Annotated in this window: 71 protein-coding genes and 1 tRNA gene (2 of these 72 only partly in view); 16 read left to right on the forward strand and 56 right to left on the reverse strand. The window is 61.8% G+C overall.

The genetic code is table 11. The features are described from left to right. A protein-coding gene (locus H0S73_RS16525; RefSeq protein WP_181053171.1) for an ABC transporter permease crosses the window boundary here: on the forward strand, positions 1-11 show its 3' portion. Its footprint begins 937 nt before the window's first position; the window shows 11 of its 948 coding nt (coding positions 938-948); its start codon lies beyond the left edge, outside the window; the stop codon is at positions 9-11. Beyond that, positions 8-850, forward strand: coding sequence for an ABC transporter permease (locus H0S73_RS16530; RefSeq protein WP_181053172.1), 843 nt, complete (start codon positions 8-10; stop codon positions 848-850). The genes H0S73_RS16525 and H0S73_RS16530 overlap by 4 nt, the downstream gene beginning before the upstream one ends. Before the next feature lie 126 nt (positions 851-976). Here the strand turns inward: H0S73_RS16530 and H0S73_RS16535 are convergent, their stop codons facing one another. Beyond that, positions 977-1,975 carry an LLM class flavin-dependent oxidoreductase gene (locus tag H0S73_RS16535; protein ID WP_181053173.1) on the reverse strand — a complete coding sequence of 333 codons (999 nt, stop codon included), beginning with the start codon at positions 1,973-1,975 and terminating at the stop codon, positions 977-979. Positions 1,976-2,142: 167 nt separating this feature from the next. Then, positions 2,143-3,231 (reverse strand): TRAP transporter substrate-binding protein, encoded by a 1,089-nt coding sequence (locus H0S73_RS16540; RefSeq protein WP_181053174.1) that lies wholly within the window; start codon positions 3,229-3,231, stop codon positions 2,143-2,145. Positions 3,232-3,806: 575 nt separating this feature from the next. Between H0S73_RS16540 and H0S73_RS16545 the strand changes: the two genes are divergently transcribed. Further along, positions 3,807-4,571: a hypothetical protein gene (locus H0S73_RS16545; protein WP_181053175.1), complete on the forward strand. Its 765-nt coding sequence runs from the start codon at positions 3,807-3,809 to the stop codon at positions 4,569-4,571. 102 nt (positions 4,572-4,673) lie between these two features. On the opposite strand, the gene groL is transcribed toward H0S73_RS16545, so the two are convergent. Next, positions 4,674-6,299 (reverse strand): chaperonin GroEL, encoded by a 1,626-nt coding sequence (groL, locus tag H0S73_RS16550; RefSeq protein ID WP_181053176.1) that lies wholly within the window; start codon positions 6,297-6,299, stop codon positions 4,674-4,676. Positions 6,300-6,355: 56 nt separating this feature from the next. After that, the gene (groES, locus tag H0S73_RS16555) at positions 6,356-6,670 is read right to left on the reverse strand and encodes a co-chaperone GroES (protein WP_181053177.1); all 315 of its coding nucleotides are present in this window, start codon (positions 6,668-6,670) and stop codon (positions 6,356-6,358) included. 232 nt (positions 6,671-6,902) lie between these two features. Here groES and H0S73_RS16560 point away from each other — a divergent pair, with 232 nt between their 5' ends. Further along, positions 6,903-7,115 carry an alkylphosphonate utilization protein gene (locus H0S73_RS16560; protein ID WP_181053178.1) on the forward strand — a complete coding sequence of 71 codons (213 nt, stop codon included), beginning with the start codon at positions 6,903-6,905 and terminating at the stop codon, positions 7,113-7,115. 22 nt (positions 7,116-7,137) lie between these two features. Here H0S73_RS16560 and H0S73_RS16565 read toward each other — a convergent pair whose 3' ends face one another. The 3 genes from H0S73_RS16565 to H0S73_RS16575 all read right to left on the reverse strand — a co-directional run bounded on the left by H0S73_RS16565 (position 7,138) and on the right by H0S73_RS16575 (position 9,818). Further along, positions 7,138-7,350 (reverse strand): SlyX family protein, encoded by a 213-nt coding sequence (locus H0S73_RS16565; RefSeq protein ID WP_181053179.1) that lies wholly within the window; start codon positions 7,348-7,350, stop codon positions 7,138-7,140. Then, positions 7,343-8,098, reverse strand: coding sequence for an oxygen-dependent tRNA uridine(34) hydroxylase TrhO (gene trhO / locus H0S73_RS16570; protein ID WP_181053180.1), 756 nt, complete (start codon positions 8,096-8,098; stop codon positions 7,343-7,345). Before trhO ends, H0S73_RS16565 begins: the two co-directional genes overlap by 8 nt. Positions 8,099-8,291: 193 nt before the next feature. Further along, positions 8,292-9,818 carry an amidase gene (locus H0S73_RS16575; RefSeq protein WP_246388988.1) on the reverse strand — a complete coding sequence of 509 codons (1,527 nt, stop codon included), beginning with the start codon at positions 9,816-9,818 and terminating at the stop codon, positions 8,292-8,294. Positions 9,819-10,100: 282 nt separating this feature from the next. Here H0S73_RS16575 and H0S73_RS16580 point away from each other — a divergent pair, with 282 nt between their 5' ends. The 3 genes from H0S73_RS16580 (at position 10,101) to H0S73_RS16590 (ending at position 11,819) form a co-directional block, all read left to right on the forward strand. Further along, entirely contained in the window at positions 10,101-10,823 is a 723-nt protein-coding gene (locus H0S73_RS16580; RefSeq protein ID WP_181053182.1) for a Crp/Fnr family transcriptional regulator, read from the forward strand. A 126-nt stretch (positions 10,824-10,949) separates the two neighbouring features. Then, entirely contained in the window at positions 10,950-11,234 is a 285-nt protein-coding gene (locus tag H0S73_RS16585) for a hypothetical protein (RefSeq protein ID WP_181053183.1), read from the forward strand. 150 nt (positions 11,235-11,384) lie between these two features. Beyond that, positions 11,385-11,819, forward strand: coding sequence for a hypothetical protein (locus tag H0S73_RS16590; RefSeq protein ID WP_181053184.1), 435 nt, complete (start codon positions 11,385-11,387; stop codon positions 11,817-11,819). A gap of 68 nt (positions 11,820-11,887) precedes the next feature. Here H0S73_RS16590 and H0S73_RS16595 read toward each other — a convergent pair whose 3' ends face one another. After that, entirely contained in the window at positions 11,888-13,006 is a 1,119-nt protein-coding gene (locus tag H0S73_RS16595) for a branched-chain amino acid ABC transporter substrate-binding protein (protein ID WP_181053185.1), read from the reverse strand. Positions 13,007-13,036: 30 nt separating this feature from the next. Next, positions 13,037-14,176 (reverse strand): N-methyl-L-tryptophan oxidase, encoded by a 1,140-nt coding sequence (gene solA, locus H0S73_RS16600; protein WP_181053186.1) that lies wholly within the window; start codon positions 14,174-14,176, stop codon positions 13,037-13,039. A 187-nt stretch (positions 14,177-14,363) separates the two neighbouring features. Here solA and H0S73_RS16605 point away from each other — a divergent pair, with 187 nt between their 5' ends. The 9 genes from H0S73_RS16605 (at position 14,364) to H0S73_RS16645 (ending at position 18,642) form a co-directional block, all read left to right on the forward strand. Next, on the forward strand, positions 14,364-14,843 hold the full coding sequence (locus tag H0S73_RS16605) for a YidB family protein (protein ID WP_181053187.1): 480 nt from the start codon (positions 14,364-14,366) through the stop codon (positions 14,841-14,843). A 227-nt stretch (positions 14,844-15,070) separates the two neighbouring features. After that, positions 15,071-15,310, forward strand: a complete 240-nt coding sequence (locus H0S73_RS16610; protein ID WP_181053188.1) for a hypothetical protein — start codon at positions 15,071-15,073, stop codon at positions 15,308-15,310. Positions 15,311-15,457: 147 nt separating this feature from the next. After that, positions 15,458-15,757, forward strand: a complete 300-nt coding sequence (locus H0S73_RS16615) for a hypothetical protein (protein ID WP_181053189.1) — start codon at positions 15,458-15,460, stop codon at positions 15,755-15,757. A gap of 113 nt (positions 15,758-15,870) precedes the next feature. After that, positions 15,871-16,134, forward strand: a complete 264-nt coding sequence (locus tag H0S73_RS16620; RefSeq protein WP_343058394.1) for a hypothetical protein — start codon at positions 15,871-15,873, stop codon at positions 16,132-16,134. A 556-nt stretch (positions 16,135-16,690) separates the two neighbouring features. Beyond that, positions 16,691-16,781: transfer RNA gene (locus H0S73_RS16625), tRNA-Ser, on the forward strand. 425 nt (positions 16,782-17,206) lie between these two features. After that, positions 17,207-17,446: a hypothetical protein gene (locus H0S73_RS16630; RefSeq protein WP_181053191.1), complete on the forward strand. Its 240-nt coding sequence runs from the start codon at positions 17,207-17,209 to the stop codon at positions 17,444-17,446. A 49-nt stretch (positions 17,447-17,495) separates the two neighbouring features. After that, positions 17,496-17,957, forward strand: a complete 462-nt coding sequence (locus H0S73_RS16635; protein ID WP_181053192.1) for a hypothetical protein — start codon at positions 17,496-17,498, stop codon at positions 17,955-17,957. Continuing rightward, on the forward strand, positions 17,950-18,321 hold the full coding sequence (locus H0S73_RS16640) for a hypothetical protein (RefSeq protein ID WP_181052465.1): 372 nt from the start codon (positions 17,950-17,952) through the stop codon (positions 18,319-18,321). Before H0S73_RS16635 ends, H0S73_RS16640 begins: the two co-directional genes overlap by 8 nt. A 126-nt stretch (positions 18,322-18,447) precedes the next feature. Next, positions 18,448-18,642: a hypothetical protein gene (locus H0S73_RS16645; RefSeq protein WP_181053193.1), complete on the forward strand. Its 195-nt coding sequence runs from the start codon at positions 18,448-18,450 to the stop codon at positions 18,640-18,642. Between the two features lie 105 nt (positions 18,643-18,747). On the opposite strand, the gene H0S73_RS16650 is transcribed toward H0S73_RS16645, so the two are convergent. The 47 genes from H0S73_RS16650 to H0S73_RS16870 form a co-directional block, all read right to left on the reverse strand. Continuing rightward, entirely contained in the window at positions 18,748-19,077 is a 330-nt protein-coding gene (locus tag H0S73_RS16650) for a hypothetical protein (protein ID WP_181052463.1), read from the reverse strand. 2 nt (positions 19,078-19,079) lie between these two features. Then, positions 19,080-19,634: a hypothetical protein gene (locus H0S73_RS16655; protein ID WP_181053194.1), complete on the reverse strand. Its 555-nt coding sequence runs from the start codon at positions 19,632-19,634 to the stop codon at positions 19,080-19,082. After that, positions 19,634-20,320 carry a glycoside hydrolase family 108 protein gene (locus H0S73_RS16660; RefSeq protein ID WP_181053195.1) on the reverse strand — a complete coding sequence of 229 codons (687 nt, stop codon included), beginning with the start codon at positions 20,318-20,320 and terminating at the stop codon, positions 19,634-19,636. Before H0S73_RS16660 ends, H0S73_RS16655 begins: the two co-directional genes overlap by 1 nt. Before the next feature lie 73 nt (positions 20,321-20,393). Next, on the reverse strand, positions 20,394-21,455 hold the full coding sequence (locus H0S73_RS16665) for a class I SAM-dependent methyltransferase (RefSeq protein WP_181053196.1): 1,062 nt from the start codon (positions 21,453-21,455) through the stop codon (positions 20,394-20,396). Between the two features lie 70 nt (positions 21,456-21,525). Then, on the reverse strand, positions 21,526-23,586 hold the full coding sequence (locus H0S73_RS16670; RefSeq protein ID WP_181053197.1) for a hypothetical protein: 2,061 nt from the start codon (positions 23,584-23,586) through the stop codon (positions 21,526-21,528). A 12-nt stretch (positions 23,587-23,598) separates the two neighbouring features. Next, entirely contained in the window at positions 23,599-23,940 is a 342-nt protein-coding gene (locus H0S73_RS16675) for a hypothetical protein (RefSeq protein WP_181053198.1), read from the reverse strand. Next, positions 23,927-24,346, reverse strand: coding sequence for a hypothetical protein (locus tag H0S73_RS16680; protein ID WP_181053199.1), 420 nt, complete (start codon positions 24,344-24,346; stop codon positions 23,927-23,929). Before H0S73_RS16680 ends, H0S73_RS16675 begins: the two co-directional genes overlap by 14 nt. After that, on the reverse strand, positions 24,346-24,885 hold the full coding sequence (locus H0S73_RS16685; RefSeq protein WP_181053200.1) for a hypothetical protein: 540 nt from the start codon (positions 24,883-24,885) through the stop codon (positions 24,346-24,348). Before H0S73_RS16685 ends, H0S73_RS16680 begins: the two co-directional genes overlap by 1 nt. Continuing rightward, on the reverse strand, positions 24,882-25,271 hold the full coding sequence (locus tag H0S73_RS16690; RefSeq protein WP_181053201.1) for a hypothetical protein: 390 nt from the start codon (positions 25,269-25,271) through the stop codon (positions 24,882-24,884). The genes H0S73_RS16685 and H0S73_RS16690 overlap by 4 nt, the downstream gene beginning before the upstream one ends. Further along, the gene (locus H0S73_RS16695) at positions 25,271-25,687 is read right to left on the reverse strand and encodes a hypothetical protein (protein WP_181053202.1); all 417 of its coding nucleotides are present in this window, start codon (positions 25,685-25,687) and stop codon (positions 25,271-25,273) included. The genes H0S73_RS16690 and H0S73_RS16695 overlap by 1 nt, the downstream gene beginning before the upstream one ends. Continuing rightward, entirely contained in the window at positions 25,687-29,019 is a 3,333-nt protein-coding gene (locus H0S73_RS16700; RefSeq protein WP_181053203.1) for a host specificity factor TipJ family phage tail protein, read from the reverse strand. The genes H0S73_RS16695 and H0S73_RS16700 overlap by 1 nt, the downstream gene beginning before the upstream one ends. A 99-nt stretch (positions 29,020-29,118) precedes the next feature. After that, on the reverse strand, positions 29,119-29,658 hold the full coding sequence (locus H0S73_RS16705; RefSeq protein WP_181053204.1) for a hypothetical protein: 540 nt from the start codon (positions 29,656-29,658) through the stop codon (positions 29,119-29,121). After that, complete coding sequence (locus H0S73_RS16710) at positions 29,655-30,140, reverse strand: HNH endonuclease signature motif containing protein (protein WP_181053205.1); 486 nt, start codon at positions 30,138-30,140, stop codon at positions 29,655-29,657. Before H0S73_RS16710 ends, H0S73_RS16705 begins: the two co-directional genes overlap by 4 nt. Beyond that, positions 30,140-30,553 (reverse strand): NlpC/P60 family protein, encoded by a 414-nt coding sequence (locus H0S73_RS16715; protein WP_181053206.1) that lies wholly within the window; start codon positions 30,551-30,553, stop codon positions 30,140-30,142. The genes H0S73_RS16710 and H0S73_RS16715 overlap by 1 nt, the downstream gene beginning before the upstream one ends. After that, positions 30,553-31,089 carry a DUF1833 family protein gene (locus H0S73_RS16720; RefSeq protein WP_181053207.1) on the reverse strand — a complete coding sequence of 179 codons (537 nt, stop codon included), beginning with the start codon at positions 31,087-31,089 and terminating at the stop codon, positions 30,553-30,555. Before H0S73_RS16720 ends, H0S73_RS16715 begins: the two co-directional genes overlap by 1 nt. Next, complete coding sequence (locus H0S73_RS16725; protein ID WP_181053208.1) at positions 31,090-31,365, reverse strand: hypothetical protein; 276 nt, start codon at positions 31,363-31,365, stop codon at positions 31,090-31,092. A gap of 92 nt (positions 31,366-31,457) precedes the next feature. Continuing rightward, entirely contained in the window at positions 31,458-33,446 is a 1,989-nt protein-coding gene (locus tag H0S73_RS16730) for a phage tail length tape measure family protein (RefSeq protein ID WP_181053209.1), read from the reverse strand. Continuing rightward, a complete protein-coding gene (locus H0S73_RS26120) occupies positions 33,439-33,567 on the reverse strand; it encodes a hypothetical protein (RefSeq protein WP_281369182.1) in 129 nt (42 codons plus the stop codon). The genes H0S73_RS16730 and H0S73_RS26120 overlap by 8 nt, the downstream gene beginning before the upstream one ends. Positions 33,568-33,593: 26 nt before the next feature. Next, complete coding sequence (locus H0S73_RS16735; RefSeq protein ID WP_181053210.1) at positions 33,594-33,995, reverse strand: GTA-gp10 family protein; 402 nt, start codon at positions 33,993-33,995, stop codon at positions 33,594-33,596. Further along, complete coding sequence (locus H0S73_RS16740) at positions 33,992-34,432, reverse strand: phage tail tube protein (RefSeq protein WP_181053211.1); 441 nt, start codon at positions 34,430-34,432, stop codon at positions 33,992-33,994. Before H0S73_RS16740 ends, H0S73_RS16735 begins: the two co-directional genes overlap by 4 nt. Positions 34,433-34,458: 26 nt before the next feature. Beyond that, positions 34,459-34,857, reverse strand: a complete 399-nt coding sequence (locus H0S73_RS16745; RefSeq protein WP_181053212.1) for a DUF3168 domain-containing protein — start codon at positions 34,855-34,857, stop codon at positions 34,459-34,461. Continuing rightward, positions 34,854-35,369, reverse strand: coding sequence for an HK97-gp10 family putative phage morphogenesis protein (locus H0S73_RS16750; RefSeq protein WP_181053213.1), 516 nt, complete (start codon positions 35,367-35,369; stop codon positions 34,854-34,856). Before H0S73_RS16750 ends, H0S73_RS16745 begins: the two co-directional genes overlap by 4 nt. Positions 35,370-35,374: 5 nt before the next feature. After that, positions 35,375-35,560, reverse strand: a complete 186-nt coding sequence (locus tag H0S73_RS16755) for a hypothetical protein (RefSeq protein ID WP_181053214.1) — start codon at positions 35,558-35,560, stop codon at positions 35,375-35,377. An 11-nt stretch (positions 35,561-35,571) separates the two neighbouring features. After that, entirely contained in the window at positions 35,572-35,925 is a 354-nt protein-coding gene (locus tag H0S73_RS16760; protein WP_181053215.1) for a head-tail adaptor protein, read from the reverse strand. 2 nt (positions 35,926-35,927) lie between these two features. After that, the gene (locus H0S73_RS16765; RefSeq protein WP_181053216.1) at positions 35,928-36,488 is read right to left on the reverse strand and encodes a head-tail connector protein; all 561 of its coding nucleotides are present in this window, start codon (positions 36,486-36,488) and stop codon (positions 35,928-35,930) included. 3 nt (positions 36,489-36,491) lie between these two features. Next, entirely contained in the window at positions 36,492-36,698 is a 207-nt protein-coding gene (locus tag H0S73_RS16770) for a hypothetical protein (RefSeq protein WP_181053217.1), read from the reverse strand. Between the two features lie 64 nt (positions 36,699-36,762). Further along, on the reverse strand, positions 36,763-38,172 hold the full coding sequence (locus H0S73_RS16775) for a phage major capsid protein (RefSeq protein WP_246388992.1): 1,410 nt from the start codon (positions 38,170-38,172) through the stop codon (positions 36,763-36,765). A 35-nt stretch (positions 38,173-38,207) separates the two neighbouring features. Further along, positions 38,208-38,882 (reverse strand): HK97 family phage prohead protease, encoded by a 675-nt coding sequence (locus H0S73_RS16780; protein WP_181053218.1) that lies wholly within the window; start codon positions 38,880-38,882, stop codon positions 38,208-38,210. Next, positions 38,857-40,137, reverse strand: a complete 1,281-nt coding sequence (locus H0S73_RS16785) for a phage portal protein (RefSeq protein ID WP_181053219.1) — start codon at positions 40,135-40,137, stop codon at positions 38,857-38,859. The genes H0S73_RS16780 and H0S73_RS16785 overlap by 26 nt, the downstream gene beginning before the upstream one ends. After that, positions 40,134-41,663 carry a terminase large subunit gene (locus H0S73_RS16790; protein WP_246388999.1) on the reverse strand — a complete coding sequence of 510 codons (1,530 nt, stop codon included), beginning with the start codon at positions 41,661-41,663 and terminating at the stop codon, positions 40,134-40,136. The genes H0S73_RS16785 and H0S73_RS16790 overlap by 4 nt, the downstream gene beginning before the upstream one ends. Continuing rightward, positions 41,660-42,145 carry a phage terminase small subunit P27 family gene (locus H0S73_RS25790; protein WP_246389001.1) on the reverse strand — a complete coding sequence of 162 codons (486 nt, stop codon included), beginning with the start codon at positions 42,143-42,145 and terminating at the stop codon, positions 41,660-41,662. Before H0S73_RS25790 ends, H0S73_RS16790 begins: the two co-directional genes overlap by 4 nt. 207 nt (positions 42,146-42,352) lie before the next feature. After that, positions 42,353-42,541: a hypothetical protein gene (locus H0S73_RS16795; protein WP_181053221.1), complete on the reverse strand. Its 189-nt coding sequence runs from the start codon at positions 42,539-42,541 to the stop codon at positions 42,353-42,355. A 48-nt stretch (positions 42,542-42,589) separates the two neighbouring features. Beyond that, the gene (locus H0S73_RS16800) at positions 42,590-42,862 is read right to left on the reverse strand and encodes a hypothetical protein (protein WP_181053222.1); all 273 of its coding nucleotides are present in this window, start codon (positions 42,860-42,862) and stop codon (positions 42,590-42,592) included. A gap of 186 nt (positions 42,863-43,048) precedes the next feature. Beyond that, positions 43,049-43,366 (reverse strand): HNH endonuclease, encoded by a 318-nt coding sequence (locus tag H0S73_RS26270; protein WP_181053223.1) that lies wholly within the window; start codon positions 43,364-43,366, stop codon positions 43,049-43,051. Next, positions 43,367-43,672 carry a hypothetical protein gene (locus H0S73_RS16810; protein ID WP_181053224.1) on the reverse strand — a complete coding sequence of 102 codons (306 nt, stop codon included), beginning with the start codon at positions 43,670-43,672 and terminating at the stop codon, positions 43,367-43,369. A 165-nt stretch (positions 43,673-43,837) separates the two neighbouring features. After that, entirely contained in the window at positions 43,838-44,014 is a 177-nt protein-coding gene (locus tag H0S73_RS16815; protein WP_181053225.1) for a hypothetical protein, read from the reverse strand. A gap of 156 nt (positions 44,015-44,170) precedes the next feature. Continuing rightward, a complete protein-coding gene (locus tag H0S73_RS16820; RefSeq protein WP_202049820.1) occupies positions 44,171-44,677 on the reverse strand; it encodes an endonuclease VII domain-containing protein in 507 nt (168 codons plus the stop codon). A 37-nt stretch (positions 44,678-44,714) separates the two neighbouring features. Next, complete coding sequence (locus tag H0S73_RS16825; protein ID WP_181053227.1) at positions 44,715-45,071, reverse strand: hypothetical protein; 357 nt, start codon at positions 45,069-45,071, stop codon at positions 44,715-44,717. Next, positions 45,068-45,721: a transcription termination/antitermination protein NusG gene (gene nusG / locus H0S73_RS16830; protein WP_181053228.1), complete on the reverse strand. Its 654-nt coding sequence runs from the start codon at positions 45,719-45,721 to the stop codon at positions 45,068-45,070. The genes H0S73_RS16825 and nusG overlap by 4 nt, the downstream gene beginning before the upstream one ends. Further along, positions 45,721-46,473, reverse strand: a complete 753-nt coding sequence (locus tag H0S73_RS16835) for a DNA cytosine methyltransferase (RefSeq protein ID WP_181053229.1) — start codon at positions 46,471-46,473, stop codon at positions 45,721-45,723. The genes nusG and H0S73_RS16835 overlap by 1 nt, the downstream gene beginning before the upstream one ends. Continuing rightward, positions 46,470-46,742 (reverse strand): hypothetical protein, encoded by a 273-nt coding sequence (locus H0S73_RS16840; protein WP_181053230.1) that lies wholly within the window; start codon positions 46,740-46,742, stop codon positions 46,470-46,472. Before H0S73_RS16840 ends, H0S73_RS16835 begins: the two co-directional genes overlap by 4 nt. After that, entirely contained in the window at positions 46,739-47,050 is a 312-nt protein-coding gene (locus H0S73_RS16845) for a hypothetical protein (RefSeq protein WP_181053231.1), read from the reverse strand. Before H0S73_RS16845 ends, H0S73_RS16840 begins: the two co-directional genes overlap by 4 nt. Beyond that, positions 47,047-47,271, reverse strand: coding sequence for a hypothetical protein (locus H0S73_RS16850; RefSeq protein ID WP_181053232.1), 225 nt, complete (start codon positions 47,269-47,271; stop codon positions 47,047-47,049). The genes H0S73_RS16845 and H0S73_RS16850 overlap by 4 nt, the downstream gene beginning before the upstream one ends. Then, on the reverse strand, positions 47,255-47,797 hold the full coding sequence (locus H0S73_RS16855) for a hypothetical protein (protein WP_181053233.1): 543 nt from the start codon (positions 47,795-47,797) through the stop codon (positions 47,255-47,257). Before H0S73_RS16855 ends, H0S73_RS16850 begins: the two co-directional genes overlap by 17 nt. A 19-nt stretch (positions 47,798-47,816) precedes the next feature. Continuing rightward, positions 47,817-48,719, reverse strand: coding sequence for a YdaU family protein (locus H0S73_RS16860; protein WP_181053234.1), 903 nt, complete (start codon positions 48,717-48,719; stop codon positions 47,817-47,819). Beyond that, positions 48,716-49,075, reverse strand: coding sequence for an HNH endonuclease (locus H0S73_RS26275; RefSeq protein WP_181053235.1), 360 nt, complete (start codon positions 49,073-49,075; stop codon positions 48,716-48,718). The genes H0S73_RS16860 and H0S73_RS26275 overlap by 4 nt, the downstream gene beginning before the upstream one ends. Beyond that, a protein-coding gene (locus tag H0S73_RS16870) for a hypothetical protein (protein ID WP_202049821.1) crosses the window boundary here: on the reverse strand, positions 49,072-49,417 show its 3' portion. 14 nt of this gene lie beyond the right edge of the window; the window shows 346 of its 360 coding nt (coding positions 15-360); its start codon lies off the right edge, out of view — the gene reads right to left on this strand; the stop codon is at positions 49,072-49,074. The genes H0S73_RS26275 and H0S73_RS16870 overlap by 4 nt, the downstream gene beginning before the upstream one ends.

Consider the following 49,417-nt stretch of genomic DNA (forward strand, 5'->3'; position numbering starts at 1 on the left):
GCCGGTCATGAGCAAGCGTTCCCGCATCCCGCTGAACTCGGCTCTTGTCATCGGAGGCATCCTGACGACGCTTCTGATCGTCACCGCACTCCTTTCGCTCGTCTGGACGCCGGAAGTGCCGACGCGCGTGCGCATCGCGATGCGCCTCAAGGCTCCGGGAGAAGTCGGCATCCTCGGCACCGATCATTTCGGACGCGACGTCGCTTCGCTCCTCATGGTCGGGGCGTGGAACTCCCTCGCCATCGCGTGGCCTGCGGTTCTGCTGGGAGCGGCCGTCGGCACAGCCATCGGCTGCGCGGCCGCCGCCTGGAAGGGCATCGCCGACGAGATCGCCATGCGCGTCTCGGACGTGGTCTTCGCGTTTCCCGCCGTGCTTTCCGCCATCATGATCGGCGCCCTGGTGGGCTCCGGCCCGCTCGCCGCAATTCTGGCGATTGCGGTGTTCAACATTCCCGTCTTCGCCCGCGTCACGCGCGGCGTCGCGCTCCAGGTCTGGACGCTCGACTACATCGCGGCGGCCCGCGCCATCGGCAAGCATCCTCTGCGGATCACATGGGAGGACGTGATGCCCAACATCGCGGGCGCTCTGATCGTTCAGGTGACGATCCAGCTCGCGCTCGCCATCCTCACCGAAGCGGGCCTGAGCTATCTGGGCCTGGGCGTACGCCCGCCCAATCCGAGCTGGGGCCGCATGTTGAGCGACGCCCAGACCTATCTCTCACAGGCTCCTCACCTCGCCATCGCGCCCGGCATCGCCATCGCGCTGTCGGTGCTGGGGCTGAACCTGCTGGGAGACGGATTGCGAGACGCTCTCGATCCGACCTTGAAGGGACGAGGCGCGGCAGCTTAAGGGCATGACAACTTTCATGCCCCTTCCACGTCATCACCGGCCTTGTGCCGGTGATCTCGATCGATTGAGGAATGGCGCTTTCAGTATCGGGATGGCCGGGGCGACCCCAACCATGACGGAAAGAGTTTACGCCGCCTTCTTCATCCCCTTATGAACCTCGCTCAGGATCTCGTACGAGCGCAGGCGCTTGGAATGGTCGTAGATCGCCGCCGCGACCATCACTTCGTCGGCGCCCGTCTGCGCGATGAAGCCTTCCAGGCCTTCCTGCACCGTCCTGGCGGATCCGACGAAGGAGCAGGACAGCATGTTCATGGCCTGCGCCTTCTCGTGGGGGGACCAATAGCTCTCGATGTCGTCGATGGGCGGCTGGAGCTTGCCGCGGGCGCCGCGGAACAGGTTCGTGAAGGATTGCTGCGCCGAGGTAAAGAGATGGCGCGCCTCCTCGTCCGTATCGGCGGCGATCACGTTGACGCCCACCATGGCATAGGGCCGGTCGAGCTGGGCCGAAGGCTGGAAGCGCTCGCGGTAGACCTGGAGCGCCTGCATCAGGGCGCCGGGCGCGAAATGGGACGCGAACGCGTAAGGCAGGCCCAGCATGGCGGCGAGCTGCGCGCCGAACAGGCTCGAGCCGAGAATCCAGATCGGCACGTTCGAACCGGCTCCCGGCACGGCCTGGATCACCTGATCCGCCTGGACGGGCCCGAGGAGCGCCTGCAATTCGAGCACATCCTGCGGGAAGGTGTCGGCAGATGTGGGATCGCGGCGAAGGGCGCGCAACGTCCGCTGATCCGTCCCTGGCGCACGGCCGACGCCGAGATCGATGCGCCCCGGGAACAGGGCATCGAGCGTGCCGAACTGCTCGGCGATCACCAGGGGCGAGTGGTTCGGAAGCATGATGCCGCCCGCGCCGATCCGCATGGTCTTCGTGCCGCCGGCCACATGGGCGATCACGACGCTCGTCGCGGCACTCGCGATGCCGACCATGTTGTGATGCTCGGCAAGCCAATAGCGGTTGTAGCCCCAGGCTTCAGCGTGCTGCGCCAAGTCGAGCGTGTTGCGCAACGCGTCGGAAGGCGTGAAGCCTTCTGGAACGGGCGCGAGGTCGAGGACCGAGAACAAAGGCATGAATCATCTTTCTGGTGCGGTTCAAAGCCGAACAAGGGTTGCCATCAGATCATCATTCCATGGGCCGGATGCAACCCTGCAGCCTCCCATTTGAGGCACACCAGCCCTGCAACGAAAAACCCGGCGCTTGAGACGCCGGGTTTCGCACGAGAATACTCGCGTCAGGCTTAGCCGCGGGTGCGGGCGCGGATCATGTAGGTGTCGAAAGCGTATTCGGCCACTTGGAACCAGAGATATTCCTCGTTGCGGAAGGCGCGGAGCGAGTCGATCATCTTCTTGAAATCCGCGTTCTGCGCGGAGATTTCCGCATAGACCTCGTTGGTCGCCTTGTAGGCGGCGTCGAGGATCTCCTGAGAGAACGGGCGCAGCTGGGCACCGGCGCCGACCAGGCTGCGCAGGGCGGCCGGGTTCTTGGCATCGTACTTGGCGAGCATGTCCATGTTCGCGGCCATGCAGCCTGCCTGCAGGATCGCCTGATAATTCTTCGGCAGCGACTCCCACTTGCCCTTGTTGAACAGGAAGTGGAGCGTCAGGCCGCCTTCCCAGAAGCCTGGATAGTAGTAATACGGTGCAACCTTCTGGAAGCCGAGCTTCTCGTCGTCATAGGGGCCGATCCACTCGGCGGCGTCGATGGTGCCGCGCTCCAGGGACGGGTAGATGTCGCCGCCCGCCACCTGCTGCGGAATGACGCCGAGCTTCGCCATCACCTGGCCGGCGATGCCGGCAATGCGCATCTTGAGACCCTGGAGATCCTGAACGGTCTTGATCTCCTTGCGGAACCAGCCGCCCATCTGGGTGCCCGTGTTGCCGCCCGGCAGGGCATAGAGGTTGTGCTTCGCCATGAAGTCGTTGACGAGGCCGATGCCGCCGCCGTGATACTGCCACGCATTGAGCTGGCGTGCATTGAGCGTGAACGGCACGGCAGCCGCAGCCGCGAAGGTCGGATCCTTGCCGACATAATAATAGGCGGCCGTGTGGGCCATTTCGACCGTGCCGCCCGAGACGGCATCCGCGGCCTGGAAAGTGCCGACGATCTCGCCGGCGGAGAACGGCTGGATCTGGAACCGGCCTTCGGTCGCTTCCGACACATACTTCGCCAGGAAGTCCGCTCCGCCATAGATGGTGTCCAGAGACTTCGGGAAGCCCGATGTGAGACGCCAGCGAATTTCCGGATTGGACTGAGCGATGGCGGGCTTGGCAACCGCGCCGGCAGCGAGGCCTGCACCGGCGGTTGCGAGAAAGTGACGGCGTTTCATTGGAGCCTACTCCAGTTCGAGGGCTGTCGCGCTTTGAGAAAGAGTCGGTAACAAGGGATGACCAATCCGAGTAAAGTTAGACGAAAGATGAAACTCGCATAGCTTCCAATCAGGCTGCAGAGCGCCTCACCGAGCGCTTGCCACGGCTATTTCAGAGCCAACCCGTTGATATCTTGGGGATGTTGCACCACCCAAAAATGCAAAGCTCCTGGCCGAACGTAGTTTCAAAAATCGCTAGGCATGAATTCAACGCAAGGGATGCCCGCCAAGCTTGCATAGGTAGCATGCCATGATCGGCCAAAGCCAAGGATTGTCTCGGGTTCAACCTTTCAGCTCACACCCGCCCGCCCGTCTCACCATGATATAAAGTAAATGAAATTAATCATCTTTTCGATAGAAAGTTATCTCTAATAAATTATCTGCAGATTATATAATTTACTTAAATTTGTATCAGTATAACTAACTTCTACCCCTTACGAGGCATCCAATTACTTTCCATAAAACACAGATTTGCCACAATCTTTAATTGAGCTTGTCCCAAGCAAGGGGAAGAGCCAAAGTGCTCTTATAGGCCGATGAACAAAACGCTTATTTTGCTTGGAGCTTCCATCGTCACACTTGGGACGTTTTCCAGCGGCGCGCAGGCTCGGTTGGTCCGCTACGAGATCAACGGAAAGCACTACTCCTACAGCACGAACAACCACGCCCAGATGGCTGAGGCCAAGAAGCGGATTGCGGCAGCCAAAGCCGCGGAGGCCGCCAAGGCCAAGGCCGAGGCGGAAAAAGCCAAAAATCCACTTGTGGCGGCATTCGGCTCAACGACGCAAAGGGAAGCCTCGGAGGCCCATGAGCGGCTTCAGAAAATCCTGTCCGGACCGACGGAGTACATGGCGGTCTCCCAGTCCGCACGCGACCGCTCCGGTGATTCCGACAAAAAATCTCAGGATAAGCAGCCCGTGCAGGCGTCCGCCGCCAAGCCCCCTCAACAATCCGTGACGGTCGTCCGCGCGCCAGCGAAGCCGATCCTCGCCTCGGCCTCGGCCTCGATGGCATCCCTCGTGATTGCCGAGCCGGTCGACCCGCAGCGCCGAACGAAGGTGCAATCCATCTCCTTCGATATCCAGACCGGGATCAAGACGACGATCATGATCGACGGCACCATCGAAGAGGAGCCATTCGACAGCAGTGCCCTCACCTTCCTCGCTCCCGAACCGGAGCGAGTGAGCAGCCTGACGGCCTTCGTGAACCAGCTGCGTAAGATGGCGCCTGAGGACACGACCGGCTCCATCAGAACCAGCGTGGCGGAGCCGGAAGACACAAGGCTGATCCGCCATCGGTAAATTCCGGAGCGCCGTCTAGTCGCTCCTTTTCGCAGACCTTCCGTCCAAAGAAAACGGCGCCGCTCGCACGGCGCCGTTCGATTGTCTGATGACAGCCGGAGCTTAGAAGTCCATGCCGCCGGCAGGCATCGCTGGAGCGGCTTCCTTCTTGGGCTTTTCGGCGATCATGGCCTCTGTGGTGATGAGAAGGCCTGCGACGGAAGCGGCATCCTCAAGGGCGACACGCACGACTTTCGCCGGATCGATGATGCCGAACTTGTAGAGATCCCCGTACTCGCCGGTCTGGGCGTTCCAGCCGGCGGAGTAATCGGACGCCTCCGCCACCTTGCCGACGATCACGGATCCGTCCTCGCCGGCGTTGAGAGCGATCTGGCGGGCCGGAGCCTGGAGAGCGCGGCGCACGATCTCGACGCCGGTCTTCTGGTCGTCGTTGATCGGCTTCACCGTCTCGAGCGCCTTGAGCGCGCGCAGGAGCGCGACGCCGCCGCCGGGCAGGATGCCTTCTTCCACGGCCGCCTTCGTGGCGTGCATGGCGTCATCGACGCGGTCCTTCTTCTCCTTCCCCTCGATCTCGGTCGCGCCGCCGACGCGGATCACCGCGACGCCGCCTGCGAGCTTGGCCAGACGCTCCTGGAGCTTCTCACGGTCGTAGTCCGAGGTGGTCTCCTCGATCTGCGCCTTGATCTGAGCCACACGAGCCTCGATGTCGGCCTTCTGGCCGGCGCCGTCGATGATCGTGGTGTTCTCCTTCTCGATCACCACCTTCTTGGCGCGGCCGAGCATCTGCAAGGTGACGTTTTCGAGCTTGATGCCGAGATCCTCGGACACAACTTGGCCCTTGGTCAGGACGGCGATGTCCTCGAGCATGGCCTTGCGGCGGTCGCCGAAGCCCGGAGCCTTCACGGCGGCGATCTTCAGGCCGCCACGCAGCTTGTTGACCACGAGGGTGGCGAGCGCCTCGCCTTCCACGTCCTCGGCGATGATGAGGAGCGGCTTGCCGGTCTGCACCACGGACTCGAGCACGGGCAGCATCGCCTGGAGACCCGAGAGCTTCTTCTCGTGGATGAGGATGTAGGGATCCTCCAGTTCCACGCGCATCTTCTCGGCATTGGTGATGAAGTACGGCGAGAGATAGCCGCGGTCGAACTGCATGCCCTCGACCACTTCGAGCTCGGTTTCGAGCGATTTCGCCTCTTCGACGGTGATCACGCCCTCGTTGCCGACCCTCTGCATGGCTTCGGCCAGCATGCGGCCGACCTCGGCATCGCCGTTTGCCGAGATGGTACCGACCTGGGCGATCTCGTCGTTCGAGGTGACCTTCTTGGCATTGTTCCTGAGGTCCGCCACCACGGCTTCGACGGCCATGTCGATGCCGCGCTTGAGGTCCATCGGGTTCATGCCGGCGGCCACAGCCTTGGCGCCCTCGCGGACGATGGCCTGGGCCAGAACCGTCGCGGTCGTGGTGCCGTCACCGGCGCGGTCGTTCTGTTTCGACGCGACCTCGCGCACCATCTGGGCGCCCATGTTCTCGAACTTGTCGGAGAGCTCGATCTCCTTGGCGACGGTGACGCCGTCCTTCGTGATGCGCGGAGCGCCGAAGGACTTCTCGATCACCACGTTGCGGCCCTTGGGACCCAGCGTGACCTTCACGGCATCGGCCAGAATATCGACGCCGCGCAACATCTTCTCGCGGGCATCCAGGGCGAATTTGACTTCCTTAGCAGCCATTGTTCGTCACTCCTGATGAGACGTAACGATGTGTGACTCTGGTTGAGGGATCGGCCTTAAGCGGCCTTCTTCTGGGCGGCGGCCTGTTCCAGCACGCCCATGATGTCGCTCTCCTTCATGATCAGGAGATCCTCGCCATCGATCTTCACCTCCGTGCCGGACCACTTGCCGAACAGCACGGTGTCGCCGACCTTCACGTCGAGGGGAACGAGCTGGCCCTGGTCGTTGCGGGCGCCGGGACCGACAGCGATCACCTCGCCCTGCTGGGGCTTTTCCTTGGCGGTATCCGGGATGATGATCCCGCCCGCCGTCTTCTCCTCGGCGTCGATGCGCTTGACCACGATCCGGTCATGCAAAGGACGGAACTTCATGAAGCTTCCTCCAATGATATCAGCGTTTTAACGGCTCAAACGGAGCCTCTCCGGGCCTCCGCGGGCGATGATTTGGTTGGGCAAGCTTCACCGTTCAAGAGGAGCGTGAAAAAAATTTTAGTCCTCATGGGAACCGGGTGCCAGACACGCGCCTGAGGCCCGATTGGACAACAGGCGCACCAAGCAGCTATGCCCTTCCGGCGGGGCGCGAAGGCCTCGCAGGGAGAAAAGAATGGTTGTGAGGGACAGCAACGGGACCATCCTCAACGAGGGTGATTCCGTCCAGGTCATCAAGGATCTCAAGGTAAAGGGCTCCTCGACGACCTTGAAACGGGGCACCACGTTCAAGAACATCCACCTGACGGATGACGAAGGCGAGATCGAATGCCGGTCGGCTCAGATCAAGGGCCTGGTGCTCAAAACCGAGTTCGTGAAGAAAGTCTGATGCGGCTGCCCTGGCGCCGAGTTCAATAATGTGGTGGCGGTGGCTCGGACGCGGGGGAGCCGACCGCATTGTCCTCGACCTCCTGGACGCGGTCGAGCAGCTCGTTGAACTGCCGTCTCAAGCTGTCGATCAGCTTCCACTGGGCGATGACCGTCTGGTTCAAGTCCTCGATCACCTGGTCCTGATAGGCTGCTCGCACCTCGAGAGACTCGATGCGGGTCTCGAGATCACTCATCGGATTGCTCCCCCCTGTCCGGCTGCTCCACGAGACCATGTCCAAGCGCGATGCGCTCGTCGAACACGAAGCACCCGCCGTTCCAGCGGCTCTCAGCTTCCGGCACGTCTTCCAGATATTTCAGAATGCCGCCTTTGAGGTGGAACACCTCCTCGAAGCCTTGGGCCAGCATGTAGGAACTCGCTTTCTCGCACCGGATGCCACCGGTGCAGAACATGGCGACCTTCTTGTGCTGACCTGGATCGAGCTTGTTCTTCACGAAATCCTTGAACTCGCTGAAGCGCTTGATCCGAGGATCGACCGCCCCCTCGAACGTGCCCATCTCGACCTCGAAATCGTTGCGGGTGTCGAGCAGAACGATGCCGGGCTCGTCCAGGAGCCTGTTCCACTCGGCAGGCGTCACATAGGTCCCGACGCGGCGCAGCGGATCGGTCTGCGGATCGCCGAGGGTCACGATCTCCTTCTTGAGACGTACTTTCATCCGCCTGAACGGCATCTCGGCCGAGGTCGAGAATTTGAGTTCGAGATTGTCGAGGCGCCCCTTGAAGAGCGCGCCGCCCCGGAGCTCGACCATGAGATCGTCGATGGCCTTGTCGGTTCCGGCCACCGTCCCGTTGATGCCCTCATGGGCAAGGAGCAGCGTGCCCCGGATCTCGAGATCCAGGCAAAGCCGATGCAAGGGGTCCCTCAGCTCCCGGAAATCCGGCAGCGGAACGAACTGGTAGAGGGCGGCGACTTTGTACGTCATGGCGGCTGTTTATCAGCAGCGTTCAGAGGAGGAAACCCGCCAGTCTCGCCCTTAGTGTCGCTTCAATGGCCCTTCCCTCCCGCGTTTTTACGGTCTGGGGCCGGTGGTCTCGATAGGAAGGGTGCGGCGCTTGACAGAAGCGGATTGGCCGGCACACGGCCGGTCATGACCTCCGGGCGAGAGCCACCCCGCGCTACAGCGTCGGCCAGGGGCGCCTGTCCGCACACATCGTCTCCCAGGCCTGAGAGAGGCGCAGCACGCCTACATCGTCGAAGCGGCGGCCGATGATCTGGAGGCCGATAGGCAGGCCTGCCTTGGTGAAGCCTGCATTGACGGAGGATGCCGGCTGGTCCGACATGTTGAAGGCGACCGTGTAGCCGATATGCTCGAACGGCTCTTCGGGATTGTGGATGGGCGATGCGAGCTCCGCCGGATAGGCCACGCAGGGCGCCACCGGCGAGATGACGAAGTCGAAGCGGTGCGTCGCGGCGACGGCCGCATGGCGCATCACCATCATCTGGTTCATGCCGCTGTAGACCTCTGCGCCTGTCAAGTCCTTGCCGCCCTCCGCCCATTGCAGGATGTAAGGAAGGATTTTTCCGCGCTCCCCATCGCTCAGGGGGGCCATGTCCATCCAGGCGCGCTGGCGCCAGAAATCGTCGAGGCCGTCGAGCATCTCGCGGGTGATGAACGGCGGCACGTCCTCGACGATCGCACCGGCTTCCTGGAAAGCCTTTGCGGCGCTCTCGACGGCGTCTCGCACCTCCGGATCGAGCGGCATCCCGATCCCCGCCTGCATCATCACGCCGATCCTCAGCCCTTTCACCTCAATGTCGAGATCGAGCCACGGAAGATCCTGATACGGCAGGCTCATGGGGGCGCGCATGTCGGGTCGCGTGAGGCTTCTCATCATCAGGGCCGCGTCGCGCACGGTGCGGGTCATCGGCCCCGCCACACGCCCGTAATAGGTCGGGTCGATGGGAATCCGGCCAAAGCTGGGTTTGAGGCCGAACACGCCGCACCAGGACGCCGGCAGGCGGATCGACCCGCCGATGTCCGTTCCGATATGGAACGGCCCGTAGCCGGCTGCCGCGGCGGCGCCCGCACCCGCCGAACTGCCGCCCGGATTCTTCGAGAGGTCCCACGGATTGCGCGCGAGCGCATGGAAACTCGAAAGGCCGGAGGAGAGCATGCCGTAATCCGGCATGGTGGTCTTGGCGAGAACGACCACACCATCCTCCCGGAGACGTGCCGCGGCCGGCGCGTCCTCGGCTGCCGGGGTAAGTGGGCGCGCCGCCGTGCCGAGCGGCACCGGCGTTCCCTTGGTGGCGATGTTCTCCTTGATCGTCGCCGGAATGCCATCGAGCGCTCGCGCCTCTCCACTCATCCAGCGCTGCTCCGAGGCGCGGGCATCCCCAAGCGCCGCATCGGGATCATAGGCGTAGAGAGCCTGGAGCCGCGGTTCGCATGCATCGATGCGCGCGATCACGGCCTTCGTCACGTCGACAGGAGACACCGCCTTGCGGGCATATGCATCGAGAAGCTCGGAAGCGGACCAATCGGCCAGGTCGTTCGGGGTGCTGCCGCGCGTCTGATGCGAAGATGGTTGCGTACTCAATGCGAAAGTCTCCTGAAGGAATCGGCCTACAGCCATGCTGGAGTCTTCCATGGGACCGGTAAACCGGTTTTCCCTGCGATCATACGCATAGCCCCATGACATGAGCGCAGAGGCATGCTCCGAAATGGACGCGCGAAGTCTTCAACACGCTCTTTGGAGGCATGCCCCATCAAAGAACGGCACAAAGCGAAGCGCTCGCCGTTCCCTTGAGATCAAGCAGAGCTTCCACTCCGATACTGCTTGCCAGGAGGGCCAACCAGAGAATGCGAAACACCTGTTCATAAGGGCCCGCCGGCATTGCACATTTTTAAGTTGTGATATCAATATCATGGCGGATACCCGGTTGCCCTCATCCGGGAATCCTAAAAGCGGTGAGACCCTGCCATGAAGAATGGTACGAAGGCCGCCATACACCGGAGAAACCAGCTCCTCGCCGCTTTGGAGCCAGACGATTATTTGTTGCTGGAGCCCCATCTCGAAGTTGTCGACCTGCCGCGAGGGAAGGTCGTCTATCAGACAGGGGAACAGATCCGGCATACCTACTTCCCCCATGATGCGGTCATTTCCCTGGTCGCCGTTCTGCAGGATGGCGGCTCCGTCGAGATGGCGCTTTTCGGCAGGGAATCGGTCTTCGGCTTCATGAGCGCGCTGATCATGCACCAATCCTTCGGACGTTACGTCACCCAGATCGCCGGTACGGCATCGCGTATCGCTTTGGACCGCTTGCGGGACGTGATCGACAAGCGCGAGAGCATCCGCCGCTTGCTGTTCCGCTACACGGAAGCCCTTTTGGCGCAGACGCTTCAATCCGTTGCCTGCAACGCAATACACGGTGTGGAAGCCCGCTGCTGCCGCGCCATTCTGAGCACCCGCGACCGGACCGATAAGGACGACATCCCCCTCACCCATGAAATCCTCGCCGAGATGCTGGGAGTTCAGCGCTCGACGGTCAGCAGCGTGACGAGCACACTCCAGCGTATGGGGCTGATCAGTCAGGGCCGTGGAACGATCAGGATCACCGATCACGACGGGATCGAGGAGACGGCATGCGAGTGCTACCACGCGATCCGCCAAAGCTTCGAAAGGCTTCTGCCCGGCTCGCGCTGAAGTGAGAAACGCAGCAAATCGATCGAAAGAAAGATTTCTTCCGCTTCTGTCGGGTTCCCAACAGACGGGGTAACCCGACCTCAGTATTCTGAGGCTCTATTAACGCAAGTTAATATGAGGAACGAGATGAATGATACTAAATTTCAGAACGAAGAAAGGTATAGCAAGCCCCACCTTCCTAGAATGTATCCACCCACCATCCAGCCGTTACTTCAGTCCCTTCTCGCAACCCTGGCCGATATCGATTACGATTACGAACAGGAGCGTCAGAAACTCAGTAACACCTCCCCGGACACCAACCTCAAGATTCGCGCACTCGCACGGCTGAAAACGCGCCATTATGAGCGCCGGCAGCCCTATATCCAGCAACTCGCCATCCTGCAGAAGCAGATGATGGAATTAAAGGCGTAGTCAAACGTCTCCTTATACGGCGCAATCCAAACGCCAGGCGCCGCAACCAATAACAATTCTTTGGGGGCATCAGCACTCAACGAGGCAGTTCGCCAGGGTGCTTTCACAAGACCTGAGCACAGACCAACTGCTCATGAGGGATTGTAGCCAATGACTGAGGAAGAAATCGAAATCGTCGCAGAGGAGCTGGCCAAGATCGGTGGCGTGACTTGGTATCCAGGCCGCGAGAAGGGAACGCTGATGCGGGTCGTCTGCGACCGTTACCGCGATAGAGCCAGAGTGGCGATCCAGGCTCTCGACCGTTACAGGGCCGGACAGAAAGCCGCCCTTGAACAGGACAACAGGCAGGTCAGTACTCTATCGGCCAGCAACGAACCTCATGCACAGGCCCAAGACGAAATCCGGCCCGGTGTGACCGTTGTATACCGCCCGCCGGGAGATCGACGGGCCTATTCCTGCCGGGTCATCGAAATCGAGGGCAACCGGGCGTATCTTGCCCCCATTCTCAGGGCCTGCACCGACTGGGTCTCCATCGAGCACCTCGTCCCGGCGCGGGAACACGACAAGGCCGTCGCTCAAGAATAGCCAACGCCGGCCATAAGAGAGGGCGGCTCCCGACGGAACCGCCCTGTTATCCAGGCAAGCCTTCCCCCCTATTGGGTCAGTTTGCTGTACGTGCCGCCCTTCCAGACATTGATGTTGTACTTCGGGTTCTTGATGTCGCCCTTCTCGTCGAAGGTCACTGGCCCCAGGACGGTATCGACATTCGTATCGCGCAGGGTCTTGGCGACCGCTTTCGGATCCCTGCTGCCCGCCTTGGCGATCCCGCCGGCGATGGCCTGAACCGTCGCATAGGAAAACAGCGTAAAGCCCTCCGGCACGAAGCCGATCTTCTGGAACTGCTCCAGAGCTCCCTTGGCGGCATCGCTGTCGCGCCCGTCCGGCGGGAAGGTGAACAGGGTCCCGTCAGCCGCAGGACCGGCCACGGCGCCGAATTCAGGCGTTGCGATGCTGTCGCCCATCATCAGCTGGAACTTATAGCCCTGGTCGGCGGCCTGGCGCATGATGAGCCCCGCCTCCGTATGGTACCCGCCGAAATAGAGGAATTCGACGCCCTGGCTCTTGAGGCGGTTCACCACCGCCTTGTAATCCTTCTCGCCGGCGTTGATGCCCTCATAGAGCACCTCCTTGACCCCGGCGTTGTTGAGGGAGGCCTTCACGACGTCAGCGAGACCTTTGCCGTAGGCGCTCTTGTCGTGGAGGATTCCGATCTTCTTGGTGCCGTAGTTCTGCTTGATCCACGGCCCGATGAACTTTCCTTGCGCGTCGTCGCGGCCATAAAGGCGCATGATGGTCGACCAGCCCTGCTCGGCCGCCTTGTCGGTCATGGCGGGATTGCTGGAGGCCGGGCTCATCATCAGCACATCCGCCTCCGCATAGACCTCGGAGGCCGGGATCGAAGAGCCCGAGCAGGCATGGCCGTCCACGAACTTGATGCCGTCGGACACGATGCGGTTGGCGACGGCGACGGCCTGCTTGGGATCGCAGGCATCGTCATAGACGACGATCTTGACGGTCTGTCCGTTCACGCCGCCCTTCTGGTTGATGGCCTGCGCGGCCAGTTCGGCGCCGTTCTTGAGCTGCTCGCCGATGCTGGCGACCGCGCCGGTCATCGGGCCCGCCACGGCGATCGTGATGTCCTCGGCGCGAGCCAAGCCGGTCCCCGCCAGCAGGGCCAGGACGGACAGGTGACAGACATATCCATACTTCATGGCTGTTCCTCCAGATGGTGAATTGTTGTTTCAGGCCGATTGCGCGCTGAAGCGATCGAGCTTGAAACGAGAGATGTCGTTCGCGGGCGCTTTTCCAAGGGCGAGGTCGGCCAGCACCTCCCCGATCACGCTTGCGAATTTGAACCCGTGGCCCGAGCAGGGCGAGGCCAGAACGATTCGCGGATCGATCGATGACCGGTCGATCACGAAATCTTCGTCCGGAGTTCGGGTATACATGCAGGTCCGCATGGCCTTGAGCGGCCCGTTGGCATCCGGCATCGCCAAGGCGAACATGCGGCGGATATGCGCCTCGTCCTCGGCGCCTCCGTCCTGGGCAAGGTCGTTGGCCGACATGAGTTGAGCGCCTTTGATGTGGGACGCGGCCTTGACGCCCGTACCGGCGAAATCCGGGAAGCCGTAGCAGGCATCCTCCTCGGACTCGAAGATGAAAACCGGGCAGCGATCCGGTGTGTAAGAGGCCGGTCGCAAGGGCTCGAACCACCCTAGCACCTGACGAGTCACCTTGAGGTGAGGCTTTAGCTCCGGCGCGAAATCGCCGATCCAGGCGCCTGTCGCTACGATTACCGACCCGGCTTCGATCTCGCCGGCTTCGGTCCTGACGCGAACGCCCGAACTGATCGGCTCGATGGCGAGAACGCGCGTCCTCGTCCTGACCTCGGCGCCATGCCCCTGGGCCAATCCGACGAACTGCCGGATGGCGAGTTCCGGCCGGAGGAACCCGCCATCCGGCTGGTACAATCCGGTCCAATGAGACGGAACCTCGAAGGCGGGAAAGCGCCGGTTGATCTCAGCTGCGCTTAAAACCTCATGGTCGAGCTCGTGCAGCCGGGACGCCTCCAGGGAGCCTTCGACGACCTCACAGCCGGGATAACCCGCCTCGAGAACACCCGTGACCGTCAGAATGGTCTCTCCGGTGAGGTCCTCCAGCTCGCGCCACTTCTCCAGGGCCCGGCGGGCCAGCGGCACATAGGATGGATGCTCGAAATAGGAAAGCCTGATGATCCGGCTCTCCCCATGCGAGGAGCCCTTGTCATGGCCGGGCTCGAATTGTTCGATGCCGATCACGCGCTGCCCCCGGCGGGCGAGGTCGAATAGCGCGGCGCTGCCCATTGCCCCCAACCCTATCACCGCCACATCGAAGATCGCCATCGGTCTTACCTTTCAAGACACTCCCGAACACGGGCGCATACATTCCGCGGCAGGCAAAGGTTCGTCAATCCGACCATTCGGCCGGTTCCCGAGGCGTGATTTTCCCCAACCGGTGCCATTGAGACCCTGTGCATTGGAACTCTTTCGGGGCGGCCGCGATTCTCGTGCATCGGACGAGGAGGATTTCATGAGCCGAGGCTTTCCATCCATGACCGCCCTTTTGGGGCTTCTTGCCATCGCCGGCTACCAGAACAGGGACAAGATCGCCGAAATGCTGGGCGGCGCGACATCGAACAACAACCCCGCAGGCACGCCGGGAAATCCAGGCCAACCGCAAGGCAGTCCGGGAGGCCTAGGAGGTCTCGGCGGATTGCTGGGAGGGTTGAGCGGGCAGAACCCGGGCGGCATCCTCAACGGTGGCCTGGGCGAGCTGATCGACAGCTTCAGGCAGAGTGGCCATGGTGACGTTGCCGATTCCTGGGTGGGCACCGGCCCGAACAAGGAGGTCGCGCCGCAGCAACTGGAACAGGCCATAGGACCTGATGTCCTGGCGACCCTGACCCAGCAGACCGGCCTGTCCCGCGAGGAGCTTCTCGCTCGCCTGTCCAGGGAGCTTCCGCAGGCCGTCGACAAATATACCCCTGAGGGACGGCTTCCTTCCGCCTGAGCCGAAACTGCCGAACCATGAAGAACAGGTGCCGTCGGTCACGCCGACGGCACCGGCTTTCCGGGCCGGATTGCGCGTGCCTTACGGAGGAAAGCCGGAACTTTCGGACCTGAGAGCCGCGTCCGCTCTATCCTTTTTGACCATCCGCCTACCCCCATCGCCTCGTTCCCGACGGGCTGTAATCGGGTAGCCTGCCAGGGCTCGATTGCAAAGCATGGGAGGGGCTGATGCATACGGACCGCTTTGTCGTCTTCAAATTTCAGGACGAGTGGCTGGTCACATACGCGGACCGGGAGCAGTCGGCCTTCGCAACACGGCAGGACGCGGAACGATCGGCTTTCGATGCGGCCGATACGCTCGCGTCTCACGGCCATGCGGTGTCCGTTCTTATCATTCCAGATGCTACGGGCGACATCTCCAAGTCATGCCTTTCCGACATGAGGCCCGAGAAAAAGAGCCTGAATTGATCTGATCCTCTGTGCGGCCTCGAACCTTCCGGACAGCGCGTCCTCGTCTCATTCTCCTGTCATGACCTCGTGCAGCCGCTCGCTTGTCGGCCCGCATTGGATTAGGATGAAGCATAAGACTGGGTTCCTCTGGCCGGGATGTCGGCGATGCTGTGGGCGAAGAAAGCCGTCAGTCCTGCTGAGTGGGAGCCGACGCAGGAGCGGTTCGAGGAACTGTTCGTCAAGCTCGGAAGCCCTAAGCAGATGATGCTCGCCGCGGCGTGCGACCCGGGATCCGGCCAATCGATCCTCCTCGTGAGCCTCCCGAACACGGCGTATCTGGGCCTCTTCCCGGGCTTCGAATCCGTGACCGAAGACGCCCTCCCGTCGGAAGCAGCCCTGCTCGTGGGCCATAGCGACGAATTGCTCAAGCGGTTCAGATATCCGGCACGCCGGGTCGTACCCTGAGGCGATCCGCTCTTTTCCGTTGAAGTCCGAGCCTGAACCAAGCTTGGGCATTTGGTTGCCACAATTGGCTGCCAATGCCCGGGCTCGTTCGAGACTTCGAAGTGGAGAGCATCGTGACCGCAGCCCACGATTTGGACGAGATGGTGGACCTTCTTGCACTCACCCGGCCATACGAACGGTCGGCCGGCATGAACATGGCATGCAAGGTCGCGACATTGCCGCTTCGGGATGCCGTCACCTTGGTCGTCGAAGATTGGGCCGACGACAAGTTCAAGCAGTTGAGCGCCGTCATCGTCAGGCCGTCCGGCCCTGCCATCCGCAGCTTCGAGGAAATCCGGCATCTCTATGGGAAGGCGGAGATAAGCCCTGCCTCATGAGCGAAGCGATCCATCCCATGATGCCCGGCCTTTAGTCGTAAAGGCACATATTTCACCACTCGCTGCTCTTCCCTATCGGGCCCGCAGACGCTTTGATGGCATCCCTCACTGGTCGATGGAGGAACAGGGTGGAACTCGACGAAGCCAATTGCGCATGCCCGAAATGGTTTCCGATCTTCCTTTCAGGGATCGGACTGGCCAGTCTCGCCTTGTCCAACCTGTTCTGGTAGGAGCGCGGCCCTCGCTTCCGGTCTTTTGAAGCCTGTCTTTGATCCAGAACAATGCCGTAACGTCACTGCATGATAGAAACGACCCAAACCAAGGGGGTCTATCATGCACCCGTTTCATCAAGACCTTTGGTCTCTCGCCCTGGATGCCTTTCTGCTGATCGGCGCCACCGCCGGGCTCGGCAGCCTGGTGGCCGCTCTCGTAACCCTGCCCTGAAGCGCCAAGCCGCAGCCTTGGAAACGGGCAATTTAGGACCTTGACGAAAAGACCCTCTTCGCGTCTATTGCGCCACCTGCGAAGCGGGATCCCAGATCCGGCCGCTTCGCCCGGAGACGTGGCCGAGCGGCTGAAGGCACTCGTTTGCTAAATGAGCATACCCCAAAAGGGTATCGAGGGTTCGAATCCCTCCGTCTCCGCCATTTCCTTTTCTAAGCCCTCAACTTTCCTTGCAGAGCAAGGGTTTAAGAGAGCCTTGGCGGCCCTGACGTTGGACGTTCTGTTGGACGTTTTGAGGGTATGCCATGAGCACAGCCGCAACCATCACTTCTCGAACCCTTGAGTCGGTTCTGCCGCCAGGGGTCCCGCCGTCCTTCAAATCGGTCCTGAGCGCCGCCTATGTTGGCTCTGGCAAGAGGGCAATCCGGGCGGAGTTAGAGATGATCGACGGTCTGCCCGCCACCGTAATCCTGTCCCGTTGGACGATGGGCTGGTCCCACCGCTTCACAGATCTGCCGGGCGGTGACCTGTCATTCGAGAACGGCGAGTGGGTCCGGATCGGATCAGACGGAGAGCCCGTCATGCCATTGTTCGCCCTTCCCGCCCCTCTTGCATCCGGGAGGATGGGATGAGCCTGAACAAGCTGGAAATGGCCGGTCTTCAAGAATGCGCCCGATGGCCAGATGGGATGCACTTTCACTGGAAGCGGAAGACCATGGAAAAGCTGGCGGCGAAGGGACTTGTCGAGAAACGTGAGGGGTGCCGAAACGGCTGGACCGTGGCGCCTTTCACTGGCTGGGTTCTCACCGAGGCAGGCAAAGCCGCTCTCCCTTCCCCTATCGCTGCTGGGAGGATGGGAAATGAGTGAAGATCATATGTGCCCTCCTTCGGGCCAAGGCCCTCATCGGGAAAGCTCAATGGCTGGACAGGCTAGCCGCGAAGTCGCGCCGCCTCAGGATGTCGAGCAGTTCTCACGTCGCATCCAAGCTATCGCAGAGCGGTGGAAGGGGCTGAACGGCGGCATCTACACAATTCGGGCCATGGCGCTTGATATGGCCCATACCCTGATGGATGAGCACGCCCTTTCCATGTCTGAGCGAGATCAGGAGATCCAGCGGTTACAGGATAGCGTGGACCGGATTGCGGGCTCTTGGAAAGTCATTGATCAACTGCGCGTCATCAACAAGAACCAAGCCGAGCTTCTTGAGGGTGCAAGGGCCGAGAACGAGCGGTTCTATACTTCCCTCAGGAGCATAGCGCAGAATACGTGCTGCCAAGGCTGTCAGGAAGCGGCTCGGGTTGCTCAGTCCGCTCTTTGCGACACGGGCGATAATCCGCAGGTCTCCCGCAATCGCAGGGTTGGAGGTGGCTATGAGTGAGATGGTGGAGAAGGTTGCGAGGGCCATTTTCAGCACGAACTACCATCCTGACGATGGCGAGTTCGCAAGCCGCATGTTCGACAATGACGACCACCCGCAGGAGAAGCGAAGGGCCTACAGAGCTGCCCGACTAGCCATTGAGGCCATGCGGGAGCCGACAGAGGGGATGGTCGACGCTTGCGGAACGGGCGAGTGCAGGAAGTGGGCACGCGGGGTATGGGCTGAAATGATCGGCGCCGCCCTCCGCGTCAGCGATGAGCACCGGAACGGCGAAGATCCGAAGGAGCTGAGGGCGAAGCCTGCCAGCGCGACGGCTTTAGCCGGGACGCCCGTCCTTCCCCCTCTAGAAGGAACTAAGGAATAGCCGAGAACGAGCGGCAGCCACTATCCACTGTTTCCACAGCCTCCCCCCCACCCCTATTGCTAGGACTCGACTTCACTCCTGCTCAAGCGCCATGTTCCTTATTCGTTCTCGTTGAGTCGAATACGGATGAGCAGGCCCAAGAAGAACTCCCACAAGCTGACCGTCGAGCAGGTTCTCGATATCCGGTTACGCTATGCTGTGGGCGACAGGAGATGGACCAAGATCGGCCGCCTCTATGGCGTGAAGGCAGATGCCGTGCGGAATGCGGCTTTGGGCGTGTCCTACAAGGACCGGCCTATGCCGCCAGGGTGGAGATCGTAAAAGCCCCGCCAGCGTGAGCCGACGAGGCCTTTCAGGTGATGTGCCGCATCTCCTGGGAGGGCACGACATAGAGTCGGGAAGCTTGGCGGCAAGGGTGGATGGTCCCTACTCTCCCCGGTGCTGGATAACCTCCCGAAGCAGACTGTCCAGCCGGTCTCCGAGCTTCTCGATCGAGCCTGCCAGCCGTCCCTCAACCTCTCGCAGAACCTCTCGAGAGACGAGGCGCTCCGCCTGGGTGACCTGATAGGCATTCACGGAAGCCTGCAGGATGGCGATCTTCTCGTGAGCCTTGTCCGCTTTCTCCTCAGCCGCGGTAGCCCGCTTGTCGGCTTGGACGGCCTTCTGCTCTGCCTGGATCCAGAACCGTATGAGGGCGAGCGCAGTCCCTCCGATCATGAAGATGGTTGAGAGGTTGATGTCCCAGCTGAACTGCATTCTTAAGGCCCCACCTTTCGGGGCAGGACCGTCTCAGCAATGGCCCGCTCGGCAATGGTCCGAACGGCGTCGCCCGACCGCTTGGAGCCCGATGAACTGCCGAGCCAGTAGTTGATCACCTGCGTCATGGCCGCCCCGAGGACGCCGAGCAGGATGTTGGCGACGGTCGCCTGTCGTTCGTCCAGGGCGAGAGGCTGGGCTAGGACAAGGTACAGAGCCCCGCCGAACATCACCGTGACCAGGATCGAGACGAGCGGCGCTCCCCAGGAGATCGCCGAGCCGGTTTGCGCCAGGGTGATCGTCTGCTGCCGGGCGTCTTGCGCGTCCTGGATTTCCAGACGGAAGACCTCAAGGGCGGTCCTGGCCTGCTCGACAAAGACTTCGGCAAGCTTCGGATCCGCCTGGATTTGGGCCTGTGCCGCCTTCGGGTCATCTGTCCCAAACACAACCTTGGCGACATCGGCGACCTTGCCGGCTGCGGCGCCCGCCCTGTCGCCGGCGAACATGCCGATCAACTCGGGAGCGTATTGAAGGAGCAAGCCAATGATCGGTGACATCATGCCTTCTTTCCGAAACGGGCTTCCAGGAGGCCTTTGAGGGCAGCAAAAAGCCCGCCTGAAGTGGCGGGCTGGGAGACGGGAACCGGAGCAGGGTCGATGCCGGGAGGGGGCGGCGCTGGAGCGCGTTCAGAGCCGGGTGGTGGTGGCACTGGAGCAGGAGCGGCGGGCGCCGTGATCATGGCGCGCGCTTGCTGCTCTACCCCCACAATTCGCGAACGCCAGCCCTTGCCAAAGACCGGCCAGGTCGGAAGTGAGGAGAGGAACTCAAACCGAGACTTGGTCAGCTTCCGGACGAGATCGGCTGGCTGTCCAGCTCGCACCGCCGCCAGGGTCTGAGGGCCAATCACCCCATCGGCCTTGGTCCCAACCAAGGCCTGAAGATGCTTTGCAGCTCGCGCAGGACCCGAGAGCACAGCAAAGTCGAAGACTGCATAATCCAGGCCGGCTGGCAGATCATCGCCCTTCACTACATTCCAGTAGTTGGCTCGGTAGATAGCACCGGCCTCCTCTACGGTGAGGGCTTTGACCTCTGCCTTGGAGACCCTGCGCCCTCGCCAAGCACTTAGGGTTGTCAGCGTGATCCCTCGGTTGGTGGCGCCGCCCGGATCCTTCGGATGATCGACGTACCCGCCTTCGTGCTTGAGGACGAGCGAAAGCGCCCGCCCGAATGTCTCGGTGGTCATGATGTCCTCGTGATGTGGCATAGAAAAAGCCGCTCCGAAGAGCGGCTGCTAATCCCTCGCGATCAGGAAGGAGTTATTTCGCTAGTCTGCCCAGGCGGGCTCTCAATCCCAGCTTCGCCCGGTCCGCCATGGTCAGCGACCGTTCCGCCTGAAGCTGCGCGCTGATCGCCTGGCACTCAGCCTGCAAGGTCTCGAACTTGCTCTGCATCGCCAGCAGATCGTTCCGAAGCGCGGCGTTCTGGTCTTCCAAGACCATTTGGGCTTCCGACCTCTGGATGTGAGCGGAGCCAGGCGGCCACAGCGCCTCTCGCTCTGCCTTCTCGGCCTCGGCCGCCCAATCCGTCGACGGGATCTTGACCCGTTCCAACTGCACGTAGAACTCGAGATCGTGATCCTGCGTGGTCATGAAGAACTTCAGGTCGAACTTGAGCCCCATCTCCCGAACCATGCGGCTCATCAGGTGCATGAAGTGCCAGGGTGTGAACACCCAGGCATGAACGTCCACATACTGGCCTTCTGCATGCTGCCGCATCGCCATCTCAAGGAACTCGGGACCGTGATGGTACTGCTGGCCTTCAGCGGTCCTATAATCATCCCAGAGCGCCCAGGTGTTGGCAGTCACCACGTTCGCGAAGTGATCCATGACGATGCGCAGACCTGGGCGGCGGCGCTTCTCCTGCCAGGCCTGCGTGACCTCTTCGAACGAGCTTAGGCGGCGGTAGAAGTCGAATGTGAACCGCTTGTCCGGAACGATCAGGAGCAGACGCCCGCCGACCTTCAGAGCATCGTGCATCTCACCAAGCCATCCCCGCAGATCCGGAACGTGCTCGATGACATGAGCCGCGATGATGAAGTCGAGGGGAGCCTTGTCCCCGATCAGATCCACGAGCGGTTGGTCGCGCCAGACGAAGTCGACATCCTCAATCCCCTCGATATGGGCATGGTCGCCAGAATACTTCGCCTTCAACTCCTCGGTTGAGCAATGGTCGACGTAATAGACCTCTGCTTCATCCCGCCGCACCACGGGCCGGCTGAGAGGGCCGACCTCGACGCCCCGCTTCCCTGCAACCCTGTAGTTGCCCAACAGCCGAGCTTTGCGCCGCTCCATCACCCTCTGAAATGCGCTGTCCATCATGGTCCCTGTCAATTCAGGGCCATTATTCCCATCCTCCGGGGAGCAATCAAGCGCCGCTTTGCACAGGTTCCTAGCGCGCGACCTTGGCCTGCCAGTGAATGACCGGGTTCACAGCTGTATTCCAGCTTACAGTGAACGTTGTATTCGTGCGGTTCGAGATCGTCACGGCCGAGTTATGGCCCTCCAACTGCGCGAAGGCGATGTCCGGGGTGGTGAACAGACCATGCGGGATCGTCATCGAGGTCACGCTCGCCCCCGGCATGGTCGCCCCCTCGTTGCTGCCCCGGATGCCGATCTCGTTGCCAAAACGGTAGGATGAGGTGGAGTGGAACAAACCCGGGGGAGTGGTGTGCCACTTGTTGTTGTCGAAGATGTACCTCCCGGGCCCGAAGGTGCCCTTAGTCATCCACGACCCGCCACCCGGCAACGAGCCATCCGTGTTGCCCGTGATGATGCACCCATTCACACTGTCCAGAACCAGCGTGTTATTGCCCATGGATTGGAAGGAGTTCCCAGAGATCGTTACGTTGCTGATCCGGCTGCTAGGATTAGCGTCGACTACGATGGCCTGCGCGCAAAACTGGAACTGATTGCCCTGGATGATATGGCCATTGCCAGCGTTAGCATAGATATAGACGCCCGTACCCGAAAACCCCCCTCCATTGGCCACCCAATTATTCGAGAGGGTGACGTTGTCGGCCCCGTCCAAGATCTTCACGTTCGCGAGCCCAGCTTGATCGAGAACACAACTGTCGATCACTGTGAACAACGAAGGGCCAACCTCAATGTTGTATTCGCCTGTGTTAATAAAGTAGGTGCCGACAACCCGGAGCCCCTCGACGCGGTGCTTTGCGGCACTGGAGCGAGCGATCCGGATCCCCTTGCCAGGGCCGCCGATGCGGCAGTCGGTGACGCCGCCGTTCTGGTTGTAGCAATCGAAGGTGAGCGCAAGCGTATTGGCACCGCCGACATACCAGGAGCAGGCATCGAAATCGACGTTTTGCCCCATGGAGTAGACGAGGTTATCGGCCACGTCGCCGGAGAACTCACAGCCCGAAAACCGAATTACAGTTGCATTCTCATCGATCCGGACTGAACGCGTTGTGGTATACATGGAAAGGAGCGTCAGATGCTGGATGCGACAGTAATTAGCCGACGGCCCGATCCGGAGCATGAAGCCGAAGTTGCCAACGGCCCGGAGCGTGGTGTTCCCCAATCCAGCACCTGTCATTTTGAAATGCGAAGTGTTGACCAGCAACTCGCCTGCGACGCCAAAATCTCCGGCCCCAAGGTCGAGTTCAACGTTGAACGCGGCCGAGTAATCGATTGCGGCTTGGAGGGCTGCGGTGTCGTCGGTTCCAACGCCTTTGGCCCCGAGCATCCTCGGTCTGACGGGGTCAGCCACGAGAGCCCACCATGCTCCGTCTGCACTCTGAAAGTGCCAAGCTTTGGCAGTCGACGGGGCCGCGATACGATCATAGAGAGCCCCGCCACCATCCCCGACTGCTGCATAGCCCGCCGTTCGCAAATACTGGACAGGGGCCGGGATATTGGCCGCCAGGGCCGCCGCACGGGTGTCCCAGAGCGATTGCGTGGACCCCGCCGCCGAGACAGCCACGTCGCGGGCCTCGATCGTCTCGTCGCGCGCTTCGAGGGTGGCGATCTGGGCAACCTCAATGGCCGCCGCCGCAATATCGACGGCTTGCCGGTCTGCCTCGACATCACTGGCCGCCTGCGTGATCGTTGGCAGAGCCGAAGCCACCGCCGCTGCATCCGTCGCGACTTGCTGACCGATCTCCTCGAGGTTCTCAGGAATGGCCTTCAGGCGCGTGAGGTAATCGGAGAGCCGGAGGGCATAGATCTTCGGATCGGTGTGCTTGGTCCAGCGCACCATGAAGTAAGGCGCATCCGTCAGCGTCGGGCCCGGCCACGGCTTGGCAAGCCGGATCTGGCTCATGCCGAGCACTTCCTTGATGACGGCCATTCCAGACATGCCGTCATTCGGGAAAACAAAATCGAACGGCAGGACGGCAGGATCCCATGCGGTGAAGGTGCCGGTCGCGAGATCCGAGCCGTTGGTCAGCGTGATCGTGCCATCGGAATAGAAGAAATAGTCGGGGTCGAGAGCCATGGACCTGCCTGCTTAAAGAGTGATGCCGTTCTGAGAGAGGATCTTGCGGATCTTCTCGGCGGTGAGCGCCTTGCGGAGTTTCAGTTTCAGGGCGATCCGGTCGTCTTCCGTCGCCTCGTCGACCTCGGCGAGCGCGACCACCCGGCGGGCGATATCATCCGCCTTGATGCGCCGGCGCTGCGCTTCCTTGTTGAGCATCGCGGAAGGGCTGCCCGCGAGGTGCCGCCGCGCCTCCATGGTCTTCCGGGTGTAGAGCGCCATGCGCTGCCGCACCGGCTCGAAGTGCCGATCGACAGCGCCTTCGGCCTGCTCGCGCAGCTGCTCAAGGTTTGGACCGAGTTCAAGCCGTGCCATGGGCCGCCTCCACGCGCACATCGAACTCCTGCGGCTGGTAGGGCTCAGCCGCGACCGTCACGCGGTAGCCGCCTGGTTGCTGGAACAGCAGTTCGACCGCCTCGCCATCCGCCTCAAGCTCGCCGTTGTCGGGGCCGGTCACGCGCACCATGGCGCCGGCCGGAATGCCCTCGATGACGAAGAGCCTTCCGCCGCTCTCGCTCTTCTCGCGGGTCGTGAGGGCAAGCCGGGGCCGGATCTTCAACCCGTCTTCCGTCCGATGCCAATAGCGCGGCTCAAACGGGGGCACGTCCTCGACAGAGGCCGCCGTAGTGAGGGCAAGATCCAGCGTCTCTTGTGGAGCCGGATAGCCGACGGATGTGATGGAGCCGATCAGGCTCCCGTTCTCGTCAAATTGCAGGATCATCAGACCTCCAGCGCCTGCCAGCGCAGCCAAACGCCATTCGCGCAGTTGTTCGTCACTGTGATGTTCGTGCCGTTCCAAGACAGCCACCATCCGCCCCAGTTCGGGAAGCCGGCCCCATCGTCACCCGAGAACCGGAAGGGTGTGCAGTAGCGGCCCCTCATTGTCGGGTTGCCGAGATTAGTGGAGACGACAATGCGCTCTGTGCTTTGCGGGGTGAAAAGCGTCCATGTCCAATACCGCCAGTCGTCCGGGGTAGAGCCGTCTGAGTACTGCGCCTTCCCGATCGCGAGGATGATGAAGGACAGGCCGGACGGGACCCCATGCGCAAATGTCGTCGTTTCGGGCTGGTTGGGCTGGCTCGCCTGATAGGGGTTCCACTCACAGTAGCGGGCGCCCTGGGTGATGATCCGACCGGGGATCGCGCCCGCATCGAACAGGATCTGGTCGAGCGGCGCGGTTTCGACATCATAGCCGGCCGCCGAGGACCGGATGCGGAAGTCGCCGCCTGCGTCCCGGCCGATGAGAATGCGTTTACTCATTCGCTCTTCAGGAAGGCAAAGTACTGTACGAACTTGCCGGCCGCAGGATACTGCCCCTGCCAGTCGGCGGCGGGAAAGGCGGTAAAGCCGGTGCTGTCCACGACTGCCCGCACAGGCGTCGTCGATGGACGCGGGTTGAAGTCGCCGCAGAGCACGAAGGGTTTCTGCCCCGGGCGCTGGGTGAAGTTGACCCGCACGCCGCTCCCCGGATTGGTCAGCGAGCCGGTGAGCTGGATGCTACCGGATTGCAGGATCATGAAGTGCCGGCGCTGGTCCGAGAACAGCAACTGAGACTCGGGCGCCGTGTAGGCATCGACCCCGGGCTTGGACACGTAGATACCAACCCGGCCGGCGCTGTTCGCCCCGAAGAGGACCCGCCGCGCCATCACGCCACCGCCATGTAGACGAACTTGTCGCCGCTCGAGAGAGCGATGCCGAAGGGCGCCGCATTGGTCACCCGGATCGCCGTCGTTGTCACCACGGCACAGTAGGGGGTGCCATCCTGATAGCGCCCGCCGTTGCCCTGGATGCGCCGGTACTCATCGATATAGGCGCCGGAGTTCCTCACGGTTCCAAACAGGACTGGAGGCTCGGCGGGGAATACCTCCGAGAACGACACGGCACTATCGAGGGCATTGATGCTGCCCGCCGATGCCACCCGCCCCATTACGTCCCGCGAGAGCGCGAAGCTGATCTGCGTGCGATCAGCCACGTTCGCCGTCATGGCGTCAAAGCCCGACCGCGAGATGCGGAAGTCGACCAAGCCGCCACCGAAGTGGCCCAGAACCATGCGCCGCGCCATCAGTCGTAAATCTCGATGCGGCCCGAGGCGCCAGTAAGAGAGATGACGCCTGCGGTGAGCGTCCCCATGTTAGCCGAGACTGCCGACAGGCTCACAACGTGGATCTGGTTCGCGTTGATACTGCCGTCCGCGATGAAGTCGCCGCGCAGGACCATGCGGCCGACGCCGTTGCGGGTGCCGATGGAGAAGACCGCCTCGGCTCCAAATCCCGAGCCAGGCGCCCCGATGAGGAACTTGTCGGTGGCAATCTTGAACTCGCTGATCGGCTGTCCTTCAGGTCCAGTCGCGCCGATAAGTTGGAAGCCGCCGAAGAAGCCATTCGTGCCGTTGATCTGGACCTTGTAGGCGCCGACAAGCTGCCCAGTGACATCCGCCACGGCGGTGAACTGCTGGCCGACCGTGATGCCGTTGTTGTCGTACTCCGCGATCACATCCGTGCCGAAGACGGCGAGTGCCTTGTCGGCGGTGACCTTGACCAGGGCTGTTTCCTTGATCGCGGCCCGGGCGCGGTCGTCTGCCTCCTCGGCCACGGTGCGCCCTTCACCAGCCAGATCCGCGATCTGGTCGAGCAGGCCCATCCCATCCAAGTCGCGGCTCAGTTCAGGAACGAGATCGTCGGGCCGGATCTTCATGATGAAGAACTGGTCGTCCAAGACAAGCGGCGGCGGGTCGATCTCGGTGATGCTGAAGACGCCGGTCACATTGCTGCCGGTGACGCCGGCCACGCGCAGCCGGATTGTCTGAGCGCCCGCGACGATCGCCTCGAAGGTGGTCGCATCGCCCTCATAGGCGCGGACCCAGGTTCCGCCGCCGTCATAGGACACATCGGCAATATACCGGATCGCCCCCTTGGCCGGTTGCCAGCCCGCCTGCAGGACCAGGCTGAGACCGCGCTGATAGACCCGGCCTGACAGCGTCGTGATGACCGGGATGGCCTGCGAGAACACGTCGGGCGTGATCGGCAGCGGCGTCACGCCGGTCTCGGTCACGTCATAGACGATGGGATCGTCCAAGACGCCTGTCAGGGTGATGTGCTCGCCGTCCGTGTCGGGCGTGCCTTCGGTGATCAACACGCGGAAGGAGCGCGGCTCGCCGGGCGAGAAGGCGGCCGTGGGCATGTCCGCCTTGGGCGCCCGGGCCATAGCTTGAGCGAGGCTCCGGCCCTGCCGGGTGGCCTCGCTGGCGAAGTCCTGCGCGTTGACGATCGCGATGCGGTCGGAGGTGCCGCGCGTGACCCGCACCGGCCCCCAGGGCTGCCCGTCAGCCGCCCGGATCTCGACGTAATGGTTGAGGGCGTTCGCATCCCATTCGAGGTCATGGTCGAAGGTGATCCGGCGCGAGGCATCGTCATAGGCCACGACCTCGGCCGACTGGCCCCAGGTTTCCGGCTCCTCGCAGGACAGCTTCACGAGGTCGCCACGCTTGAGCAGGCGCCCTTCGGCGCGGGCCGTCCACGAGACCGTGACCCGCCGATACTGGTTTTCGCCTGCCATGAAGCGCACGAGACCGGCCGCCTGCGAGCGCTTCTGCACGCCGGGGAGCTGCACGCGCGCAGGCTTGGCGAGCGTCACCCCATCGGGTGCGGAGGACACCTCGGCCAGCTTGAAGGTCGTCTCGTCGATGTACTCCCCGACGATGCCGTCCGCGATGTCGTCATCCGCCAGGGTGTAATCGATGGAGAGCGAGTCCCGCACGATGTCGTAATCGGTGAAGATCATGCGCGGGATGCCGCGGGGCTCATCCCTGACGATGGTCAGCCGGTCGCCCACAGGCGCCGGAACCGCCCTTCCCGCCTTCAGCACCGTCTCGAGCGCGTCATCGAGCGTCTGCGGTTCCTTGAAGGTATAGTCGAAGTGATGGCCGAGCGAGGTCCAAAGCTGGTCGTAGGCATAGAACGACTGGAAGTCGACCTGCTCCAGGCCGAGCCCCGCGCCATAGTCGGCATTGCGCCACATATCCAGGGCCGCCCAGGCAATCGAGCGCGACGGCTGATTGACGAAGCCGGAGCCGTTCCAGACCGGGATGATGCGGGTGGCAATGACGCCGATCTGGCCGTTCATCAGGCCTTGCAGGGCTTCAGACGCCTTGACCCGGATGGCGATGGTCGTCACACGCGGGAAGGAGTTCGGGCCGTCGATGTGAGCCCGCAGCGCCGACCAGACGATGTCATCGACGCCTGAGACCTTGCCGCCGTTCAGTTGCTTGCCGGTGATGCTCTCGCTCGTGCGCCGGGCCCTGATCTCATAGCGCCCGGGCGGGATCTCGACCCGCTCGGTGATGCGGATCTGGCTGTTCTTGGTGTAGGTGAAGGTCTTGTCGAGGATCCGCACGGACTCGCCAATCGGAGCGCCGGCATCGTTGACCGGGCGGGCATGCACGAGGACGCGCACCGAAGCCGGGTACATCTCGCCCTTGTATTCCTGATACAGGCCAGACGGGAACACGAAGTCGAGGAGCAGTTCCTTGGTGAGCGTGCCGGCCGCATTCGCCGTGAAAGCGGGCGTGTCCGTCGTGTTCAACTCGATGCCGGTGACCTCGGAGGCCGTCACCACGTTGACCGGGAACAGCGTGACCTTTTCCCCAGGCTTGCGGATCTGGATGGTGATGCCGGGGAAGGACTGGTTATAGCCGCCGCTCTTCGTCCAGATGCGCGTGTCCGAGATGCGGACCTCTTCCACATCGGCATCGCCACAGGTCAGGGCGAAGAGGCCGTATTCCGTCATCTTGTCGCCGTCGAACTCCGAATAGCGCGGAGCGGCGAAGTCAGGGAACGACAGCGTGCGGCCGTAGAGAACCGGGATGGGCTGAAGCGGGCGCGCTTGGTTGCCGCCGAGGCCGAAGGAGTAGAGCTCCTCGTTCTCGGCCGTCTTGCCGCCCGCCTTGGGCTTGAGGAAATGGCTGATCGCCATGGCGCCGCCCGCGATGAGCAGCGACGAGCCGATGGAGGCAGCGATGCCCGTCAGCCCGATCGCACCCATCGCCCAGGGGGCGAGCGCGGTGAGCGCCACCATGGCGACGATCGCGCCGATGCTCTTGGCCGAGGACCCGCTACCGCTGGATCCGCCGAGAGGCCGGGAGACAAACTCAACGTTGTCGTTCGCCGCGACCTTGTAGGACGCCCACTCGGTGCGGGAGAGATACTGACCATTGACCTTGCAGACAGTCGGCAGGTTGAATTGCCAGCCGGTCTCCGCGATCAACTGCTCAATCGTCGGCTTGCGCTTGCGTGTCTTGTGCTCGGCAATGGGGAGCACGAGGCCAGCTTCGGGCACGCGAACGTCATGGTGCTCCGGATCGAAGACCAGAAGCGAGTGCTTAACGGCTGATTTCATGGTCAGGGATGGCGCTCTAGTGAATGTACCCGAACCACCACCACGGCAGCAGGATCACGGCATTAAGGGCGGCAAACTCCAGCCCGGCGATTAGGTATTTCAAGCCTTCTCTCCGATGGCTGCACGTATCTCGGTATCAAGCTGCGGTTCGTAGCCGATGGCGCGGGCCAGAAGGGCCTTTAGTTGCTCGATCCTCTGCCACCGTTCGCCGTTGATCTGCTTGAGTTTTGCGACACGCGTCCAAGCCTCGGGCCAATCGGCAGTCTGAGAGCCGAACTCATTGTTGACCGCCTCAAGCTCTTTCCGCAGCCGATCCCGCTCCGCAGCCAATTGCCGGTTAAACTCTCTCTCGGCAGAGAGGTATTGCTTTAGCGCCCGCGCTTCGTCCCGCAACCCATCGCGGTCGCGCATCATGTTTTGGTAGTCCTGGTGGGCCTGTTCTGCTAACTGCCGAGCAATCTCGCCTATAGCGTTGATCCGCCTGATCTCAGCCTCGTATTCCTCCGCGATCTTGACGGCCACATAGGGCACGCCTTCGATGTATCCGTCATCGCATCGCAGATGCTCCTCCAGAAGCACGGCGATGTCGTCGGCATTATCCAGTCGTAGCCGCTCAACCATGTTTTCTCTCGCGCTCATGCCACCCTCGCAAACTCACCGAAATGCTCTTTCGCGGCGGCGTTGTAAGCATCACGCGCGGCTTCTTTCGTGTCAAAGCTACCAAGTTCTATCGGCTTGCCGTCCACTACGATGCGAGCGCGGAAGCGCCGCCTCTGCCTGCTTACCCCCGGGTACCCTGTGGTATTGTTGGGCAGGCGTCCACGGTTCCTGGAGTTCTCTTTGAAGGTGGCCGCGCGTAGGTTGGCCCAAGCATTGTTCGCAGGGATGCCGTCGATGTGGTCAACAGTCTCAACCGGCCACTCGCCGGTCATGTAGAGCCAAGCAAGACGATGGGCGAGGTATAGTTTCTGGTCTACTCGGATCTCGCGGTATGGAGCGCCCTTGCGAACATAACCGGCTTCGCGGTTGATGTTATAGCCAGCGTGAGGATGACGCCGCCAGAACTGGCCCGTTTCCGGGTCGTAGCGGAACAGATAACGCAAACGCTCGGCAGTCAGCATTACGCAATCCTCTTGTAAAACTTCATGTAGTTCCAGCCAGAGGCTTTGAGTGCAGGCATATCATCAAAGACAACACCGGCTTCTTTAGTGATATGAAGCACTCCACCTACTGTAGATGGTACTACATAAGTCCCAAGGTGGAAATCTCTTTTGGCTACATTCCCCATTAATACCAAGCATAAATCTTCGGGCTCTTCTATCTGAACCCAATTATTACGCTCTGGATGATCGAGAAGAACTTCCGCTTGCTGGCGCGTAGTTGTTGGCCGCGCCTCAACATCCGGCATTTCGATGCCAGCGAGGGTCAGTTGCACATGCTGCGCCAACCCATAACAATCGAACCCATCCTCACCACGCGCCCCGATCCTGTAGGGCTTGCCGATCAGGCTCTCATAGAAGGCGAGACGATCCATCACGACACCGCCAAGAGGCTCGGGAAGCGCACCATGTCATAGACCTCGCGCATGACGCGCATGTTCTGCGGACGAGCGATAGCGAGTTGCCCCTCAAGCTGCCGCGCCGTGCGCTTCACGTTGCGCAGGATGAGCTTGTAAGGGCCCTGCCCGACCGTGTTGGGATCGGACGCCAGATAGCCGCGGAAGATCGCCTGAATGGGCGTATTGAGCTTCACGGCCTCGCCCAGGTAGCGGGAGGCCTCCCGGTTCACGTTGTCGAGCCGGATGGTGGCCTCGGCGCCGAGGTTGCCGATGCGGGGATAGTCGATTTCGAACGGGATCGCCTTGAAGGGGACCACCGTGCCGCCGCCGACCGGTGCGCCATCCTCCAGACGGAAGTTGACATCGACCGTGTTGCGGACGGCCCTGATCGGGGCAGGAGCGCCGTTCTCCACAAAGGTCGGATGGATCAGCTCGATCGTGATGAGCATGACCTCATCCTTGGGCGCGGAGGCGGCGGCCTCGGCCCAGGCTTGCGTTGCGGAAATCGGCACTTACAGATCCCAAACGTCGAGGGAGAAGGAAACGTGAATTTTGTTGCCCATGCGGTTCGCCGTGTACCGGCCGCCGTCGCGGAGCTTGACCCGCTTCACAGGACAGGCCGTTAGATCCCAAACTGGCATCTCAAACTCTGCTGAGCCATGAGAAAGGGTATCGCGGACGAAAGCCTTGAAGGTGAGGAACTGTGCCGTGGTCATGGGGATCGTGCGCGGCACAGCACCGATAACGGTGGTGAACTGGCGGCGGCTCCGGGTGTTGCCGGCCGTCATTTCGCTTTCCAGCACGCCACGATGAGGCTCATCGATCCCGTTGTCGGCCAGAGGCTTATGCGGGACCGTAGAGGGCCATACAGGAAGAGCCATCAGCGGCCTCCCATGGGCGACACGCCGAAGCGACCCTTGAGCGACTTGTCGAGCTTTCCGCTCGCGATCATGCCGCCGAGCATTTGCTCGATCTGCACCTCAAGACGCGGACCATTGGGGCCGTTGGACTGTTTCACCGCCGCTTTCGTCCCCTGCGCTTCGTGAACGTGCACTTCGACGCCCCCACCCGCCCCGCCGCGAGGCAAAGCATGGTTCGGAATGACCGTGCCATTGCGGCCGAACTGCACGAGCTCCGGGCCGTTCTCACCCACGAGATAGGTGCCGCCCGACTGTACAGGGCCACCCATCGCCCGCTGTCCTGTGAGCCCGCCGAGAAGGGACGAGAAGATATTGCCGCCGCCTCCTGCCCCGCCAAGAAGCCCCTTGAGAGCAGAGTCGATCGCCAGATCAAGCAGCCTGTCCCCTACGCGCTTGAGCGCGTTCTGCAAGGCATCCGCCGCGCTCACGCCGTCCATGAGGTCGGAGACGAAGCCTTTGAGGGTGGAACTGGCAAGCTGCTGGAGCTCCTGCTGAGTGGCATTGGCCTCCTTTAGCTTCTCGCTCATCTGGGCGTAGGACTCGGCCAGTTGCTCGACCGTGGCCCGCTGCTCTCCCGATAGCGTCACGCCCTCACGCTGGAGAGCGTTTTCAATCTGCATAATCTGGCGGGCTTTCTCCCGCTCGACATTGCTTTTGCCGCGCATCTCAAACTCAAGCTCAAGGGCGCGGGTGGCATTCTGAATGTCAGTGATCTCCTGGGCGTAGGCCTCGCGCTTGCGCTCAGCATCACTCGCGGCCCGTCGCGCGGCCTGCTCGGATTTCCGCTCAGCCTCTCGACGCGCCTTCTCAGCAGCCTCTTCGGCTTCACGGTCACGAAGGCGCTGCTGTGCCTCCAGATAAGCGTTATCGACCTGCGCCCGCTCGCCAGGGGTGCGGGCATTCTCAAGCGCTCGCCTGTAGGCCTCTTCCGCCCGGAACTCGCCTGTGGTCGGGAGCCCGATCCGGGCTAGGTCATTCAGCGCGTTCTTGAGTTCCTTGACGGAGCCAACCTGCCCCGCCGCCACGTCACCGATCAAGCCAATGGCGCGGCGGGCCGTGGTGAGCGCGTTCTCAACGTCATAGGCCTGCTGCGACATGGCGAGGAGTTCGCCCGCGAGCTTCTGGATCTCCTTGTCCGACTGGTTGGCGTTGGCGATGGCCGAAATCGCCGCCTGGAAAGCCCTGATGTTCGGCTCGCCGTTCTTCGCCTCGTCCTGCAGTTTTCGGATGGCGTCGGCAAAGGCCTGATACTTCGGCACCGCCTGATCGACGGTACTTGTATCAACATCCATGATCCCCGCTGTCGGGTTCGTCGGCAGAAGCGTGGGCGACTGCATCAGCGAGCGGGACAGCGTCTTGGACAGCTTCGTCAGGTCTTCCTGAAGCTTCAGGATAGAGGCGCGGGTCTGTACCTCGAGGACGGCCGTGCTCTGCTTGGCATAGTCCTCCAGTCCTTCGGCCGCCTCGCCATAGGCGTCCTTGATCTGCTTGATGAGGTCGGCATGGATCTTCAGGCGATCATCGAGCGTCTGAGTATCGCTCACCATGCCGGCGACATACTGGATCGCAGCGCCGCCGAGCGCGATGATGCCGATCGTAGCAAGGCTGATCGGGCTCACCACCGAAGCGAAGGCAGAGCCAAGGGCCTTGACGGCACCGGCCGCACCGCCCTTCGTCTCGCCAAGGACGGCGGAAATCTGCGTGCCCTGCTGAAGGGCGACGGTAAGCGGCGAGGTGCCGCTCGCCAACTGCACGCCGATATCCTGAAACTGCGCCGCCAGGTTGGCCGTCTGACCCTGAAGATTGTCATTGACCGACTTGAAGCGGGTCTCGATCTTCTTGGTCTCTTTCTCGACCGATCCTGTAAGCTTCTGCAACTCCTTGTTGAAGGTCGTGAACCTCGCCTCCATGGAGACGACAAGGCGCTGCATATCGACGGCTTCAGCCATTGGATCCTAGCCTCTCCACGAGGTCGTAATATTCTTCAGCAGATGGAGCATCGATCGGCTCCTCGGCCCCTTGCGAGGTGTTCCAGCCGTCCACGCAGGCGGCGAACTCCCAGAGGGTCATCGCCCGTACTTCGGAGGGCGTGAACCCTACGACTGCGCCTGTTCCGTAGAGGGCGGCAGCGGAGAGGCGTTCGCCTCCGGCGCTTCCGTTGCCGCTTCGCCTTTTCCCACTTGCTCGCGGGTGTCGCCCACAAGGGCCTTCAGGAGGATGGCCCGCGCCAGGACCGCCGCCTCAAGCAGCCGGCCGGGGGCGACATGCTCATCGACAAGAGCCTTGGCCCGCTTGGCGTCCGTGCCGCCACCCATGAGACCGAGCCGGATGGGCTCCTTCAGGTCGGCAATGCGCCATTCGCCGGATCCGATCCGGTTCAGGACCGCGGCACAGCCGCAGTCGAGTTTCTCTTCCAGGGCGAGCAACTCGCCAATGCCCAGGCGGAAGACGCGCTCGTCCCCCGCCCAGACCTGTTCGAACGAAGCGTCTGAACTCACGGAGCGGTCACCACGTCGACAGGGCCATCCGAAACGAGCTCAATCTCATACTGGATCAGGCCGTCCTGCTCGCCAGTGAGGTTGAAGGTCGTCATGTGGTACTTGCCCTGATAGGTGCGCGGGCCGACCGCATAGTCGATCACGACGCGAATGTTGCGGGAGTCAACGTCCTCGAAAAACTCTTCCCAGAGGTCGATGCTTTCCTTGGCGAGCGTGCCCGAGCCGGTGATGCCGGAAGACAGGGCACCTTTGGCGCGTTCCGTCCAGACCGGTGCATCCGGATCCGAGCAGTCGGCCACGTTGAAGTCATTCGTGGAGGCCGAGCGGTTGAAGGCCTTCGTGTTCAGGGCGCAGGGAGCGGCGAAGACTTCAGGATCGGCGCCGTCACCGATCATGATGAGCAGCTTCGAGCCGCGCAGGGTAGTTGGGCGAGCCATAGCAGGTTCTCCGGATGTGAGAGGGGTTAGTCTTTGGGCTGGGTGAGAGCCCGGAGCTGGATGCGAGCGCGGCTCGTCAATCCATCTGGGTCACGCTCGAATGTGATGCTTTCGATCTTCATCAATTCAAGCGTATGGCCGGTAAGGTTCAAGTCGCCGTTGTGAAGGCGGGCGCGGATAGCAGAGGCAATCTGCTTGACCTGCGGATAGCCGACCTCGCGGGACCAGGCGTCGATCTGAAAATAGCTTTCCGTGCCTTCGTAGCAGTCCTCATCGACCGGGACCGATTGCCCGCCGCCGACCGTGATGCGCGGGAAAGGATTGCTGTCGGGCACTCGGTCGAAGACATTGGCCCCGGCAGGGCTTCCGGTTGCCTTCAGGGCGGCCACGATAGCGGCCTGGAGTGCGAGTGAAGGATCGCTCATTGCCCATTTCCTGCGACCTTCTGGGCCGCCTTTTTCGTCGCCCGAGTGATCCGGCCCCTAACCCGCCTCTTATTGGCCCGCCATGCAGGGAAAAAGTATGGGCGAGGCGTTCCGCCAGGGTGCGAGACCTGTTCGATCAGGCGCCCATTGATGTTTAACAGGCCGCCAGGGCGCTTCGGCTTGATGACGTGCGCGGCTGTGCCGAACTCGACCCAGGCGGCATAGAAGGCCTTCGCATTGCCTGCCACGACGCTAACAGTCAGGTCCGGGTCGGCATCCCCATCAGCGGTAGCTGACACACCGCGAACGTTTGAGTTCTCGGGCGTGTAACTGCCATGAACGACCTTGATAGATGCCTTCAGGTCGCCGCTCTCGTAAGGAGCCAGCCGCCGAGCCATGTCCGCGACTTCCTCGGCGCTCTGCGTGAGGGCTTGACGAATTTCCGCCTTCGCTTCGGCTGGCAGGGCGCGGAGCTTGGCCCGCAGTTTCGCCAGGCCCTCGATCTTGCTCATGAGGCTTAGGCCTTAGCCTTGTTCTCAGCCTTGGCCGGGGCATCCGCCATGTCTTCGACCACGCCGGCCGCCTTGGCAGCCTCATAGTGGGCTTCGGGGATACGGTATTCCTTGCCGCCGATGTAAGCAACCTGACGCTGACCGTCGATACGGTAGGTGTAATCCTTGGTGAACTTTACGCGCTGAGCCATGTGGCCTCTCCTTAACTCACACCGCCAAGGGTGCAGGACAGGAGGCGGAACTGCCTCCGATACTCTTCGGGATCAGTGACGGAGAGGATGGCGAACACCCTTTCAGGGTCTCTCGCATCAACAGCCCGCCATTCCGTGCGGATATTCTTCGTCTGCTCGGACCACCTCACCCAGACATCGACCGGGTTCACGCCAGCAAGACGCTGAGCGGTGACCGTCTCTCTGCCGGGAGATGTCGTCACGCGAGCGGCCACGGTGAACTGTGCCGCCCAGGGACCGGACACCTCGTTACCGTATCCATCATCGATGACAGACCTCGCCTCAAACGTGAGGCGGTCTCTGAGTTGGCCTGCGAGGACCGGCATGGCTACACACCCCAGACGCGGTAGGGCGCGAGCAAATTCTTGATGGCCGGATCTTCGGTGAGGTTCTCCTGCACCATTTCTCCGCGCTGCGCATATAGCTGGCCAATGAGCAATTTGACTGCCTGCCGGATCGGCTCGGGCACGTCGGCATAGCCCGCCTTATAGCGGATCGTCACAGCCTCTGGTCCGTAGCGCAGGGAAGGCCAGGAGGCCCCGCCAGTGAGTCGGATGCCGCCCCGCCCACCGATGCCGAAGGCGCGGTAATTGGCCGGCGCATAGGTCTGCTCGGCCCCGTCCGTGTCGAAGTATTTGACCGACAGCACCTCGATCAGAGGCGGGGTCGGCAAGCGAATATCGAAGCCCCCGCAGATGTCTTCCGAGCCGATGCGGTAATCCCAGGTCGTCACCCCGAGGGTGCGCTCCAGCCGCTCCGAGACAGCCGTCTCCGCAGCGCGGATCAGGGCCGTGATATAGGCGTCATCGTCCGTATGGTCGATGCGGAGGTGTTGCTTCGCATCTTCCAGGGAGATGATCGGATCGGCGGGAGCGACCGGGATCAGCACGGTTTAAGCCTTGGTTTTGGTGTCAGCCGACTTGTTGGCGACCGCAGGAGCGGCCTTGTTGGCAACCTTCGGGGCCGCCTTTGCCTCGCCCGCGGCACGCACGGCGCCTCGGGCCTTGAGGCGGTCGAAGTCAGCCTGGCTGAATTCGCGCTCGGTGCCTTCGGGGTCGCCGTCGAGGGGCTTGGTCAGAATAGCCTTGATCGTAGCCATGTGGGTCTCCTCTCAGTTCATAGAGAGGGCAGCCGAAGCCGCCCTCCTTGATGAACCGAACGGGTTAGGCCACGCGGCCGAGGTCGCCGTAAACCAGGGCCTCTTCGCGATAGATCGCCAGGGCGAGCCGCTCTTCTGCGCGGATCGTGACCTTGTTGCGAACGAAGTTGTCCTGATCCTCGGTGGAGACCTCGACCGTCGCGTCCTGCCGATCGAAGATCTGGGCGGCCAGATCGAAGGCGCCGACGAGGAACTTGTCCACGCCCATCGCCTGGGTCGGCACCACCGGCAGGCCCCAAAGCGTCGGGTTCAGCGTGCCCTGCGGGTTGCCGATGAGATAGCGGCCCTGGCCATCCTTCATCATCTCGATGAAAGCCCAATCGATCGGGTTCAGGACGATGCCGTTCGGCGGGTACTCGGCAAGCGCTACCTGAAGCATGCCGAGGCGAACGGTGTCGATCATCTGGCCGGCGACCAAGCCCCCGGGGGCCGCGAACGGGGTTGCGACCGTCACGAGACCTTCGAGGTTCTCCCCGGTGCCGCTGCCGTTGAGAAGCTGGTTCTCTTCGACATAGGCAAGGCCATACCGGAGGCGGTTGTCGATCATCGAACGGAGGCCGGGGGCATCCGCAAGGATCTGGACCGAAGCCCGCATCCAGTGGGCGATGGTGCGAACCGGAGCGGTCGCGGCCACGTACTGGATTTCGGACTGAGGCTTCAGAGCACCTTCAGCGACAGGAGCCGCGTTGTTGGTGAAGCCCTTCTCCTTGTCGTACTCGATGGAGTTTGACGCGGTGTTGCCCGGTGCGAGTAGGGCGCGGATCGTCAGGCGACGGCGCGGCAGCTCGACAGGAGCAGCGCGGGTCGGCTGAACCAGCGTCCCCACGGAGCCGGCAGCGTCGGTCGTGAGAGACGTGATGTCCTTCACTTCGACAATGTGACGACCGCGCGGGCGGATCTGGCCGGCGAAGGACTTGAAGCCTTCGTCCTCAACGAACCGCTGGCCAGCGGTGCGCTCGCTGTCGCCCTGCTCGCGGCGTCGAGCCATCTTCTGCTCGATCTCGTCAAGACGGGCCTTGGCCTCGTTCATGCCGGTGATGGCCTGGTCTGCCAGTTCCTTGACGGTGCCGGACATCTCGACGCCCTTGGCCGCATCCGCGAGCGCCTTCTCGGCAATCTCCTTAACCTTGTCGTGCTTGGTTTCGAAGTCGCGCTTCACTTCGGCGGCCAGTTCGGCGGCAGTCTTGGAGCCGCTGCCATCATCCGGCTTGAAGAAGATGCGAGGGCCGATAGAGCAGGCTGCGAGGCGGGCAATTCCCGCGCTGGCGCCAGCCGCCGCAAGCGTGCCGAGGCTGTAGAGTTCGCCCGGGCCGACTGGGCCCACGGCGGCATAGGCATCGCCCGAGGAAAGGAAGAACACCGACGCCACAAGCGCGAGCGTCAGCATCCCGAAAATGGATCGGAAAGACTTCATTAGATTGCCCTTTCAAGGCTATGGGAGTGGAAGGATCAGGACCGCCGCCCGAGGAGTGCCTCGAGGAACGTGGTCGCGTCGTCAGCCGCGGCGGCAGGTTCCCCCTGCCCCTTCAGGTGGAGACGTGCGGCACGTTCCGCCTGCGAGTTGGAGAAGCCCAGCCCCTTGAGCCAGGTCTCAAACTCTCGCTCTGTCAGCCGGTCCCCGGCCTTCAGCTTCTCGGTAAGGTCGTGCGAGGCCTTGGCAGCCTTCACGCTCTGCACGACCGCGTTCTCGTTCGCGCCAACCGACACGATGCTGACCTCAACAAGGTCCAGCTTTTCGAGCGTCCAGACGCCCGTTTCCGTGTCGACGCTGTATTCCTTGATGCGGTAGCCGATCGACAGCCCGTCAATGTCGCCTTCTTTCAGAAGGGCATAAGCTTCACGACCCCGCTGAACGTCCATGTTCAGTCGGCCGCGCATCAGCAAGCCATGATCGTCCTCGGTTGCCTCAATCCACTTGCCGATCGGCTCATCCGGATTGTGCTGCCAGAAGAGCTTCGGCATGGTGCCCTTGGCCTTATGGGCCTTCAGGCTGTCCGTATAGGCGCCGGGGGCAATGACATCGCCGTAGGCATCAGGCTCACCACCGAATGTCGAGCCGTAGCCCTCAAACTCGCCGCTGTCCTTGAGCGACTTGATCTCAAGAATTGGGGCTGTCTTGCTCATTGGGGTCTCCGTTGATGGCCTGGGCGAGCGGGATGTCCTGCATCTGCACCGTCACCACGTCGCCGCCCTCGATCGGCGGCAGGTTTTCCAGGGCGCGGCACTCATTGCGGGTCGCAATGCCCATGCGGATCGCCCGCTCATAGGCGTTGTAGCGGCTCTCGGTGTCCCCGCGCAGAAGGCCTTCGAAATTGAACTCGATGGTGATCCCTTGGGCCCGGCGCTCAGCCAGCGGCACAAGTTGCTTCAGAAGGGCCTGCTCGATGCGCTTCAGGCGCTTGCGGAGGGTGAATTTCTGGAAGCCGAGCACATCGACCTCCTTCCCGGTCCCCCAATTCGAGGCCTTGTCGCCAAAACCCACCATCGCAGGCGGCACGCCGAAGAGCCGGCAGATCTGCTCGCCGCTGAACTTGCGGCTTTCGAGCATCTGGGCATCCTGGGGGTTGATCGAAAGCTGCGTCCACTTCATGCCGTTGTCGAGCAGCATGGGGCGGCCGGCGCGGACGGCGCCCATGTATTTCTCCTGCAAGAGCTTCTCGAGCAGATCGCGCTGATCCTTCGTGAGGGCCACGCTATCGGCCGTGCTCAGGATGCCGCTCGGGCTTACCCCGTTCTGGAACATGGCCCCAGCTGCCGTCTCGGCCGCGAGGGCGTCCTCAAAGACGGCCCGACAGGCCGAGAGTGTCGATGTACCAGAGATCCCGTCGCCCATAGCGCCGCGGATGTGGAGCATCTGCTCGCCAGGTCTCACGATGCGGCGGCCGTCCTCCGGCCACTCATATTCCAGGCTGCCATCATCCAGACGGCGCACTCGAACCAGATCCGGCCGGATCGGATGCAGGGCGTTAAGAACCCCGTCAGAACGCCGCTCCATGACGGCATAAGCATTGCCCTGCAGCTCGACCGCTGCGGCCATGAACTCCCAGAAGTCGACGGCCGTCTGATCGTAGTTCGGGCTGTCATGCAGCACGAAGTAGAGCGGGTGGTCCCGAGCGACTCGGCGGATGCCATCCGGCCCCGTCCGGTAGACCATGAGCGGGAGCGAGGCGATCGTACCGGCGATGAGTTGCACGCAGGCCCAGGTTGCCGACAGCCCTACCGCAGCCCCGGCGCTCGCCAGACGCAAGTCGCGATAGTTCGCAAGCGTAACCTGATTGGTGACGAAGTTGTTGCCGTTCTCCGTCGAGGCCAACCCGGACCGCCAAGGCTCAATATCCTTCTTGCCCGACAGCCCGAAAGCTCGTTTTAGCCAGTTCATGCGTAACTCGCGATCCATGCTTCGGCGTCGAAGGGCACTTCGTTCACCCGGTCTCTCGACTTGAGGCCCAGGGCCATCGTCAGCGCCACTGCGCCATCGATCCGGAACCTCGCCTTGTTCTTGTCGATCTTGCGCCCGCCTGCAGGATCCGTGACCGCGACCGCGTTCGCCATGTTCCAATTCAAGACTGGGTTGTTGCCGTGGATCAGCTTCCGGTCGATCACCGCCACTTCCATCGCGTCGATGGCGGGTGTCATGTCCTTGAACCCCTGCCCCCAAGGGATAATTCGCAGCCCGTCGCCCTTCTCGCCGTCCTTGTGAGAGGCGAAGTCGATGCGGTCGAACTCCTTGATTAGGTCGTCAATGCGCCAGCGGTCGTAGGCCATGCCAAGGACGCGATAGCGCCCGCAGAGGTCCGCGATGTGCCGCGCAATCACTTCCTTGTCGATAGAGCGGCCGGGAGTGGCGAGCAGGTGCCCGTCCCTGTGCCATTCGACGTAACGATGATTGCCCGAGCCGAAATCCCTGTTGGAATGATCTTTGAGAAAGGCTTCCGGCTTCCAGAGGAAGGGCACAACCTTGGTGGGATCGCCCGCCGAGACCATCACGAGGGCCGTCAGGTCGTTGATGGACGACAGGTCGAGGCCGAGATAGACCTCCTCGCCTTCCTCGATCTCCGTATTCCCCTTGCAGGCCATCCATTCAGCCCGGGAGATCAGCGAAGCGACCGGAGCCACGCGCTGATTGAGGTAGAGATTTCGAAATTTCGGCTCCTCTGCCGGCATGCGCTGCGCCTTGTCAGCGATAGCCTTCAGATCATCGAAATCGCGAAAGTCGTGCAGCGCCGGGTTCGCCATCTCCCAGCACTTCGGGTCGAAAATGTCCTCCTGCTCCTCCGGAACAGCGTAGAGATGGCAGACGATGGTCGGATCCTTGGACCCCAGGCCGTCGTCAATGAGCTTCGACAGGATGTGCTCCGGGTCGTTGCTCTGCGTCGAGATGGTTACGAAGAGCGGCTCCGCACGAGCACCCATCGAAGTATCAAGTACGTCATAAAGTTCGCGGTCTTTCGCTTGAGCCAGTTCATCGAAGATCACAAAGCTCGGATTGAGGCCATGTTTCGTGCCGGCTTCCGCGCTGATGGCCTTATAGAACGAGCCATTGGCATAACAGGCGATTGTCTTTGTCGAGTCCACGCACCGGAGCATCGCGGACAATTCCGGATCCGACTTCACGATCTGCGAGGCGACCTTGTAGACCTGGCCGGCCTGCTCGCGGTCGTTCGCCGCGGAATAGATTTCGCCGTTCTGGATGGCTTCCGGCCCGATCAGATGCACGAGCACGAGAGCCGCGATGAGCGCCGTCTTACCGTTCTTGCGGGCTATCGACAGAATGGCCCGACGCACTCGGCGCCGATACTGTCCTTTCCGCAACTCGTGGGGCTCGTAAATGTCCCTGATGAACTGCTTCTGCCATTCCCGAAGCTTGAACGGGCCTCCCTGACCTTCGCCAGAGGGGACCGTCAATGCTTCGATAAATCGGATGACACGCTCGCTCCGATCAGACCTTCGAACTTGCTCTTTGGCTTTTCGTCGGCCTTGAGCTGCAACGCCTGCCTTGCCTTTGGATCGAGCCCGAGCCGGTCGCCTTGGGCCATGTTGAGGCGCATCATCTCCGAGATTATGTTGATGCATGGGTGTTTAACGTCTTGGCCTTGCGAGCCTGTGACCGTCAGCCCTTCAGCGGCCAGCCTTGCGACCGCCTGCTTCTTAATTGACCACGCCGTCGCATAGTCCGCGATCAGGCCGCTATCCGCCTTCGTGTAAAGCTCGGGCGGCATGGATTGGAGGATGACTTCAGCACAGGCCCTGGCGTCCTCATCGAGGTAATCGGGAATGAACGGAGCGCCACTGGCCTTGACCGTCGACTCTTGGATCTTGCGCTTGCCGGGATTGCCCTCAAGACGAGCGATTTCGGCCAGCTTCTTCTTCGGGCCGCGAGCGCCCATCTTTGCCTCGTTACTGTGTTCCGAAAAATGCCGTCAAAACCTGCGGCGTCTAAAGCGAGATTGAGGGCGCCGGTCCTAGGGATTTAGGCCCTAGACTTTGACCCCCCCCTACACTGTTACATCGCAATAATATTTCGTCTGAGGGGTCGTTGGCGCAATTTTGTTACGTCTCGACTTCGATGTGACATATCGTTGCATCGGATCGGGTCATACCTCGACCCCGAGCGACCTCAACTCCTCATCGACCTCTGCGATCCGGCGATTGAACTCATTGACCACGCTCCGACGCACCGCATCGAGCATGGCCTCGTCTTGGTATCGGCCTTGAATGGTGACGCCGAGGCCGCTGGTGGCAGCGAGGGTCGCGTCGTTCTCTAGGTCATGCCTCTTGTTCATCAGGCGATTGGCTCGTTCGATATCAGCAAGGCGCATAGTGGTCACTCATTAGGCCACATTAACCAGCATCATGTCGTGGTGCACCACGACCTCTAGGGCGCGCCATGGAGTAGCGAGCACGAACCGCTCTTGGAAGCCTGGGATGCGGTAGAGAGCAAAGCGCCTCGCCTCATCCCCGCGATACTTCCGTAGTGTCACTGCCCACGACCAGCACATCCTGTCCTTGCGATGCAGTGAAGCGAGGTTGAGATCGCCGCTGCTTGTACGGGCCATGAAGCTGAAGCCACGAAGAATGTTGAGTGCGGTCTTCATATCAGCCATCCTACCGATCCTTCACGTATCCATTAGGATCACGAACATGGGCCGCCATGATCTTCGGGCAGGCCTCATAGTTGTGATCGTTCTTGCCGCAGTAGGTGCAGCGCATTGCCCTTCGGTTGCCTTGGCCTGCCCACGTCTTGGGACAGTTGCTGATGGTGTGGAGCCGGGAGCCACAGTAAGTGCATCTCATACCGGCCACCCATCTGCGTCTACAGCCTGGAAGCGTCCTCGCTCCTCACGCTGCTTGGTGCTGTTGTGGCAGTGGGCGCATAAGGCCTGCCAGTTATCGGTATCCCAGAATAGGGACTGCGAACCTTTGTGAGCTTTGATGTGATCAACAACATTCGCTGCTGTCGTCCTGCCATCCTTCTTGCACATGACGCAGAGGGGATGGCTCATCAGGTAGGTCTTGCGGGCCTTCTCCCACCTGGTGGAATAACCTCGCTCTCGGGCTGAGCCTCTGCTCTCTCTTGGCCTGCTGTAGAAGTTGAAGGGCTTGGGCATCTACTCGCTTAGGATCCGGTAGCCAGGCACCCTAGCCCATACGCGGGTGCCGTCGATGTACTCCCGCTCTTCCTCAAAGACAGCGAAGCCGAACCATGAGGTGCGGATGCGGATGCGACCGGTCGGGCGCTGGCCGTTGGAGTTGAAAGGTCTAGAGGGCATTAGGCCAGCTTCAGTTCCCGTTTTCATGGCCTGCCAGTTGTCGTACTGGATCATGTGCCGTTGCCGCTTCAGCATCTCTGAGCGTTGAAGCTCTTCGGTATTCTCTCTGAGGGTCTGGGTGAGGAAGCGGCGAAGGATGTCCATGATGCTACCGAATGCCCGCCCAAGGCTTTCCGACGATAGACTTCAGATGTTGAGAGGCGGCCTTGCAGGCTTTCTCGTAAACGTCTCGACGCAAGACCACGAACGGCCCAACCTTCCAGAGGACGGGCAGGCTCGCATCCCGCTTCTTTCCGATGACCGTCATCGCTACCTCAGAAGCCCCAGCCTCTCAGCTACCGCCTTTGGAAGCGGGTAGTCAGAGCAATGCTCCCCGACGAGATAGGGCTTGCCGAGGCCAACGATGCCGCCTGTCGCATAGCGGGTCATCCCGTTCCTCTCAGCCCATCCACGCTCTACGAAGACATTGGCTGCGATCTCGATCATCTCCGCTCCATCGTCTGGGCGGATGTGGGATTTGCGGGTTGTGCGGGGCATGGGCCATGAAAAAGCCCGCTGGAGCGAGAGGCTCTACAGCGGGGATAGAATAGTTAACACACTCCGGGTGAAATGCTCACCGAGAGTGTGTCTGTGCTGATATAACTAGCGTGAAGTCCCTTCGGTTGCAAGATGCTGTTCCAGATAGGCTATCGCTTTCCGAAACCTATCCACATCATCGTTGAACATCCCTAGACCGACATTGCACCGGCTGCACAGCATGCCCCTCACCGTACCTGTCTGGTGGCAATGGTCCACATTGGCCGTGCGCTTGATCTCGTTCTCTGCCGCCCCAAGCGAGATAGGATCGTCGCAGATAGCGCACCTGCCCTGCTGCTTGGTCATTAGCTTCTTGATCTGATAGCTGGTCGCCTTATGAGCCGGGAACGGCTCAGGGCTTTGGACCTTCTGCCGTAGCCGCTCGGTCTCTTCAGCCCAACACTGACAGCACTTCTCGGTTTTCGTGTCGCGCTCGGCTATGTGGTCCTTGTTGCAGGGATAGCCAGTAAAGTAGCGGGGCAATCCTTGCGCAAGAGCATCCCTGCGCGTGACGATCTTGTGTCTGTCACGAACAGATTTCCGCAAAATACCTGTCGAACTTTCTGGATGCATTGTAACCAACTCTTCTGAGGCAAGAAGTTTATCCGAATTACACGACAAGCGAAAGTATTTTACGCTTCCTGTCATCAAGTCTTGGCGGGAGAACCGTTATCACTACCCGGGTCTGGTGGTCGTAGATGACTCTCACCTTCACCATGCCGCACTTGTGTGGGCTCCATGATCTCACCGTGATAAGCGCGATCCTGCTCCACTTGCCTCTCTTGGGCAGTCGATTGAATAGAGCGCGCCACCGATATTCAATCCGCGGCACGAAGTCATGAAAGGCCTGCGGGTCTATGTCGAACGCCCCATACCGCTCAATAAACCGCTCGACCGCATGAACAGTCCAATGTCTGGAGACCTGCTCCGCAATAGACTGTTGGATTTCGACAACGGCATCCATCACTCAGCCGCCTCAAGCCGCTGCAACTCCGTCGCCTTAAGCCGCACCTTCACCCCACGGCTCAACATATCGACCACGACCTCGACACGACCCTTTGACAGCATGCTCGTCACCGTCGCCTGTAGATCGGTGAACGCTCCTGCCGTGAGCCTGACGACCTCTCCCGGCTGATACTGCGGGCCAAGGTCGGGAAGCCGGGTAAAGTCGAACTCGCCGGCCAGTTCCCGTTCCAACAGCCTTGCCAGAGGATGGATAGGCGTTTCCTGCCCGTCTCGTGGCTCAGGAGCGGGAATGCGAGCCGGGGAGCCGTAACCGTCCCTGACAAGGCCCTCAACGCCGTCCACGCCCCGCATTTTGAAGAAGTCCTGTCCGGGCTTGATGCCGAGGAAGATATATCTCGGGAACAAGGGCGACTCCCGCTCCTCCTTCTTCCTGGCATGAACGACCCAGCGCTTGGTCTGAGGGAGATAGGTCTGATACCCGGCACGACGGAGGCCGAGCTGCGCCCGCCTCTCGCACTTGGGATTGCAGACGACAACGAACCAGGTCAGCCCCTCGAATGTCTCCGGAGGGTTGTGGTTGAGGATGGGGGCGGCGAAGTAGTGGGCCTGACCGATGTCGGCAGACAGGGCGAAGCGGGGGGCTGTGCTCATTATTCGGCTGCCTGTAGCTGGGGGATGGAGAGGGCGGCGAGGATGGCGCGGCCGGTGGCTTCAGGAATGGATGGGTGAACCGAATTTCCTACGGCTCTAAGTCGGTGTGCCGTTCCGGGTATCCCATAATCCACTCTGAGAACGTCGGGGCAGGACGACCACGGCCCAACTTCAGCCAGATCCAATCCGTCAACGTGACGCCTGCGTGGTGGCGTGATCCCGGTTTTCGCGAAGAGGTTGCGTTCCGTGAACCCGATCCGTCCTGTGCCGTGGGGGTAGGCAGCAATGAATAGCCGGTCACGGAGACAAGGGGCACCAACGGCCGCCGCCGGTACGCAATCCCATTCCGCGTCATACCCGCTCTCGGCCATGGCTCCGCATACGGTGCCCATCCCTCGATCGAGCAGAGCTGCCACGTTCTCCAAGAGGACGTAGAGCGGTCGTACCATGCAAACGGCTCGCACCACCTCCCAGAAGAGTCCTGAACGGCTTCCGGCAAGTCCGGCGCCGTTGCCGGCATAGGAAAGATCCTGGCAGGGGAACCCCGCCGTGATGATGTCGGCTTCACCTTCGCGATACTCCGCTGTCGTTACGTCTTCGTCACACCGGACGGCCGGCCAGTGCTTGGCTAGCACGCGCCGGCAGAACGGGTCTTTTTCGATGAAGCGCACAGTCTCAAAGCCGTCCGTGCGCTCGAGCCCCAGGCTGAAGCCTCCTATCCCCGCAAACATGTCGATGATGCGGAGCCTCATGCTGCTGCCTTCCATTCCATGCGGGCGGGCTTACGGGCGAGCGAGGCTTCCAACTCCTGCAACCGCTTGACCTCCTTCTCGAGCGCGGCGATGCGGCGCTTGGCCTGCTGGAGCTGAGACGGAGGCTTCCGGGGCTTCGACCGGGGATCGCGGTGGATGATGCCGAGGACCGTGCCCTTGGTGGTCTTGTACTTCATGGCGATCTGGCCGGCCGAGAGCTTGGTCGTGTTCCAGAGCCATACGATGTCGTCTTTGGGTAGGGAGCTCATGCGGCAGCCCTCGCGGCTTCAGCACGGATGCTGCGAAGCCCCCGCCACACATGAAACCGGCTCACGCTGAAGCGCTCTGCGATCTCGACAGCCCTGAAGCCTTCGTCCCTCAGCTTGGCGATCTTCGCGTAATCGAGAGAGCGGCGGGGGCCTCTCGGCGGGGCGTTGTCCCGCTTCAGGTCCTTGACGTGATACCAGATGGCTTTCGGGCCAACGTCATGCTCGGCCGCCAGGTCGTAGAGGCTGGCGCCGGCGAGCCAACCGGCTTTGATCTTTCGCACGGCTGGGGCTTTGAGTTTGTTGCTCATGCTGCTTGCTCGTTCTTGATGCCGAGGATCTTGGTGAGGGCGGGGCTGAGAGAGACGCCTGACCAGCCTTGGGCCTTCAGGCGGGCGAGTGCTTGTTCAGCGCTCTCCTTCGGCTTGGCGGGCTCGTTCTTGGCGTTCAGTTCCGGACGAACCACTTCGGTCCAGTAGCGAACTGCCCTCTCGCGCTGCTCGGTGGTGGCTTCTTCATTCGGCTGCGGCACGATCCACCTCCTGCAATTCACGGAGCCCCGCGAGGATGCCCTTGCCTGGGCTGTTCAGGATCTGCTCCTTGCGAGTCTGCTCCTCGAGAGATTCCGGCTTCCGTTTCAGGCTGCCCGGTCCACGGTCTTCGGGGCTGACGTTCTCAGCGATGCTCTGGATGACCTTCTCCAGTCGCTGCCGGCGTTCCTGCATCTCGGCCTCGCTCGGCGGGTGATAGGCTTCAGCATCGAGAACCATTTGCAGGCCGATGCGCTGGCCCATGGCGGCCATGGTGAGGTTCTTGGCGCAGTCATGCAGGACACGCTCCGGAGGCGGGAAGGATGCGTCGTACTCGCGGCCGATCTCGCCCCTGAGCCAGCGGGCGTAGGCTTCACGGACAGCCCAGGCCGGGAAGTCCCGCAGCACGATCCGGTAGCCCTCCATGCGAGCCCGCATCATGTCGTCGTCCTGGCGGGCGGTGGCATAGCGGACGAGCAGAGCCCCAATGGTCGCGTCGATTTCCTTGACCGGGCCCGGCTGGGCCATCAGGTCGAGCTCTGCGACCCTACGCTCGATAAACGCCCGCTGTGTCGGGCTCGGCATCGAGGAAGCGGGAAGGGTTACGACCTTCCGGCCATGAGGCCCGATCCGATACGCGTCGTTCTTCCGCTGCGTCATCGCCGCCGTGTTCATCGTCGTAGCCCATGAGGGCAGCGACTCGAGCCGCGGTGCCCGTTGATCGAGCGGCGGAATTGGTTCGACCGTTGCGATTGCCTTGCTGGTCATTTTGGGGGCCTCGGGTGTTGAGCATCACGCTGCGGGCGTAGCTGAAGGGGTCGCGGGTTCCGGCATGCAGGGCGGCGTCGATGCCCTGCTTCACCACGTCGGGGGGGTGGTCTTTCAGCGCCTTGCCGATCCACTTGCCGACGCTCTCGGGCGACTTCCCGGACAGATCGGACAAAGCAGCCTTCGTGTTCCAAATCTGATCGTTGATGGAAACTTCACGAGGCGCGATGTCGGCAGACATCTCCGATACGCTAGTATCGGAATACTCTTTACTAGGGTTAGGGTTAGGAGCTTTTTGCTGGGTTACCTGCGAAGAACCCGCTGGGTTTTGCGCTTCGTTATTTTCCAATGACTTAGGGCGCCCACCGTGCTTCCCGTTATCGCGTGCGACTTCAGCACGTTTGCTGACGACAGAGCGCTCTTTGCTCAACCGCTTCTGTGTCCAGAACCCTTCTTCGAAGGTCCAGAACTCCATGATGGCGGGCTTGATACGCTTCCATGTGCGGCTATCGACGCGAGCCCAACGCGAGAGCTTTTGATCGTCATCCGGCAGACGGCATTCCGGCAGGCGCCAAGCCATCATGAGCAGGAGCAGGTAGGCTCCGGTCTCCTGGGCCGTGAGATGGCCTGTATCGGCCAGAAACGCGTCGGTGAATAGCGGGAGGCTTGGGAACTGGCTCATGACAGCCACTCTTCGGGTGTGCGGTCGCCCTTGGCCGAATTACAGGAAGCGCAAGCGATCACGATGTTCTCAGGATCATCCGTGCCACCGCGAGAGCGCGGGAACACATGGTCCCGATGGAAGGGGCCGCGAGTGGTGCCGCAATAGTGGCACTCCTTGGCCTCGCGTCGGGTCTGCCTCAGAAGGGGCGCGGCCGCCCTGGCAATCCGCTCAACCACGTCGAGCGGGATGTCGAGCTCACGCGAGATGGAGACAGCATTGCGCCGCATGTTGAGGAACACACACACGGCGATCACGTCGGCGCGGCGAAGCGCCAGCCGGTCGGCAAGGTCAACCCAACGGTCCTGGCGCCTCATGCCGCACCTCCGGTCGCGAAGAGGTCGTTCTGCCCTTGCTTGCGGTGCCGGGTGATGCTGGCATTGATCGCGCGGTGCGGCCGGTCCCATGCATTGTGGCACCGCTGGCAGAGCGCGCGCAGATTGGCCGGATCGTTGTGCGTCTCGTCCTGATCCATATGAGCAATGGTCAGAACGACCTTAGAGCCCGTCTCAGGGTGCGCCTCGCCATTGACAGCGCGGCACTCGGGACGATTAGGCGTCCCCTCACAACGATTGCCAGCGCGATCAAGGATAGCTTTCCGAATAGCCAGCCACTCAGGGGAGCGGATAGAGCCGCCTGGATAGCGCTTCATCTTCTCG

Origin of the sequence: Microvirga mediterraneensis, assembly GCF_013520865.1 — a bacterium.
GTDB lineage: Bacteria > Pseudomonadota > Alphaproteobacteria > Rhizobiales > Beijerinckiaceae > Microvirga > Microvirga mediterraneensis.

What these genes read in the sequence shown, in the direction of transcription:
- H0S73_RS16595 (WP_181053185.1), bottom strand. Translation starts at nt 13,006, where the DNA reads ATGAAGTATGGATATGTCTGTCACCTGTCCGTCCTGGCCCTGCTGGCG.
- H0S73_RS16615 (WP_181053189.1), top strand. Translation starts at nt 15,458, where the DNA reads ATGCTGTGGGCGAAGAAAGCCGTCAGTCCTGCTGAGTGGGAGCCGACG.
- H0S73_RS16630 (WP_181053191.1), top strand. Translation starts at nt 17,207, where the DNA reads ATGAGCCTGAACAAGCTGGAAATGGCCGGTCTTCAAGAATGCGCCCGA.
- H0S73_RS16860 (WP_181053234.1), bottom strand. Translation starts at nt 48,719, where the DNA reads ATGAGCCAGTTCCCAAGCCTCCCGCTATTCACCGACGCGTTTCTGGCC.
- H0S73_RS16655 (WP_181053194.1), bottom strand. Translation starts at nt 19,634, where the DNA reads ATGTCACCGATCATTGGCTTGCTCCTTCAATACGCTCCCGAGTTGATC.
- H0S73_RS16680 (WP_181053199.1), bottom strand. Translation starts at nt 24,346, where the DNA reads ATGATCCTGCAATTTGACGAGAACGGGAGCCTGATCGGCTCCATCACA.
- H0S73_RS16650 (WP_181052463.1), bottom strand. Translation starts at nt 19,077, where the DNA reads ATGCAGTTCAGCTGGGACATCAACCTCTCAACCATCTTCATGATCGGA.
- H0S73_RS16780 (WP_181053218.1), bottom strand. Translation starts at nt 38,882, where the DNA reads ATGAGCAAGACAGCCCCAATTCTTGAGATCAAGTCGCTCAAGGACAGC.
- H0S73_RS16660 (WP_181053195.1), bottom strand. Translation starts at nt 20,320, where the DNA reads ATGACCACCGAGACATTCGGGCGGGCGCTTTCGCTCGTCCTCAAGCAC.
- H0S73_RS16535 (WP_181053173.1), bottom strand. Translation starts at nt 1,975, where the DNA reads ATGCCTTTGTTCTCGGTCCTCGACCTCGCGCCCGTTCCAGAAGGCTTC.
- H0S73_RS16635 (WP_181053192.1), top strand. Translation starts at nt 17,496, where the DNA reads ATGGCTGGACAGGCTAGCCGCGAAGTCGCGCCGCCTCAGGATGTCGAG.
- H0S73_RS16820 (WP_202049820.1), bottom strand. Translation starts at nt 44,677, where the DNA reads ATGCATCCAGAAAGTTCGACAGGTATTTTGCGGAAATCTGTTCGTGAC.
- H0S73_RS16745 (WP_181053212.1), bottom strand. Translation starts at nt 34,857, where the DNA reads ATGAGCGATCCTTCACTCGCACTCCAGGCCGCTATCGTGGCCGCCCTG.
- H0S73_RS16730 (WP_181053209.1), bottom strand. Translation starts at nt 33,446, where the DNA reads ATGGCTGAAGCCGTCGATATGCAGCGCCTTGTCGTCTCCATGGAGGCG.
- H0S73_RS16810 (WP_181053224.1), bottom strand. Translation starts at nt 43,672, where the DNA reads ATGGACATCCTTCGCCGCTTCCTCACCCAGACCCTCAGAGAGAATACC.
- H0S73_RS16580 (WP_181053182.1), top strand. Translation starts at nt 10,101, where the DNA reads ATGAAGAATGGTACGAAGGCCGCCATACACCGGAGAAACCAGCTCCTC.
- solA (WP_181053186.1), bottom strand. Translation starts at nt 14,176, where the DNA reads ATGGCGATCTTCGATGTGGCGGTGATAGGGTTGGGGGCAATGGGCAGC.
- H0S73_RS16585 (WP_181053183.1), top strand. Translation starts at nt 10,950, where the DNA reads ATGAATGATACTAAATTTCAGAACGAAGAAAGGTATAGCAAGCCCCAC.
- H0S73_RS16645 (WP_181053193.1), top strand. Translation starts at nt 18,448, where the DNA reads ATGAGCAGGCCCAAGAAGAACTCCCACAAGCTGACCGTCGAGCAGGTT.
- H0S73_RS16785 (WP_181053219.1), bottom strand. Translation starts at nt 40,137, where the DNA reads ATGAACTGGCTAAAACGAGCTTTCGGGCTGTCGGGCAAGAAGGATATT.
- H0S73_RS16590 (WP_181053184.1), top strand. Translation starts at nt 11,385, where the DNA reads ATGACTGAGGAAGAAATCGAAATCGTCGCAGAGGAGCTGGCCAAGATC.
- H0S73_RS16565 (WP_181053179.1), bottom strand. Translation starts at nt 7,350, where the DNA reads ATGAGTGATCTCGAGACCCGCATCGAGTCTCTCGAGGTGCGAGCAGCC.
- H0S73_RS16755 (WP_181053214.1), bottom strand. Translation starts at nt 35,560, where the DNA reads ATGGCTCAGCGCGTAAAGTTCACCAAGGATTACACCTACCGTATCGAC.
- H0S73_RS26120 (WP_281369182.1), bottom strand. Translation starts at nt 33,567, where the DNA reads ATGACCCTCTGGGAGTTCGCCGCCTGCGTGGACGGCTGGAACACCTCG.
- H0S73_RS16800 (WP_181053222.1), bottom strand. Translation starts at nt 42,862, where the DNA reads ATGGCTGATATGAAGACCGCACTCAACATTCTTCGTGGCTTCAGCTTC.
- H0S73_RS16760 (WP_181053215.1), bottom strand. Translation starts at nt 35,925, where the DNA reads ATGCCGGTCCTCGCAGGCCAACTCAGAGACCGCCTCACGTTTGAGGCG.
- trhO (WP_181053180.1), bottom strand. Translation starts at nt 8,098, where the DNA reads ATGACGTACAAAGTCGCCGCCCTCTACCAGTTCGTTCCGCTGCCGGAT.
- H0S73_RS16705 (WP_181053204.1), bottom strand. Translation starts at nt 29,658, where the DNA reads ATGAGCGCGAGAGAAAACATGGTTGAGCGGCTACGACTGGATAATGCC.
- H0S73_RS16545 (WP_181053175.1), top strand. Translation starts at nt 3,807, where the DNA reads ATGAACAAAACGCTTATTTTGCTTGGAGCTTCCATCGTCACACTTGGG.
- H0S73_RS16610 (WP_181053188.1), top strand. Translation starts at nt 15,071, where the DNA reads ATGCATACGGACCGCTTTGTCGTCTTCAAATTTCAGGACGAGTGGCTG.
- H0S73_RS16710 (WP_181053205.1), bottom strand. Translation starts at nt 30,140, where the DNA reads ATGCTGACTGCCGAGCGTTTGCGTTATCTGTTCCGCTACGACCCGGAA.
- groL (WP_181053176.1), bottom strand. Translation starts at nt 6,299, where the DNA reads ATGGCTGCTAAGGAAGTCAAATTCGCCCTGGATGCCCGCGAGAAGATG.
- H0S73_RS26275 (WP_181053235.1), bottom strand. Translation starts at nt 49,075, where the DNA reads ATGAGGCGCCAGGACCGTTGGGTTGACCTTGCCGACCGGCTGGCGCTT.
- H0S73_RS16540 (WP_181053174.1), bottom strand. Translation starts at nt 3,231, where the DNA reads ATGAAACGCCGTCACTTTCTCGCAACCGCCGGTGCAGGCCTCGCTGCC.
- H0S73_RS16675 (WP_181053198.1), bottom strand. Translation starts at nt 23,940, where the DNA reads ATGGCACGGCTTGAACTCGGTCCAAACCTTGAGCAGCTGCGCGAGCAG.
- H0S73_RS16685 (WP_181053200.1), bottom strand. Translation starts at nt 24,885, where the DNA reads ATGAGTAAACGCATTCTCATCGGCCGGGACGCAGGCGGCGACTTCCGC.
- H0S73_RS16840 (WP_181053230.1), bottom strand. Translation starts at nt 46,742, where the DNA reads ATGAGCTCCCTACCCAAAGACGACATCGTATGGCTCTGGAACACGACC.
- H0S73_RS16700 (WP_181053203.1), bottom strand. Translation starts at nt 29,019, where the DNA reads ATGAAATCAGCCGTTAAGCACTCGCTTCTGGTCTTCGATCCGGAGCAC.
- H0S73_RS16750 (WP_181053213.1), bottom strand. Translation starts at nt 35,369, where the DNA reads ATGAGCAAGATCGAGGGCCTGGCGAAACTGCGGGCCAAGCTCCGCGCC.
- H0S73_RS25790 (WP_246389001.1), bottom strand. Translation starts at nt 42,145, where the DNA reads ATGGGCGCTCGCGGCCCGAAGAAGAAGCTGGCCGAAATCGCTCGTCTT.
- H0S73_RS16690 (WP_181053201.1), bottom strand. Translation starts at nt 25,271, where the DNA reads ATGGCGCGGCGGGTCCTCTTCGGGGCGAACAGCGCCGGCCGGGTTGGT.
- H0S73_RS16740 (WP_181053211.1), bottom strand. Translation starts at nt 34,432, where the DNA reads ATGGCTCGCCCAACTACCCTGCGCGGCTCGAAGCTGCTCATCATGATC.
- groES (WP_181053177.1), bottom strand. Translation starts at nt 6,670, where the DNA reads ATGAAGTTCCGTCCTTTGCATGACCGGATCGTGGTCAAGCGCATCGAC.
- H0S73_RS16725 (WP_181053208.1), bottom strand. Translation starts at nt 31,365, where the DNA reads ATGACGGCCGGCAACACCCGGAGCCGCCGCCAGTTCACCACCGTTATC.
- H0S73_RS16795 (WP_181053221.1), bottom strand. Translation starts at nt 42,541, where the DNA reads ATGAACAAGAGGCATGACCTAGAGAACGACGCGACCCTCGCTGCCACC.
- H0S73_RS16695 (WP_181053202.1), bottom strand. Translation starts at nt 25,687, where the DNA reads ATGGCGCGGCGCATGGTTCTGGGCCACTTCGGTGGCGGCTTGGTCGAC.
- H0S73_RS16815 (WP_181053225.1), bottom strand. Translation starts at nt 44,014, where the DNA reads ATGATCGAGATCGCAGCCAATGTCTTCGTAGAGCGTGGATGGGCTGAG.
- H0S73_RS26270 (WP_181053223.1), bottom strand. Translation starts at nt 43,366, where the DNA reads ATGCCCAAGCCCTTCAACTTCTACAGCAGGCCAAGAGAGAGCAGAGGC.
- H0S73_RS16640 (WP_181052465.1), top strand. Translation starts at nt 17,950, where the DNA reads ATGAGTGAGATGGTGGAGAAGGTTGCGAGGGCCATTTTCAGCACGAAC.
- H0S73_RS16845 (WP_181053231.1), bottom strand. Translation starts at nt 47,050, where the DNA reads ATGAGCAACAAACTCAAAGCCCCAGCCGTGCGAAAGATCAAAGCCGGT.
- H0S73_RS16855 (WP_181053233.1), bottom strand. Translation starts at nt 47,797, where the DNA reads ATGGCCCAGCCGGGCCCGGTCAAGGAAATCGACGCGACCATTGGGGCT.
- H0S73_RS16835 (WP_181053229.1), bottom strand. Translation starts at nt 46,473, where the DNA reads ATGAGGCTCCGCATCATCGACATGTTTGCGGGGATAGGAGGCTTCAGC.
- H0S73_RS16575 (WP_246388988.1), bottom strand. Translation starts at nt 9,818, where the DNA reads ATGTCATGGGGCTATGCGTATGATCGCAGGGAAAACCGGTTTACCGGT.
- H0S73_RS16605 (WP_181053187.1), top strand. Translation starts at nt 14,364, where the DNA reads ATGAGCCGAGGCTTTCCATCCATGACCGCCCTTTTGGGGCTTCTTGCC.
- H0S73_RS16715 (WP_181053206.1), bottom strand. Translation starts at nt 30,553, where the DNA reads ATGGATCGTCTCGCCTTCTATGAGAGCCTGATCGGCAAGCCCTACAGG.
- H0S73_RS16775 (WP_246388992.1), bottom strand. Translation starts at nt 38,172, where the DNA reads ATGAAGTCTTTCCGATCCATTTTCGGGATGCTGACGCTCGCGCTTGTG.
- H0S73_RS16670 (WP_181053197.1), bottom strand. Translation starts at nt 23,586, where the DNA reads ATGGCTCTCGACCCCGACTATTTCTTCTATTCCGATGGCACGATCACG.
- H0S73_RS16665 (WP_181053196.1), bottom strand. Translation starts at nt 21,455, where the DNA reads ATGATGGACAGCGCATTTCAGAGGGTGATGGAGCGGCGCAAAGCTCGG.
- H0S73_RS16530 (WP_181053172.1), top strand. Translation starts at nt 8, where the DNA reads ATGAGCAAGCGTTCCCGCATCCCGCTGAACTCGGCTCTTGTCATCGGA.
- H0S73_RS16770 (WP_181053217.1), bottom strand. Translation starts at nt 36,698, where the DNA reads ATGGCTACGATCAAGGCTATTCTGACCAAGCCCCTCGACGGCGACCCC.
- nusG (WP_181053228.1), bottom strand. Translation starts at nt 45,721, where the DNA reads ATGAGCACAGCCCCCCGCTTCGCCCTGTCTGCCGACATCGGTCAGGCC.
- H0S73_RS16560 (WP_181053178.1), top strand. Translation starts at nt 6,903, where the DNA reads ATGGTTGTGAGGGACAGCAACGGGACCATCCTCAACGAGGGTGATTCC.